41 protein-coding genes, 1 tRNA gene and 2 pseudogenes (1 of these 44 only partly in view) are annotated in these 57,671 nt (G+C 68.0%); 32 read left to right on the top strand and 12 right to left on the bottom strand.

Annotated elements, in window-relative coordinates; translation table 11 throughout:
* From ACIPRI_RS15265 to ACIPRI_RS15210, 12 genes are all read left to right on the top strand, one after another.
* A protein-coding gene (locus tag ACIPRI_RS15265; RefSeq protein WP_446622301.1) for a flotillin family protein crosses the window boundary here: on the top strand, nt 1-741 show its end. Its footprint begins 969 nt before the window's first position; only the last 741 of its 1,710 coding nucleotides appear in the window; the start codon falls outside the window, past its left edge; its stop codon occupies nt 739-741.
* 3 nt (nt 742-744) lie between these two features.
* Nucleotides 745-1,188: an SRPBCC family protein gene (locus ACIPRI_RS15260; protein ID WP_446622300.1), complete on the top strand. Its 444-nt coding sequence runs from the start codon at nt 745-747 to the stop codon at nt 1,186-1,188.
* Between the two features lie 6 nt (nt 1,189-1,194).
* Nucleotides 1,195-2,670, top strand: coding sequence for an SRPBCC family protein (locus tag ACIPRI_RS15255; protein WP_446622299.1), 1,476 nt, complete (start codon nt 1,195-1,197; stop codon nt 2,668-2,670).
* Nucleotides 2,671-2,694: 24 nt separating this feature from the next.
* Nucleotides 2,695-3,075 carry a VOC family protein gene (locus tag ACIPRI_RS15250; RefSeq protein ID WP_446622298.1) on the top strand — a complete coding sequence of 127 codons (381 nt, stop codon included), beginning with the start codon at nt 2,695-2,697 and terminating at the stop codon, nt 3,073-3,075.
* Between the two features lie 52 nt (nt 3,076-3,127).
* The gene (locus ACIPRI_RS15245; RefSeq protein ID WP_446622297.1) at nt 3,128-4,273 is read left to right on the top strand and encodes an SMP-30/gluconolactonase/LRE family protein; all 1,146 of its coding nucleotides are present in this window, start codon (nt 3,128-3,130) and stop codon (nt 4,271-4,273) included.
* 39 nt (nt 4,274-4,312) lie between these two features.
* Nucleotides 4,313-5,518 (top strand): succinyldiaminopimelate transaminase, encoded by a 1,206-nt coding sequence (gene dapC, locus ACIPRI_RS15240; protein WP_446622296.1) that lies wholly within the window; start codon nt 4,313-4,315, stop codon nt 5,516-5,518.
* Nucleotides 5,519-5,555: 37 nt separating this feature from the next.
* Entirely contained in the window at nt 5,556-6,389 is an 834-nt protein-coding gene (dapD, locus tag ACIPRI_RS15235) for a 2,3,4,5-tetrahydropyridine-2,6-dicarboxylate N-succinyltransferase (RefSeq protein ID WP_446622295.1), read from the top strand.
* A gap of 61 nt (nt 6,390-6,450) precedes the next feature.
* On the top strand, nt 6,451-7,599 hold the full coding sequence (locus ACIPRI_RS15230) for a PilT/PilU family type 4a pilus ATPase (protein WP_446622294.1): 1,149 nt from the start codon (nt 6,451-6,453) through the stop codon (nt 7,597-7,599).
* A gap of 124 nt (nt 7,600-7,723) precedes the next feature.
* A complete protein-coding gene (gene dapE, locus ACIPRI_RS15225; protein WP_446622293.1) occupies nt 7,724-8,890 on the top strand; it encodes a succinyl-diaminopimelate desuccinylase in 1,167 nt (388 codons plus the stop codon).
* Nucleotides 8,887-9,750, top strand: a complete 864-nt coding sequence (prmB, locus tag ACIPRI_RS15220; protein ID WP_446622292.1) for a 50S ribosomal protein L3 N(5)-glutamine methyltransferase — start codon at nt 8,887-8,889, stop codon at nt 9,748-9,750. Before dapE ends, prmB begins: the two co-directional genes overlap by 4 nt.
* A 129-nt stretch (nt 9,751-9,879) precedes the next feature.
* On the top strand, nt 9,880-11,898 hold the full coding sequence (locus ACIPRI_RS15215) for an ABC-F family ATP-binding cassette domain-containing protein (protein ID WP_446622291.1): 2,019 nt from the start codon (nt 9,880-9,882) through the stop codon (nt 11,896-11,898).
* Nucleotides 11,899-12,164: 266 nt separating this feature from the next.
* Nucleotides 12,165-12,344 carry a hypothetical protein gene (locus ACIPRI_RS15210; RefSeq protein ID WP_446622290.1) on the top strand — a complete coding sequence of 60 codons (180 nt, stop codon included), beginning with the start codon at nt 12,165-12,167 and terminating at the stop codon, nt 12,342-12,344.
* A gap of 86 nt (nt 12,345-12,430) precedes the next feature.
* Here ACIPRI_RS15210 and ACIPRI_RS15205 read toward each other — a convergent pair whose 3' ends face one another.
* The 3 genes from ACIPRI_RS15205 to ACIPRI_RS15195 all read right to left on the bottom strand — a co-directional run bounded on the left by ACIPRI_RS15205 (nt 12,431) and on the right by ACIPRI_RS15195 (nt 16,029).
* Nucleotides 12,431-13,246 carry a DUF2950 family protein gene (locus tag ACIPRI_RS15205; protein WP_446622289.1) on the bottom strand — a complete coding sequence of 272 codons (816 nt, stop codon included), beginning with the start codon at nt 13,244-13,246 and terminating at the stop codon, nt 12,431-12,433.
* A 23-nt stretch (nt 13,247-13,269) separates the two neighbouring features.
* A complete protein-coding gene (locus ACIPRI_RS15200; protein ID WP_446622288.1) occupies nt 13,270-14,637 on the bottom strand; it encodes a DUF3300 domain-containing protein in 1,368 nt (455 codons plus the stop codon).
* 141 nt (nt 14,638-14,778) lie between these two features.
* Nucleotides 14,779-16,029, bottom strand: coding sequence for a bifunctional alpha/beta hydrolase/OsmC family protein (locus tag ACIPRI_RS15195; protein WP_446622287.1), 1,251 nt, complete (start codon nt 16,027-16,029; stop codon nt 14,779-14,781).
* A gap of 712 nt (nt 16,030-16,741) precedes the next feature.
* On the opposite strand from ACIPRI_RS15195, the gene msrB reads away from it, so the two are divergent.
* Complete coding sequence (msrB, locus tag ACIPRI_RS15190) at nt 16,742-17,161, top strand: peptide-methionine (R)-S-oxide reductase MsrB (protein WP_446622455.1); 420 nt, start codon at nt 16,742-16,744, stop codon at nt 17,159-17,161.
* 53 nt (nt 17,162-17,214) lie between these two features.
* A complete protein-coding gene (msrA, locus tag ACIPRI_RS15185) occupies nt 17,215-17,724 on the top strand; it encodes a peptide-methionine (S)-S-oxide reductase MsrA (protein WP_446622286.1) in 510 nt (169 codons plus the stop codon).
* Between the two features lie 19 nt (nt 17,725-17,743).
* Here the strand turns inward: msrA and ACIPRI_RS15180 are convergent, their stop codons facing one another.
* On the bottom strand, nt 17,744-18,169 hold the full coding sequence (locus ACIPRI_RS15180) for a low molecular weight protein-tyrosine-phosphatase (RefSeq protein WP_446622285.1): 426 nt from the start codon (nt 18,167-18,169) through the stop codon (nt 17,744-17,746).
* Between the two features lie 60 nt (nt 18,170-18,229).
* On the bottom strand, nt 18,230-18,481 hold the full coding sequence (locus ACIPRI_RS15175) for a hypothetical protein (RefSeq protein WP_446622284.1): 252 nt from the start codon (nt 18,479-18,481) through the stop codon (nt 18,230-18,232).
* Between the two features lie 191 nt (nt 18,482-18,672).
* Here ACIPRI_RS15175 and glgB point away from each other — a divergent pair, with 191 nt between their 5' ends.
* From glgB to ACIPRI_RS15120, 11 genes and pseudogenes are all read left to right on the top strand, one after another.
* Nucleotides 18,673-20,583, top strand: a complete 1,911-nt coding sequence (glgB, locus tag ACIPRI_RS15170; RefSeq protein ID WP_446622283.1) for a 1,4-alpha-glucan branching protein GlgB — start codon at nt 18,673-18,675, stop codon at nt 20,581-20,583.
* Nucleotides 20,576-22,684 carry an alpha-1,4-glucan--maltose-1-phosphate maltosyltransferase gene (locus tag ACIPRI_RS15165; RefSeq protein ID WP_446622282.1) on the top strand — a complete coding sequence of 703 codons (2,109 nt, stop codon included), beginning with the start codon at nt 20,576-20,578 and terminating at the stop codon, nt 22,682-22,684. Before glgB ends, ACIPRI_RS15165 begins: the two co-directional genes overlap by 8 nt.
* A gap of 14 nt (nt 22,685-22,698) precedes the next feature.
* A pseudogene (gene treS, locus ACIPRI_RS15160) lies at nt 22,699-26,015 on the top strand (maltose alpha-D-glucosyltransferase).
* Between the two features lie 28 nt (nt 26,016-26,043).
* Entirely contained in the window at nt 26,044-26,874 is an 831-nt protein-coding gene (locus ACIPRI_RS15155) for a mechanosensitive ion channel family protein (RefSeq protein WP_446622281.1), read from the top strand.
* Nucleotides 26,871-29,024, top strand: coding sequence for a glycogen debranching protein GlgX (gene glgX, locus ACIPRI_RS15150; protein ID WP_446622280.1), 2,154 nt, complete (start codon nt 26,871-26,873; stop codon nt 29,022-29,024). Before ACIPRI_RS15155 ends, glgX begins: the two co-directional genes overlap by 4 nt.
* Complete coding sequence (gene treZ / locus ACIPRI_RS15145) at nt 29,021-30,889, top strand: malto-oligosyltrehalose trehalohydrolase (RefSeq protein WP_446622279.1); 1,869 nt, start codon at nt 29,021-29,023, stop codon at nt 30,887-30,889. The genes glgX and treZ overlap by 4 nt, the downstream gene beginning before the upstream one ends.
* Nucleotides 30,879-35,693: a malto-oligosyltrehalose synthase gene (gene treY, locus ACIPRI_RS15140; RefSeq protein ID WP_446622278.1), complete on the top strand. Its 4,815-nt coding sequence runs from the start codon at nt 30,879-30,881 to the stop codon at nt 35,691-35,693. Before treZ ends, treY begins: the two co-directional genes overlap by 11 nt.
* An 82-nt stretch (nt 35,694-35,775) precedes the next feature.
* Complete coding sequence (locus tag ACIPRI_RS15135) at nt 35,776-36,747, top strand: AraC family transcriptional regulator (protein WP_446622277.1); 972 nt, start codon at nt 35,776-35,778, stop codon at nt 36,745-36,747.
* Between the two features lie 15 nt (nt 36,748-36,762).
* Nucleotides 36,763-37,188 carry a cyclophilin-like fold protein gene (locus ACIPRI_RS15130; protein ID WP_446622276.1) on the top strand — a complete coding sequence of 142 codons (426 nt, stop codon included), beginning with the start codon at nt 36,763-36,765 and terminating at the stop codon, nt 37,186-37,188.
* Between the two features lie 601 nt (nt 37,189-37,789).
* Nucleotides 37,790-42,586 (top strand): YadA-like family protein, encoded by a 4,797-nt coding sequence (locus tag ACIPRI_RS15125; RefSeq protein WP_446622275.1) that lies wholly within the window; start codon nt 37,790-37,792, stop codon nt 42,584-42,586.
* A gap of 37 nt (nt 42,587-42,623) precedes the next feature.
* Nucleotides 42,624-43,460: an OmpA family protein gene (locus ACIPRI_RS15120; protein WP_446622274.1), complete on the top strand. Its 837-nt coding sequence runs from the start codon at nt 42,624-42,626 to the stop codon at nt 43,458-43,460.
* 282 nt (nt 43,461-43,742) lie between these two features.
* On the opposite strand, the gene ACIPRI_RS15115 is transcribed toward ACIPRI_RS15120, so the two are convergent.
* The gene (locus tag ACIPRI_RS15115) at nt 43,743-44,345 is read right to left on the bottom strand and encodes a DJ-1/PfpI family protein (protein ID WP_446622273.1); all 603 of its coding nucleotides are present in this window, start codon (nt 44,343-44,345) and stop codon (nt 43,743-43,745) included.
* A gap of 102 nt (nt 44,346-44,447) precedes the next feature.
* Between ACIPRI_RS15115 and ACIPRI_RS15110 the strand changes: the two genes are divergently transcribed.
* Entirely contained in the window at nt 44,448-45,782 is a 1,335-nt protein-coding gene (locus tag ACIPRI_RS15110) for an aminotransferase-like domain-containing protein (protein ID WP_446622272.1), read from the top strand.
* Nucleotides 45,783-45,855: 73 nt separating this feature from the next.
* Here the strand turns inward: ACIPRI_RS15110 and ACIPRI_RS15105 are convergent.
* From ACIPRI_RS15105 to tolB, 5 genes are all read right to left on the bottom strand, one after another.
* A tRNA-Lys gene (locus ACIPRI_RS15105) sits at nt 45,856-45,931 on the bottom strand.
* An 80-nt stretch (nt 45,932-46,011) separates the two neighbouring features.
* Nucleotides 46,012-46,821, bottom strand: coding sequence for a tRNA threonylcarbamoyladenosine dehydratase (locus ACIPRI_RS15100; protein ID WP_446622454.1), 810 nt, complete (start codon nt 46,819-46,821; stop codon nt 46,012-46,014).
* A 62-nt stretch (nt 46,822-46,883) separates the two neighbouring features.
* Nucleotides 46,884-47,627: a tol-pal system protein YbgF gene (gene ybgF / locus ACIPRI_RS15095; protein ID WP_446622271.1), complete on the bottom strand. Its 744-nt coding sequence runs from the start codon at nt 47,625-47,627 to the stop codon at nt 46,884-46,886.
* Nucleotides 47,624-48,139, bottom strand: a complete 516-nt coding sequence (gene pal / locus ACIPRI_RS15090) for a peptidoglycan-associated lipoprotein Pal (protein WP_446622270.1) — start codon at nt 48,137-48,139, stop codon at nt 47,624-47,626. The genes ybgF and pal overlap by 4 nt, the downstream gene beginning before the upstream one ends.
* 30 nt (nt 48,140-48,169) lie before the next feature.
* Entirely contained in the window at nt 48,170-49,489 is a 1,320-nt protein-coding gene (tolB, locus tag ACIPRI_RS15085; protein ID WP_446622269.1) for a Tol-Pal system beta propeller repeat protein TolB, read from the bottom strand.
* Between the two features lie 140 nt (nt 49,490-49,629).
* Between tolB and msbA the strand changes: the two genes are divergently transcribed.
* Nucleotides 49,630-51,420, top strand: a complete 1,791-nt coding sequence (gene msbA / locus ACIPRI_RS15080; protein WP_446622268.1) for a lipid A export permease/ATP-binding protein MsbA — start codon at nt 49,630-49,632, stop codon at nt 51,418-51,420.
* Nucleotides 51,421-51,538: 118 nt separating this feature from the next.
* A pseudogene (locus tag ACIPRI_RS15075) lies at nt 51,539-52,755 on the top strand (RtcB family protein).
* Here ACIPRI_RS15075 and ACIPRI_RS15070 read toward each other — a convergent pair.
* Nucleotides 52,752-53,777 (bottom strand): LacI family DNA-binding transcriptional regulator, encoded by a 1,026-nt coding sequence (locus tag ACIPRI_RS15070; protein ID WP_446622267.1) that lies wholly within the window; start codon nt 53,775-53,777, stop codon nt 52,752-52,754. The pseudogene ACIPRI_RS15075 and the gene ACIPRI_RS15070 sit on opposite strands and share 4 nt — an antisense overlap.
* Before the next feature lie 146 nt (nt 53,778-53,923).
* Here ACIPRI_RS15070 and ACIPRI_RS15065 point away from each other — a divergent pair, with 146 nt between their 5' ends.
* The 4 genes from ACIPRI_RS15065 to ACIPRI_RS15050 are packed head-to-tail and all read left to right on the top strand — an operon-like array spanning nt 53,924 to nt 57,316.
* Nucleotides 53,924-54,442, top strand: coding sequence for a gluconokinase (locus ACIPRI_RS15065; RefSeq protein WP_446622266.1), 519 nt, complete (start codon nt 53,924-53,926; stop codon nt 54,440-54,442).
* A complete protein-coding gene (locus tag ACIPRI_RS15060) occupies nt 54,439-54,936 on the top strand; it encodes a TRAP transporter small permease (RefSeq protein WP_446622265.1) in 498 nt (165 codons plus the stop codon). The genes ACIPRI_RS15065 and ACIPRI_RS15060 overlap by 4 nt, the downstream gene beginning before the upstream one ends.
* Nucleotides 54,937-54,951: 15 nt before the next feature.
* Nucleotides 54,952-56,244 (top strand): TRAP transporter large permease, encoded by a 1,293-nt coding sequence (locus tag ACIPRI_RS15055; protein ID WP_446622453.1) that lies wholly within the window; start codon nt 54,952-54,954, stop codon nt 56,242-56,244.
* A 43-nt stretch (nt 56,245-56,287) separates the two neighbouring features.
* Nucleotides 56,288-57,316, top strand: coding sequence for a TRAP transporter substrate-binding protein (locus tag ACIPRI_RS15050; protein WP_446622264.1), 1,029 nt, complete (start codon nt 56,288-56,290; stop codon nt 57,314-57,316).
* Nucleotides 57,317-57,671 lie beyond the last annotated feature (355 nt).

The raw sequence follows: 57,671 nt of genomic DNA, 5'->3' as shown, positions 1-57,671 counted from the left end.
CTGGAGCTGGCCGAGCACAAGAGCGCCATTGCCATCGCCAGGGAAAGCAAGGCACGCAGCGAGGCGCAGGCTGAATCGGAAGCGGCGCGCGCCCTGGCCATCTCGGCCGAAGAGAAAGTCTTCACCGCGCGCGAGGTGGAAATGGCGGAACGCAGGAAGGCGATCGAGCTGATCGCCGCCGCGCAGCTGGCGCAGCGCGACGCACTGCGCCTCACCGCCGCCGCCCGGGCCGAGAAGGACGCCAGTGCCGACCGCGGCGCCGCCATCCGCGCCCAGGCCGAGGCCGATGCCGACGCCGAGAAGATCAAGGCGATGGCGCAGCGGGTGCGCGCCGAGATCGAGGCCGAAGGCCAGCGCCTGATGAACGAGGCGCACAACATGCTCACGCCGGATGCACGCGCCGCGGCGCTGCGCATGAAGCTGGTGGAGAAGGCCGAGGCCATCATCCGCGAGTCGGTCAAGCCGATGGAGCGCATCGAGGGCATCAAGATCCTGCAGGTGGACGGGCTGGGTGGCTCGGGCGGGGGCGGCAGTGGCGCGAACGGCAGCGGCAACTTCTCGGACAGCGTGGTCAATTCGGCACTGCGCTTCCGGGCCCAGGCGCCGCTGGTCGATCAGTTGCTGCGCGAGATCGGCGTGGAAGGCGGCGATATCCAGCGCCTGGCCGGAACCCTCAGCGGCGCCCAGGCCTCGCTGCCTTCCGGCGTGCCGGCGGGTGGCGGCGGCAAGAAGAAGGAGTAGCCGATGGTGCAGGTCTACGCCTCCAGCGTGATCGACGCCAGCGCCGACAGCGTGTGGTCGCGCATCCGCGACTTCAATGGCCTGCCGCAGTGGCACCCGGCGATTGCCGACAGCCGCATCGAGAACAGCCAGCCGGCCGATCGCATCGGTTGCATCCGCCACTTTCACCTGAAGGATGGCGGCGCCGTCCGCGAGCGCCTGCTCGCCCTGTCGGACTACGAGTACAACTGCAGCTACGAGATCCTGGAAAGCCCGATGGGCGTGACGAACTACGTCGCCACGCTCAAGCTGACGCCGGTGACCGACGGCGCGCGCTGCTTTGCCGAATGGAGCGCGGAGTTCGAGTGCGCGCCAGGACGCGAGCAGGAGCTCTCCGAAACCATCGGCGGCGGCGTCTTCCAGGGCGGCTTCGACGCGCTCAAGCGTCACTTCGGCACGGCACGCTGAAAGAAGATGCTGCAGCGCGTCATCCGCTCCACCATCATCGACGCGCCGATCGAGCGGGTGTGGGCGGTGCTGCGCGATTTCAACAGCCACGACCGCTGGCACCCGGCCATCGAAGCCAGCCACATCGAGGGCGGCGAGCGCAGCGACCAGGTGGGCTGCGTGCGCAACTTCAGCCTGAAGGACGGCAACCACATCCGCGAGCAGCTCCTGAGCCTGTCGGAGCGCGAGCACAAGAGCACCTACTGCATCGTCGAGGCCACGGTGCCGCTGCAGCGCTACGTGGCCACCGTCACGCTCAAGCCCGTGACCGACGGGCAGCGCACTTTCTGGCATTGGGAATCGACCTTTGCGACGCCGCCGGGCCGCGAGCGCGAGCTGCACGACATGGTGGCCCAGGGCGTGTACGAGGCCGGCTTCGAGGCCCTGCGCCGCCACCTGCGCCAGGGCGAGGACCTGCGCCCCGCGGGCAGCGCATCGATGCCGACCGCGCTGCCCGTGCCGATGCGCCGCGTCGTGCTGCACCGCTACGGAGAGGCCAGCGAACTGGTGGCCGAAGACGGTGAGGCGCCGGCACCGCGCGAAGCTGAAGTGCGCATTCGGCAGCGCGCCATCGGCGTGAACTTCATCGACGTGTACCTGCGCCGCGGCTGGATGCCGCAGATGCTGCCGCTCTCGCCGATGCGTCCGGCGGTGCTGGGCATGGAGGCGGCCGGCGCGGTGCTGGACACCGGCGCGCAGGTCGACGGGCTGCTACCCGGCGACCGCGTGGCCTACCTGGGCCCGGTGCCGGGCGCGTACTGCAGCGTGCGCAACGTGCCTGCCGACTGGGTGCTGCGGCTGCCGGCCGCGGTGGACGACGAGGTGGCGGCCGCCCTGCTCCTCAAGGGCATGACCGCCGACTACCTGCTGCGCGACCTGGGCCGGGTCGGGCCCGGCACCCGCCTGCTGGTGCATGCGGCGGCCGGTGGAGTCGGGCTGCTGCTGTGCGCCTGGGCACGCAAGCTGGGGGCCACGGTGCTGGGCACCGTCTCCAGCGAAGACAAGGCGCGCCTGGCGCGCGAGCATGGGTGCGAGCACGTCATCGTCAGCCGCGACTACCGCTTCGCCGATGCGGTGGCGCGCGCCTGCGGCGGCGCCGACGTGGTCGTCGACGGGCTGGGCGCCCAGGCGCGCGAAGAGAACCTCTCGGCCCTTGCCCGCTGCGGCCACTGGATCAGCCTGGGCCAGGCCAGCGGCCCGCTGCCGCCCATCGAACCCGATGCGCTGCTGGCCAAGTCGTTGAGCTTCTCCAGGCCGGTGGTGTTCGACTACGCCGCCACGCCGGCCCGGCGCGCCGAGCGGGCACAGCGCGTCTGGAATGCCCTGGCCGAAGGCACGCTGAAAGTGCCACCGATCGAACGTTTTTCGCTCGACGCGGCAGCGCGGGCCCACGAGCGGCTGGAATCGCGCGGCCGCAGCGGGGCCCTGGTGCTGGTGCCCTGAACCGAACCCCAAGGAGATGCGCAAATGATCCTCGGCATGAACCACTTCACCGTCATCGTGGAAGACAGGCAGAAGACGCTGGACTATTACTGCGGCCTGCTCGGGCTGAAGGAAGGCCCGCGGCCGGACCTCGGCTTTCCCGGCGCCTGGCTGTACGCGGACGGGCAGGTGCAGGCGGTGCTGCACATGTACTTCGACCGCCCGGTGCCGGAGAAGCGCGCAGGCCTGATCGACCACATGGCCTTCACGGCGCGCGGCCTCAAGGCCGTGAAGGCGCGCTTCGACCAGAGCGGCACGAAATACGAATTGCGTCAGCAGGCCGGCGCCGGCACCTGGCAGCTGTTCAGCCATGACCCGTCGGGGGCCAAGGTGGAGCTGGATTTCGACGCTTCCGAATCGCCCTGACCCCGGCCCGGCAACACATACTCCAAGGACAACAACACTTGGAGACCCTCTCATGCGCAAAGTCCTGGGCACGCTCGCCGCCCTGTTGACCGCCGGCATCGCCTACCTGCTGCTCTGGCCCGTACCCATCGACCCCGTGCCGTGGACGGCGCCACCGGCGCCAGGCTATGCCGGCCTCCACGCGCAGAACCAGCGACTGGCGAAGCTGAACATGCTGGACCTGGGCAGTGACGTCGGCCCCGAGCACATCGTCTGGCGCGACGGCTGGCTCTACGCGGCGGTGGCGCGTGGCGCCATCATCCGCATGCGGCCCGACGGCTCCGAGCGGCAGGACTATGTGCTGACTGGCGGCCGGCCCCTGGGCTTCGACTTCGATGCGCAGGGCGCCCTCGTCATTGCCGACCCGATGTTCGGCAGGCACGGCGGACTGGTGCGCGCCGTCGGCTCGGGCAGCGCGGCCAAGCTGGAACTGCTGAGCGACGCAGTGGACGGCGAACCGATCCGCTATGCCGATGGCGTGGTCGTCGCGCCCAGCGGCAAGATCTACTTCACCGACGCCAGCCAGCGCTTCGGCGCCAAGGCCTCCGGCGGCACTTTCGAAGCCAGCGTGCTCGACGTGCTGGAACACCGCCTGAGCGGCCGCGTGCTCGAATTCGACCCCGCCACGCGCAAGACGCGAAAGCTCATGGGCGACCTTTCCTTCGCCAACGGCCTCGCCCTGTCGGCGGACGGGCGCCACCTGTTCGTCAGCGAGACCGGCGAATACCGGGTCTGGAAACTGGCGATCGATGCGCAGAACCTCAGTGCCCGCGCTGCCGCCACCGCCCCGAGCGACAAGGCCCGGCTGCTGCTCGCCAACCTGCCGGGCTACCCGGACAACATCATGCGCGGCAATGATGGCCGGCTGTGGGTCGGCTTGGCCAAGCCGCGCGGCGCCTTTATCGACGACAACGCCGGCAAGCCCTGGATGCGCGCGCTGGCCCTGCGCCTGCCGAAGTTCGCCTGGCCGGTGCCGCCGGCCTATGGCCACGTGATCGCCTTCGACGAGAGCGGCAGGGTTCTGGCCGACCTGCAGGACCCGAGCGGCAGCTATCCCGAGACCACCGCCGTCACCGAGACGCCGGACCGGCTCTATGTGCAGAGCCTGCACGCCCATGGCCTGGGCTGGCTCGAAAAGGGCAAGGCGATGGCGCCCTGAGGTGCCAGTGGGCCATTACCCCTGGCCGATAATCGGAGCATGAATCCCCTGCTCGCCAAGCTGCAGCCTTACCCCTTCGAACGGCTGCGCCAGTTGTTCGCCGGCATCGCGCCCGACCCGGCCCATTCGCCCATCAGCCTGGGCATCGGCGAACCGCGGCATGCAACGCCCGGCTTCATCAAGGATGCGCTCACCGCCGGCCTGGGTGCCCTCGCCGTCTACCCGGCCACCGCGGGCGACCTGAAGCTGCGCCAGTCCTTCACCCACTGGCTGAAATCGCGCTATCAGCTTGAGTTGGACCCGGCCACCCAGGTGCTGCCGGTCAACGGCTCGCGCGAGGCCCTTTTTGCACTGGCGCAGACGGTGGTCGATGCCAGCGCGTCGCGGCAGCCCGTGGTGCTCTCGCCCAATCCCTTCTATCAAATCTACGAGGGTGCGGCCCTGCTGGCCGGGGCCGAGCCCTACTACGTGCCCAGCGTGCCGGCGCGCAACTTCGCGGTCGACTGGGACAGCGTGCCGGTCGAGATCTGGGCGCGTACGCAACTGGTGTTCGTCTGCTCGCCCGGCAATCCGACCGGTGCCGTGATGTCGCTGGACGAGTGGCGCAAGCTGTTCCAGCTTTCGGACCGGCACGGCTTCGTCATCGCCGCCGACGAGTGCTATAGCGAGATCTACTTTCGCGACGAGCCGCCGCTTGGCGGCCTCGAAGCGGCGGCGCGCCTGGGCCGCAGCGACTTTCGCAACCTGATCGCCCTCACCTCGCTGTCCAAGCGCAGCAACGTGCCGGGCCTGCGCAGCGGCTTCGTGGCGGGCGACGCGGCCCTGATCAAGTCCTTCCTGCTCTACCGCACCTACCACGGCAGCGCGATGAGCGGCGCGGTGGCCGCCGCCAGCATCGCGGCCTGGGGCGACGAGTCGCACGTGGTGGACAACCGGGCCCAGTACCGCGCCAAGTTCGCCGCAGTAACACCTTTGCTCGACCCGGTGCTGGACGTGCGCCTGCCCGACGCCAGCTTCTACCTGTGGGCCGGCGTCCCGCCGGCGTGGCAAGGCGACGACACCGGCTTCGCCCGGGAGCTCTACGCTCAATACAATGTGACGGTCCTGCCGGGCTCCTACCTGGCGCGCGACGCGCAAGGCCACAACCCCGGGCGCGGCCGCATCCGCATGGCCCTGGTGGCCGATACCGCCGAATGCATAGAAGCCGCGCAACGCATCGTCCAGTTCGTTCAGAAGGGTCGCTAGGCAGCGCCCCGTCCCTATTTCAACCAGAGCATCCGCAATGACCCAGCAACTCCAGCAAACCATCGACGCCGCGTGGGAAGACCGCGCCAACATCTCGCCCACCGCCGCCTCCAAGGAAGTGCGCGACGCGGTCGAGCACGTGATTGCCGAACTCAACAACGGCAAGCTGCGCGTGGCCACGCGCGAGGCCGTCGGCCAGTGGACGGTGCACCAGTGGATCAAGAAGGCCGTGCTGCTGTCCTTCCGCCTGAAGGACAACGAGCAGATCACCGCCGGCTCGCTGGGCTTCTATGACAAGGTGCCGACCAAGTTCTCGCACCTGTCGGCCGGCGAGCTCAAGGAAGCCGGTGTGCGCATCGTGCCGCCGGCCGTGGCACGCCGCGGCAGCTACATCGCCAAGGGCGCCATCCTGATGCCCTCTTACGTGAACATCGGCGCCTACGTGGGCGAAGGCACCATGGTCGACACCTGGGCCACCGTCGGCTCGTGCGCCCAGATCGGCGCCAACGTGCACCTGTCGGGCGGCGTTGGCATCGGCGGCGTGCTCGAGCCGCTGCAGGCCGGCCCCACCATCATCGAAGACAACTGCTTCATCGGTGCCCGCTCCGAAGTGGTCGAGGGCGTGGTCGTCGAAGAGAACTCGGTGCTCGGCATGGGCGTGTACCTCGGCCAGAGCACGCCGATCTTCAATCGCGAAACCGGCGAAACCTTCTACGGCCGCGTGCCCAGCGGCAGCGTGGTGATCAGCGGCGGCCTGCCCAAGAAGACCGCCAACGGCACCGCCTACAACACCTACGCCGCAATCATCGTGAAGACGGTCGATGCGCAGACGCGTGCCAAGACCTCGCTGAACGACCTGCTGCGCGACTGATCACCCGCCGGCAAGAGGGGCCGGCATAGCGAACCACAACACGTTGATGAGGAGAGAGCCGATGAGCACGATGGAGCGCATTCTTCGCCTGATGGCCGACCGCAAGGCTTCGGACATCTATCTGTCGGCGCACGCGCCGGCCCAGATCCGCATCAACGGCCAGTGCCTGCCGATCAATGCGCAGCTGCTGCCGCCCGAGGCACCGCTCTCGCTGCTGTCCGAGATCCTGCCAGGCAGCCGCATCGAGGAGCTGCAGCGCACGGGCGAGCTGAACACCGCCATCGCGCTGGAAGGCGCCGGCAACTACCGCATCAGCGCCATGCGCCAGCGTGGCAGCTATGCGGTGGTGGTGCGCCACATCCCCTCGCTCATCCCGGCCTTCGACGACCTGAACCTGCCGCAGATCCTGAAGACCCTCATCATGGAAAAGCGCGGGCTGATCCTGATGGTGGGCGCCACCGGGGCCGGCAAGACCACCACCCTGGCCTCGATGCTGGACTACCGCAACGAGAACGCCGGCGGCCACATCCTCACGGTGGAAGAGCCGATCGAGTTCACCTACACCAACAAGAAGTCGCTGGTGAACCAGCGCGATGTGGGCAGCGACACGGAGTCGCTGCAGGTGGCGCTGAAGAACGCGCTGCGCCAGGCGCCGGACGTGATCCAGATCGGCGAGATCCGCGACCGCGAGACCATGGACGCGGCCATCGCCTACGCGCAGTCGGGCCACCTGTGCGTGGCCACGCTGCACGCCAACAACAGCTACCGCGCGATGAACCGCATCCTGAGCTTCTACCCGGTGGAAGTGCGTCCGACCCTGCTGGGTGACCTGGCTTCGGCCATGCGCGCCATCGTCTCGCAGCGCCTGCTGCGCACGCCCGAAGGCGCACGCATGCCGGCCATCGAGGTCATGCTCAACACCCAGCTGGTGGCCGACCTGATCGAAAAGGGCGACTTCTCCGCCGTCAAGGAAGCCATGGAGCAGTCCATGGCCGAGGGCTCGCAGACCTTCGAGGAAGACATCGCCCGCCTGATCGTCGATGGCCTGGTCGACCGCGCCGAAGGCCTGGCCAATGCCGATTCGCCCACCAACCTCATGTGGCGCCTGCAGAACCGCAAGGCGCCTGCCGAAAAACAAGAAGACCGGGCCCTGCTCGACCAGCTCGAGGAACCCACCTTCACCGATATCACGCTCGACGTGAAGTTCTGACCCACCCCCGAATCTCCGCGCACTTCGTGTCGCTCCGGATCCCCCCTCAAGGGGGCAACACCAGCGGCCCGGCAAAGCCGGTTCCGCGGTGTTTCTGGCACAGAAGCCCCATCGAATCTCCTCAATGTCCCGCACCCTTGTCCTTGCCGAAGCACTAATCGCACGCCCCTCCGTCACACCCGAGGATGGGGGCTGCCAGCAATTGCTGGGCGAGCGGCTGGCCAAGCTGGGCTTCGAATTGGAAAGCATCCAGAGCGGCCCCGCGGATTTCCGGGTGACCAACCTGTGGGCCATGCGGCGCTCGACCCGGGCCGACGCCCGCACCCTGGTCTTTGCCGGCCACACCGACGTGGTGCCCACCGGCCCGCTGGCGCAGTGGACCAGCCCGCCCTTCACGCCCACGCACCGTGGCGGCAAGCTCTATGGCCGCGGCGCCTGCGACATGAAGACCTCGCTGGCGGCCTTCGTGGTGGCCATCGAGGAATTCCTGGCCGCCGAGCCCGCACCCAAGCTCAACCTGGCCTTGCTGCTCACCAGCGACGAGGAAGGCCCCGGCGTCGACGGCACCGTCATCGTCTGCAACCAGCTGGCTGCGCGCGGCGAGCGGCTCGACTACTGCATCGTCGGCGAACCCACCGCGGTGGAGCGCACCGGCGACATGATCAAGAACGGCCGGCGCGGCACCATGAGCGGCCGCCTCACCGTCAAGGGCATCCAGGGCCACATCGCCTACCCGCACCTGGCACGCAACCCGGTGCACAGCCTGGCGCCGGCGCTGGCCGAGCTGGTGGCCATCAACACGGCCGGCGCCTGGGATGGCGGCAACGCGCACTTCCAGCCCACCAGCTGGCAGATCAGCAACTTCCACGCGGGCACCGGCGCCAGCAACGTGATTCCGGGCCATGCGGTGGTGGATTTCAACTTCCGCTTCTCCACGCAATCCTCGCCCGAATCGCTGCAGCGCCGGGTGCGCGAGGTGCTCGACAAGCACGGGCTCGACTACGAGCTCCAGTGGACGGTGGGCGGCCTGCCCTTCCTGACGCCGGCGGGCGAACTGGTGGCTGCCGTGCAGCAGGCCATCCGCGACGAGACCGCGATCGAGACCGAGCTGTCCACCAGCGGCGGCACCAGCGACGCCCGCTTCATTGCCAAGGTGTGCAAGCAGGTGGTGGAGCTGGGCCCGGTCAACGCCAGCATCCACAAGATCGACGAGCACATCGCCGTTGCCGACATCGAAACGCTGAAGAACATCTACCGCCGGGCCATCGCCGCGCTGGACGCCCTGCAATGAAGACGGTCATCGAGCTCATCGAGGCCGGCGCCAAGCTGCTGGCCGATGCCGGCGTGGGCTTTGGCCACGGCACCACCAACGCCTTCGACGAGGCCGCCTGGCTGGTGCTTTGGCGCCTGAAGCTGCCGCTCGATGACCTCGATCCGGTGGCCGATCAACCGGTCTCGCCGGCCGACGCGCAAAAGGTGGGCGCCCTGCTGCAGGAGCGCATCGACACCCGCATGCCCGCCGCCTACCTCACGCGCGAAGCCTGGCTGCAGGGCGTGCCCTTCTATGTGGACGAGCGCGCCATCGTGCCGCGCAGCTTCATTGCCGAGCTGCTGGCCGACGGCACCATCGACCCGTGGCTGGGCGAACACACGCAGCGCGTGCTCGACCTGTGCACCGGCAACGGCAGCCTGGCCGTGCTGGCGGCCATGGCCTACCCCGAGGTGCGGGTGGACGCAGCCGACCTGTCGACCCAGGCGCTGGAAGTGGCCGCCATCAACGTGACGCGGCACCAGCTTGATGGGCGCATCACGCTGATGCGCTCCGACGGCCTGGCCGACGTGCGCGGGCCCTACGACCTGATCCTGTGCAACCCGCCCTACGTGAATGCGCAAAGCATGAGCGCCCTGCCCGCCGAGTACCAGGCAGAGCCCGCGCTGGCGCTGGCTGGCGGCACCGACGGCATGGACTTCATCCGTGGCCTTCTGGCAGCAGCGCCGGGCTGCATGACGGACAATGGCGTCCTGGTGCTCGAAATCGGCAACGAACGCGAGCATTTCGAAGCCGCATTTCCGCAGCTCGAGGTGGTCTGGCTGGCCACCAGCGCAGGCGAGGACCAGGTCCTCCTGCTCACCCGCCCGAACTTTCGCTAACCCCCAGGCTGCGCGCACTTCGTGTCGCTCCGCCAACCCCCTTGCAGGGGGCAACACCAGCGGCCCGGCGAAGCCGGTTCCGCGGTGTTCCTAGCAAAGAGTGCGTCTTTGCGCATTGAATGAATTGACATGATCACCCTCAAGAACGTCGTCCTGCGCCGCAGCAGCAAGGTCCTGCTCAATGGCGCCAGCGTCACCATCAACCCCGGCGAGAAGGTCGGGCTGGTGGGGCGCAACGGCGCCGGCAAGTCCACCCTGTTCGCCCTCTTCAACGGCACGCTGCATGAAGACGGCGGCGACTTTTCCTGCCCCAGGCAATGGCGCCTGGCCCAGGTCGCGCAGAACATGCCCGAAACCGACGAGTCGGCGTCCGACTTCGTGGTGGGCGGCGACACCCGCCTGGCCGAGCTTCGCGAGACCTTGACCCGGGTCGAGGCGGCGCACGCGGCCGACCCCGACGACCACGACATCGGCATGGCGCTGGCCCACGCCTACACCGACCTGGCCGATGCCGGCGAGCACGACGCCGTGCCGCGCGCCCAGGCCCTGATCCTCGGCCTGGGCTTCAAGGTCCATGAGCTGGAGCAGCCCGTCAACAGTTTCTCCGGCGGCTGGCGCATGCGCCTGCAGCTGGCGCGCGCACTGATGTGCCCGAGCGACCTGCTCCTGCTGGACGAACCCACCAACCACCTGGACCTGGACGCCCTGGTCTGGCTGGAAAGCTGGCTGCAGAAGTACGCCGGCACCATGATCGTGATCAGCCACGACCGCGAATTTCTCGACGCGGTGACCGACGTCACCCTGCACATCGAGCATGCGGGCCTGACGCGCTACGGCGGCAACTACAGCAAGTTCGAGGAAATGCGCGCGCTGCAGCTGGAGCAGCAGCAGCAGGCCTACACCAAGCAGCAGGACAAGATCGCCCACCTGCAGAAGTTCATCGACCGCTTCAAGGCCAAGGCCAGCAAGGCCAAGCAGGCGCAAAGCCGGGTCAAGGCGCTGGAGCGCATGGAAAAGGTGGCGCCGCTCCTGGCCGAGGCCGACTTCACCTTCGAGTTCAAGGAGCCCGGCAACATCCCCAACCCGATGCTGTCGATCAGCGACGCGGCCTTCGGCTACGTGCAGGAAGATGCGCCGCCCAAGGTGATCCTCACCGGCGTCAGCCGCTCGGTGCTGGCAGGCCAGCGCATCGGCATCCTGGGCGCCAACGGCCAGGGCAAATCCACCCTGGTGAAGACCATCGCCCGCGAAATGGGCGCGCTGGCCGGCACCGTGACCGAGGGCAAGGGACTGAACATCGGCTACTTCGCCCAGCAGGAGCTGGACGTGCTGCACCCCGCCAGCAACCCGCTGGAGCACATGGTGCGCCTGGCGCGCGACTTCGCCGGCACGGTGCGCGAGCGCAGCACCGAGCAGGACCTGCGCGGCTTCCTGGGCAGCTTCAATTTCTCCGGGGACATGGTCAAGCAGCCGGTGGGCACCATGAGCGGCGGCGAAAAGGCGCGCCTGGTGCTGGCCATGATGGTCTGGCAGCGCCCCAACCTCCTGCTGCTGGACGAGCCGACCAACCACCTGGACCTGGCCACGCGCGAGGCCCTGGCCGTCGCGCTGAACGAATTCGAAGGCACGCTCATGCTGGTGAGCCACGACCGTGCCCTGCTGCGTTCGGTGTGCGACGAGTTCTGGCTGGTGGGCCGCGGCGCCGTGACCGACTTCGACGGCGATCTGGACGACTACCAGCGCTACCTGCTGGACGAGGCCAAGCGCCAGCGCGAACTGGCCAAGGAGGCCAGCCGCAATGCGCCGCCCGAACCGGCGCCGCAGGTGGTGGCCGCCGCCGCACCGGCGCCCGCCCCGGTCCCGGCCCCTGCGACGTCCTCGCGCGAGCAGCGCCAGCGGGAAGCCGAAGAGCGCCAGCAACGCCAGGAACGGCAAAAGCCACTCAAGCGCGACCTGGCCAAGGCCGAGGCGCGCCTGGCCAGCGCCAGCACCGAGCGCGAGGCACTGGAAGTGCGCCTGGCGCAGCCGCTGGCGCCGCCCGAGATCGCCGAGGCCGGCAAGCGCCTGAAGGCGCTGAACGACGAAATTTCGGAAATCGAGGAACTTTGGCTGCGCTTGTCGGACGAACTGCAGGCTGCCAGCGCCTGAGCGCGCAAAACCGATGCCAACATCGCCGAGTCATGCATTCGGCCATCGCCAGCGGCCCCATCCCATGCGGACCTAAGATTCTTTGTTGCAGACACGCAACAGAGAATTTATCCAACCCTTGGCCACCCAAATACTGTACGTAACTGTATAAAGCCAAGGTCTTTTGACATCTTGAATGAATGCCGGAGCTGGGCATGCCTAGGCACACGGCCTTACGGAGGAGCGGAATGAACGAAGCGGACATTGCAGCGTCCATAGAGCGGCTCATGACCCGAGTCGACTATTACCTGCATTGCGAACTCGACGAGGAATACGACCATGACCGGCCGGACTCCGCCCGCAAGCAGCTCGAAGCGGCGCTGCGCGCGGAATTGCTGCGCGCCAGCGCCATCGGGCTCGTCTCGGCTGCCGTGGCCGACGCGTCCAGCGACAACCGGGTCGACTGAGGCCTCGCTTTTTTTCGCGCGCAACGCGCGAAGGCCCTGGGGGCATGCGCCTCTCGCCCCAGGGTTGATTTCCCTCTTCTTCTTAGCTACTGGACCGCGGTCCAGCCTTCTCCCAGCCCACCAGCCCGAATGCGGGCCGCCGACGCACGGGTCGATGCGCCCAGGTCGCGCTCGCGCACCACGCCATCGGGCCCGATCACGAAGCTGCTGATGCCGTAGCTGCCATAGCGCGCCGGCCAGGCCACGAAGGCACAACCCTTGGCATCGGCGCCGGGCAGCAGGCGGTAGTGGTAGCCGTGCAGCGCGGCGCCGGTGGGCGTGTCGGCGCCCATCACCAGCGCGTCGGGCCCGAGCGGGCTTTGCGCGGCATCCACCTCCGGCCAGTACAGGCCGTCGCGCTGGCCGGGGCTGCTCACGATGCGGCTGGCCGGCTTGCCCTGGCCCACCGATTGCGCGTAGCGGCCCTGCGCGGCGCACAGACTCTTGAGCATCTCGATGGCGCCCAGCTCGTTGCGCCCGACCCGGCGCCTGGCAATCTCGGCCTGGCCGGCCTTGACATCGAACTGCCAGCCGCGCGCGGTCTTCATGATGGGCGCCGGAAAGCGCCAATCCTTGCCCACCACCAGTTCCGACCGTGTGGGCGACACCTGGGCGATCGAGTGCGACTGGTTCCAGGCTTCCAGGAAGGCATAGACGTCCTCCATACCCACCGAGTGCTCCGGCACATAGCGCGAAAGATTCGCGCCCAGCACATGGCGAACCGCATCGCGGTCGGCCCGCGCCAGCGCGCTGGCCAGCGCCTCGGCCGCGGCTTCGGCGTTCGGGTAGACCGCCTGGGCCTGGACGGCGGCGACATGGCCAAGGCCCAGGGCGCAGGCCAGCAGCGCAGCGCGGAAATTCATGATCGTGTTCTTTCGCATCTTGATTACCTCCGGCCGCCACCGCGATGGCCACCACCGCCACCGCCGCCCATCCTGGCACCGCCGCCTCCTCCGCCACCACCGCCCGCGCGATGGCCGCCGCCCTCGACGCCGCCGCCCGAAGGCCGGTGGGCTGTCTGGCTCACGCCGCCGCCGTGGGCGGAACGGTTGGCATTCGGCCGCTCGGCCTGGTGGCGCACCCGGTCGCCCTGCCCGGCATCGCGCAAGGCGCTGTCGTGGTTGGCGGCACGTGCGCGGTCTTGCGCTGCCGCGCGGTCGTGGTTCTGGCGCGTCGCAGGGCTCTCTCCGCGCGCGCCGCCGCCGGCTTGCCCGGCGCGATCGCGCGCACCACCGGCCTGGCCGGCGCGGTCCCGCGCCGCATCGCCGCCGCGGCCTTCGTGGCCGGCGATCGGTTGCCCGGTGCGCGATTCGAAGGATTGGGCCGCGCGGTCGCGTTGGGCTTCACGCGAGCCCGGCGCGGCGCCGCGCCCGGCAGCGCCGCGGTCACGCTCGGCCAGGCCGGCCTGGCGCTGCGAGTCGAAGCGCTGGCGCGTCGCTGCGTTGTTGTAGGGCGTGGAGCCGCGGCGCGCCGCGTTGTGGTTCCAGTTGGTCTGGTTGGCGCTCAGCCGGTTGTTCACGTTGACGTTGTTGTAGCGGTTGACGTTGATGTCGACGTCGCCGCCGCCCCAGTTGAAGCCGCCCCACATCGAATTGACCGCGGCCACGCCCAGGCCGAAACCGATGCCGGCGACCAGCGAGGTGGCGAAGACCGAGCCCACCGGCGGCGGGTAGTAGTAAGGCGGATAGGCCGGATAGGCCCAGGCGCCATACACCACCGTCGGGTTGTACGAAGGCACATACACCACTTGCGGATTGGCCGGCTCGATCTGGATGACCTGCGTGGGGCCCTGCTGCTGCACCACCACCTTCTGCTGCTCGTTGGTCTTGAGCGACCCTGCCGCCTGGGCCTGGCGGCGCAGGCGCTGCACCGAGTCCATCACCTCGCTGGGCTGGTCGAGGAAGGCATTGCCCACCTTCACCACCCAGTCCGGCTGGCGCCCCATCAGGTCGAGCACGGAAGGAAAGGCGGCCAGCGATTTCACGCTGGGATCCCAGGGGGTGGCCTCCACCGCCTTGGTCGCGGCGTCGCCACTGAGGCTGGCGTTGTCCTTGGACCACTGGACCGCGGCCTTCACGTCATCCGGGTAGGTAGACGCCATCAGCATCTGCGACAGCAGGGAATCCGGATACAGCGCGACGGGCGCCATCAACTGGTCGAGCTGCGCATTGTCCAGTTTGCTCTGGGCCGGAGCCAGCACGCTGAAACACAACAGGAAGGCGCCTGTCAGCCATCGGAAAATCGTCTTGGGCATATTGCTTCCTCTCGCTGCGCTCCCTCGGAGCGGGCTGGCCCATCGGCCTATTGGGCGGATTGGACGGCGCGAGCATAGACGAATTTCAAGAGGGCGCGTGGCGCCGCCGCCGCTCGGCCGGGCGTGCAGCGGGCGGCTTCTTCAGCCTTGGTCCACCACCGAAGTCACGATCACCGGCCGCCCCTCCAGCGTGCGGTGCACCGGGCAGCGGTCGGCGATGCGCAGCAAGTCGGTGCGCTGGGCCTCGCTGAGCGGGCCCTTGAAGCGCAGGCGCCGGCGAATGCGCTCCAGCTGGCCTTCGCGACCCTCGCATTCGGCGCAGTCCCGGGCGTGCAGCCGGTCGTGTTCCAGCAGCACCTGCACGTCCTCCAGCGGCATGCTCTTGCGCTGCGCGTACAGGCGCAGGGTCATGGCAGTGCAGGCCCCCAGCGACATCAGGAGCAGGTCGTAGGGCGTGGGCCCCTTGTCGCTGCCGCCGACCGAGGCCGGCTCGTCCGCCAGCAGACGGTGCGCGCCGGCGGCCAACTCGCACAGGAAGCGGTGGTCGATCTCCGACACCTGCACCGGGGCTTCGAGCGGCAGAGCAGCCGGCGCTGGCGCCGGCGCGGCGGCCTCCTTCGACGCCTGCAGATCCAGATGCCGGCGTGCCCAGGCGGCGCTCAGCTGTGCCACGAAGTCCGCGTCCTCGCGCCGGCTCAGGAGATGGTCGGCGCCATCCAGGCTGATGAAGCTCTTGGGGTGGCGCGCCGCCTCGAACAGCTTGCGCGCCTCGTCGATGTCCACCGTCTGGTCCACCGGCGAGTGAAAGATCAGCAGCGCGGCGCGCAGGCGCCGGATGTCGTCGGCATGGTCGCGCCGGCGCAAGTCGTCGATGAACGAGCGGCTGATGTCGAATTCGCGCGTGCCCAGCCGGACCGGGGCACGGTCTGCGCCTTGGTCCAGCGCTTGCTGCGCCGGAGCCAGCAGGTGCAGCACATGGTCGGCCTGCGACGGCGCGCCGATGGTGACGACGGCGCGTACCGAGAGCAGTTGCAGCGCTGCCATCAGCACCGCCAGCCCACCCAGGCTGTGCCCCAGCAGCATCTGCGGCGCCGCATGCTGCTGCTGCTCCAGCCAGCGCGCGGCCGCCAGCAGATCCTGCACGTTGGACGCGAAGCCCGCGTTCCCGAAATCGCCCTCGCTGCCGCCCAGGCCCGTGAAGTCGAAGCGCAGCACCGCCACGCCCTCGCGCGCCAGCGCCCGGCTGATGCGCGCCGCGGCCAGCGAGTCCTTGCCGCAGGCAAAGCAATGCGCGAACAATGCGGTGTAGTGGACCGCCCCGTCGGGCAGTTCGAGTGCGCCCACAAGCGTGTTCCCTTGGGCGCCGACGAATTCGACTTTCTGTTGCGTCATTGCATTCACCCCTGCTGTCCCGCGCCCTGGGTGGACGCCCCCTGCCAGGCCTTGGCCTTGCGATCGAAGGTGGATGCCCCAAGATGCAGAAAGTTCGCCGCAGGCTGCGTAACGTTTGCCCCGATCGTTGCGAACCAGCTGTGCCAAGGAGGAGGATCGACGCATGAACCCGCATTTCAATTCCGCCACCACCGATGGCTTTGGCCAGCGCGCCGAGCCGCTCGGCGTGGAGCGCTGGGTCGATGCCAGCGGACAGCCCCTGGCCAGCTACGGCCTGGAGCAGATGGGTGACGGCTACAAACTGCTGTTCTGCTTTCAGCATGCCTGCCCCGGCTGTCACACCCACGGCTTTCCGAGCCTGGTGAAACTGGTGGAGCAGACGCGCGGCCTGGGCGTGCGCATTGCCGCCATCCAGACCGTGTTCGAGGATTGGGAACACAACAGCTTCGATGCGATGCTGGCGGACCAGGCGCGCTACGCGCTGCCGATTCCCTTCGGCCACGACGATGGCGGCGGCGCCGGCACCAAGGGCTCCGTGCTGATGCAGCGCTACGGCAATGGCGGCACGCCCTGGTTCATCCTGATCGACCCCGAGGGCACCGTGCTGCACAGCCACTTTCACATCGACGTCGACAAGACGGTGGCGCTGCTGCGCCGAGCGCAGGCGGCCGACCCGGCGCCCGAAGCGGTCTCGCCCAACTGGGGCGACGTCATTCGCTGGGCCAACCACGGCAACCCGCCGCCGCGCCGCGTCGAGAAAAGCGATGCGCAATGGCGGGCTCTGCTGAGCCCGGAGCAATACCGCATCACGCGCCAGAAAGGCACCGAGGCTGCACACAGCTCCGAGATGTGCGGGCTGTTCGAGCCCGGGCGCTACCAGTGCGCATGCTGCGGCACGCCGCTGTTCGATGCGGGCACCAAGTTCCAGAGCCGCTCCGGCTGGCCCAGCTTTGCCAGCCCCTTGAGCGAAGGCGTGGTGGCCTACCATCGGGACGACAGCCACGGCATGCAGCGCATCGAGACCACCTGCCAGGTGTGCGACGCGCACCTCGGCCACGTGTTCCCCGACGGCCCGCCGCCCACCGGCCTGCGCTATTGCATCAATGCCCTGGCGCTGCGCAAAGAGGGTTGAACCGCAGTCCAATTCGTCCACGCTTCAATCAAGACCGAAAAGGAAGACACACCATGAACCGCACCGAAACCGCCATCCTTGCCGGCGGCTGCTTCTGGGGCATGCAGGAGCTCATCCGCGCCATGCCGGGCGTGATCAGCACCCGCGTGGGCTACAGCGGCGGCGACGTGGCCAACGCCACCTATCGCAACCACGGCAGCCATGCGGAGGCGGTGGAGATCGTGTTCGACCCCGCACGACTGAGCTTTCGCGACCTGCTCGAGTTCTTCTTCCAGATCCACGACCCGAGCACGGTCGATCGCCAGGGCAACGACCGCGGCGCCTCCTACCGCTCGGGCATCTACTACACCAACGAGGCGCAGCGCGAGGTGGCGCTGGACACCATCGCCGACGTCAACGCCTCTGGCCTGTGGCCCGGCAAGGTGGTGACCGAAGTGAAACCGGCCGGGCCCTTCTGGCAGGCCGAGCCGGAGCACCAGGACTATCTGCAGCGATTTCCCGAGGGCTACACCTGCCACTGGGTTCGTCCGGGCTGGAAGCTGCCGCGCCGCAACGCGGCCTGAGGCCTGAGCAGCCTGCAGTTCAGCCGAGCCGGCGGATGCGCACGGTCCAGTCCGCCACGCCGCGCGCGATGTCGGCGTAGGCGGTTTCGAAGGCATTGCGCGGCAGCCGGAACGGGTCGGCAATGTCAAGCTCTGCCAGCCGGAACACCTTGCCGCGCACCAGCGGATAGCGGCGCTCCAGTTCCAGGCGGTGGTTCTGCTCCATCACCAGGATCAGATCGGCGCGCTGGCACATGGGGGCGTTCACCTGCTGGGCGCGGTGTTTCGAAAGATCCAACCCCTGCTCCGATGCCAGCGCGACCGACAGCGGATCCGCCGGCTCGCCGACCAGGGCGCCCAGCCCGGCTGACCAGACCGTCTTTTCCGGAAACTCGCGCGCCAGCAGCACCTCGGCCAGCGGGCTGCGGCAGATGTTTCCGATACACAGGGTGAGGATGTGTTGCATGACAGGCGCAGTGTAGGCCGGCCTCCCGGTCCGCCACTGGCCCACCCAAGCCCTCGGGGCCTACTGCAACCTGAAATCCGAAATCGCCAGCACGATCGGCCTGCCCGGCGCGCGGCGATGTTTTTCCAGCGCCAGCGCGTCGATCTGCTCGGCGTGCTCGAAGTAGGCATCGATCAGCGTGTCGCCGCCGCCGCGCGCACCAAAGATGTCTCGCAGCGGGTTCTCTTCGATTTCCGCGACGATGCGCTTTCCATCCGGGTAAACGGCAAAGCGAACGCTTGCCGTGTCAAAGCAGTAAATGGCGTCTGCCATGGTTTTGTCTCCGCGTCTGGCTTGTAGGTGTACTCCGCAATTGGGTCGCTTGCAATGGCTCGGCGGCGTCGGACGTTTTTCGCTTGCGCCGTAGTCCTTCGCCTACGAGATACCGACGTGAGCGCTGTCCGACAGCGAGACGGCGAGTTCGTCCTGCGCGCACAGCGCCTCGGAGCAACTAGAACTAGAGCGTGTCTACGCAGCATGCCGCCATCGCCACGCCGGAATCGTTTGGCGAAACCGACGCCTACCTGTTCCGGGAAGGCACGCATGCGCGCCTTTACCAGCGCCTGGGCTGCCTGCTGAAGGTCGGCGGCGAGGGCGCGACCTTCGGCGTCTGGGCGCCGAACGCGGCGGCCGTCAGCGTCATCGGGGACTGGAACGGCTGGAACGAAGAGACCGACCCGATGCAGCCGCGCCCCGACAGCACCGGCATCTGGCAGGTGCACTGCGAGCATGCGCGCCGCGGCCAGGCCTACAAGTACCGCATCCGCGCCAAGACCGGCGCGGTGCTCGAGAAGGCCGACCCGTTGGCCTTCCTCGCCGAGCTGCCGCCGGCCACCGCTTCGCGCGTCTGGTCGCTCGACTACGCCTGGCAGGACGCCGACTGGATGGCGCGGCGCGCCGCCGCCAACGCGCTGGAAGCGCCGATGTCCACCTACGAAGTGCATGCGGGTTCCTGGCGGCGCAAGGATGGGGAGCCTCTGAACTGGCGCGAGCTCGCGCACGCGCTGGCCGACTACGCGAGCACGCTGGGCTTCACCCACGTGGAGCTGATGCCGGTGACCGAGCACCCCTTCTACGGCTCCTGGGGCTACCAGACCACCGGCTACTTCGCGCCCACCTCGCGCTACGGCACGCCGCAGGACTTCATGTATTTCGTGGACCACCTGCACCAGCGCGGCATCGGCGTGGTGCTGGACTGGGTGCCTTCGCACTTTCCCAGCGACGCGCACGGCCTGGCGCATTTCGACGGCACGCAGCTGTACGAGCACGCCGACCCGCGCCAGGGCTTCCATCCCGAATGGAACTCGGCCATCTTCAACTACGGGCGCCACGAGGTGCGCAGCTTCCTCATCTCGTCGGCCCTGTTCTGGCTGGACCACTACCACGTGGATGGCCTGCGGGTCGACGCCGTGGCCTCCATGCTCTATCTGGATTACGCGCGCCGCCAGGGCGAATGGATCCCCAACCGGCATGGCGGGCGCGAGAACCTGGAAGCCATCGACTTCCTGCAGGAACTCAATCGCGCGGTCTATCGCGACTACCCCGACACCTTCACGGTGGCCGAGGAATCGACCGCCTGGCCCAAGGTTACGCGGCCCACCGACATGGGCGGCCTGGGTTTCGGCATGAAATGGAACATGGGCTGGATGCACGACACCCTGGCCTACCTGCGCGAGGACCCGATCAACCGGCGCTATCACCATGACCGGCTCACTTTCTCGATGGTCTACGCCTTCCACGAGAACTTCGTGCTGCCGCTCTCGCACGACGAGGTGGTCTACGGCAAGGGCTCGCTGATCGGCAAGATGCCGGGCGATTCGTGGCAGCAGTTCGCCAACCTGCGGCTGCTGCTGGCCTACATGTGGGCGCACCCGGGCAAGAAGCTGCTCTTCATGGGCGGCGAATTCGCGCAGCGGCGCGAATGGACGCACGAGGGCGAGCTCGAATGGTGGGTCACCGAGCAACTGGAGCACCGCGGCGTGCAGCACCTGGTGGGCGAGCTGAACAAGGCGCTGCGCAGCGAGCCGGCGCTGCACCAGCTCGACTTCTCCGGTGAAGGCTTCGAGTGGGTGGACGCCAATGACCGCGACAACAGCGTCATCGCCTTTTTGCGCAAGTCGCGCGATGGCGAATCGGTGCTCGTGGCCTGCAACCTGACGCCGGTGCCGCGCCAGAACCACTGCCTGGGCGTGCCCCGTGGCGGCACCTGGCACGAGATTCTCAACAGCGACGCGCAGGCCTTCGGCGGCGCCGGCTGGGGCAACCTGGGTGCCGTGCGTGCCGCGCCGCTGGCCGCGCATGGCAAGCGCCATGCGCTGTGCCTCACGCTGCCGCCCCTGGCGACGCTCTACCTGAAGAGGGACGCCGATGGCTAGCAAGGGCCTGTCGTTCCTGCGCGATGTGATCGCCGGGCCGGGCGCTCCACCGGCCCCGCCCACGCAAGCCGGTGGCGAGCAGCGTGCGCCGCAGCCCCTCGACGTGGCCGACGGCCGCGCGCGCGCGGTGATCGACACCGTGCGGCCCATGGTCGATGGCGGCCGCTTTGCCGCCAAGCGCGTGGCCGGCGAGCGCATCGACATCGAGGCCCACGTGTTCACCGACGGCCACGACGTGCCGCGCGTGATGCTGCAATGGTGGAAGGAAGGCAGCGAGCGGCGCGAAGAGCTGCCGATGAAGCTGCGCTACAACGACGAGTGGCATGCGCACTTCGTCGCGCCGGCGCCGGGCCGCTACCGTTACACGGTGGCCGCCTGGGTCGACGCTTTCGAATCCTGGCACCACGAGCTGGAACGCCGCGTCGAGCCGGACGACATCCGCATCGCGGCGCGGGTGGGCGCGCTGGAAATCACCGCCGCCGCCGAACGCGCCAGCGGCGGCGACCGCGAGGAACTGGCAGCCTGGGCCCTCGCACTGGAAGAAGGCGCAGCCGACACCCTGCTGGACGCGTCCGCCCTCAAGGCCCTGGCGCTGGACGAGCAGCATGCAGCCACCGCCCGGCGCCACCCGGACCGGCGGCTGGAAACGCGCTTTGGCGTCGAGCTGCCGCTCATGGTGGAGCGGGAACGCGCCCGCTTCAGCAGCTGGTATGAGCTCTTCCCGCGCTCGGCCGGCAGCGCGCCGGGCGGGCACGGCACCCTCGCCGACGTGGCGGCGCGGTTGCCGCTCATTGCCGCGATGGGCTTCGACATCGTGTACCTGCCGCCCATCCACCCGATCGGCCGCGCGCAGCGCAAGGGCCGCAACAACGCCCTGGCGGCCGAGGCCGGCGACGTCGGCAGCCCCTGGGCCATCGGCGCCGAGGAAGGCGGCCACAAGGAAATCCTGCCCGAGCTGGGCACGCTCGCAGACTTTCGCGCGCTGGTGGCCGACGCGGCAACCCTCGGCCTGGAGGTTGCGCTGGACATCGCCTTCCAGTGCGCGCCCGACCACCCCTACGTGAAGCAGCATCCGTCGTGGTTTCGCTGGCGGCCCGACGGCAGCGTGCAGTACGCCGAGAACCCGCCGAAGAAGTACCAGGACATCTACCCCTTCAACTTCGAAAGCGAAGACTGGCCGGCGCTGTGGAACGAGCTCAAGAGCGTGATCGACCACTGGATCGCGCAGGGCGTGAAGGTGTTTCGCGTCGACAACCCGCACACCAAGTCATTCGCCTTCTGGGAATGGGCCATCAACGAGGTCACGCGCGCCCACCCCGAAGTGATCTTCCTGGCCGAGGCCTTCACCCGGCCCAAGGTGATGCACCGCCTGGCCAAGCTGGGCTACTCGCAGTCCTATACCTACTTCACCTGGCGCAACAGCAAGGAAGAGCTCACCGACTATTTCACCGAGCTCACGAAGCCGCCTGGCGTGGATTACTTTCGCCCCAACGTCTGGCCCAACACGCCCGACATCCTGCATGCCAGCCTGCAAGGGGGCCTGGAGCCCACCTTCAAGGCGCGGCTGATCCTGGCCGCCACCCTGGCCGCCAGCTACGGCATCTACGGCCCCGCCTACGAGCTGACGGAGTACCGGCCGCGCGGCCCCAGCAGCGAGGAATACCTCGATTCGGAGAAGTACCAGCTGCGCCACTGGAACTGGGACCCCGATGCCGGCCTGCGGCCCCTCATCACCCGCGTCAACGAGATCCGCCGCACCAACCCCGCGCTGCAGGACAACCGCAGCCTCAAGTTTCTTCCCATCGACAACGCGCACCTCATCGCCTACATGAAGCAGTCGGAAGACGGCAGCAACGTCATCGTCACGGTGGTCAACCTGGACCCATGGAATGCGCAGGCGGGCTGGCTGGCGCTGGACCCGCGCGACCTCGGCCTCCCCGATGACAAGCCCTTCCAGATGCACGACCTGCTGACCGACCAGCGCTTCACCTGGCACGGCCGCCGCCACTACGTCCTGCTCGAGCCGCACCGGATGCCGGCCCACGTGCTGGCGGTGCGGTGGCGTCTGCGCGACGAGCGCGACTTCGACTACTACCTGTAGACCCGGGTTGAGCCATGAGCGGACCGCTGCCACGCCTCGCCCTCGAAACCACCGAGATCGATACCGCGGGCGATCCCACGTGGTACCGCGACGCCGTCATCTACCAGCTCAACGTCAAGGCCTTCTACGACTCCAACGGCGATGGCATCGGCGATTTCAAGGGCGTGACGCAAAAGCTCGACTACGTGAAGGATCTCGGTGTCAACACCATCTGGCTGATGCCCTTCTACCCCTCGCCGCTGCGCGACGACGGCTACGACATCGCCGCCTACGAGGACGTGAATCCGCAGTTCGGCACCTTGGCGGACTTTCGCGAAATGATGGAGGAGGCGCACAAGCGCGAGCTGCGCGTGATCATCGAGCTGGTCATCAACCACACCTCGGACCAGCATCCCTGGTTCCAGGCCGCGCGCAAGGCGCCGCCCGGATCGACCGAGCGCGACTTCTACGTGTGGAGCGACACCGACCAGCACTACCAGGGCACGCGCATCATCTTCACCGACACCGAGAAGTCCAACTGGAGCTGGGACCCGGTGGCCAAGGCCTTTTTCTGGCATCGCTTCTTCAGCCACCAGCCGGACCTGAACTTCGACAACCCGGCGGTGCTGGAGGCGGTGTTCCGTGTGATGCGCTTCTGGCTCGACATGGGGGTGGACGGCTTCCGGCTGGACGCCATTCCCTACCTGATCGAGCGCGACGGCACCAGCAACGAGAACCTGCCGGAAACGCCATCAAGAAGCTGCGCGCCGCCATCGACGCCAACTACGAGAACCGCTTCCTGCTGGCCGAGGCCAACATGTGGCCCGAGGACGTGCGCGAGTACTTCGGCGAGGGCGACGAGTGCCACATGGCCTATCACTTCCCGCTGATGCCGCGCATGTACATGGCGATCGCGCAGGAAGACCGCGACCCGATCGTCGAAATTCTTCAGCAGACGCCCGACATTCCCGACGGCTGCCAGTGGGCCATCTTCCTGCGCAACCACGACGAGCTGACGCTGGAGATGGTGACCAACCGCGAGCGCGACTACATGTACACCACCTACGCGACGGACCTGCAGGCGCGCATCAACCTGGGCATCAGGCGCCGCCTGGCGCCGCTGATGGAGAACGACAAGGACGCGATCCGGCTGATGAACGGCATGCTCCTGTCGATGCCGGGCTCGCCCATCATCTATTACGGCGACGAGCTGGGCATGGGCGACAACGTGTTCGTGGGCGACCGCAACGGCGTGCGCACGCCCATGCAATGGAGCCCCGACCGCAACGCCGGCTTCTCGCGCGCCGACCCGCAGCGCCTGTACCTGCAGCCCATCATGGATGCGATGTACGGCTACGAGGCGCTCAACGTCGAGGCGCAACTGCGCGACAAGAGCTCGCTCCTGCACTGGACACGCCGCATGCTGGCGGTGCGCAAGACCAGCCGCGCCTTCGGCCGCGGGCGCCGGACCTTCCTCAAGCCCGGCAATCGCAAGATCCTGGCCTACGTCAGCGAGCATGACAACGACGTGTTGCTGTCGGTGTTCAACCTGTCGCGCGCGGCGCAGCCGGTGGAACTGGATCTGGCGGCCTACAAGGGCCGGGTGCCGGTGGAGATGCTGGGGCGCACCTCCTTCCCGCCGATCGGGGAGCTGCCCTACCTGCTCACCCTGCCCTCGCACGGCTTCTACTGGTTCCGCCTGGCCGAGGAGGCGCCCATGCCGGTCTGGCACCAGGAAAGCGTGGGCCTGCGCGACCGGCCGGTGCTGGTGATGTTCGACGGCTGGACCAGCCTTTTCAAGGACCAGGTGATGCCCTGGCGCATCGGCTTCGCCGATCGGCTGCGCCAGCAGTTCGAGCGCGACACCCTGCCGCCGCACATCCAGGCGCAGCGCTGGTACGGCTACAAGAGCTCGATCATCAGCCGCGCGCAGGTTCGCGACCACGCCATCTTCGAGGCCGACGGCAAGCGCTGGATGCTGCCGCTGCTGGATCTGGAAGGCCCGCCGGAGGCCACCACCTACTTCATGCCGCTGGCCATCGCCTGGGAGGATTCCGAGGGCGAGCGCCTCAAGTGCCTGGAGCGCGCCGCCATCGCCAAGATCCGTCAGCAGGCCAACGTCGGCCTGATGGGCGACGCCTTCTTCGACGAGGCCTTCTGCCGCGCCGTCGTGCGCGCCATCCTGGAAGGCCGCAGCCTGGAGACCGTGCACGGCAACGTGCACTTCCGCGCCACCCAGCGCGGCCGCGAGATCCAGCCCGGCGACATCGAGCAGCTGCCGGTGAGCGCGCCCACGGCCCTGTCGAGCAACACGGTGGTGATGCTGGACGAGCAGCTGTTCCTCAAGGGCTACCGCCAGATCCGTCCCGGCATGAACCCGGAACTGGAGATGGGGCGCTTCCTCACCGAGGTGGCCGGCTTCGCGCACGCCGTGCCGGTGCTCGGCGCCATCGAGTACGAGGCGAAGGACGGCACGGTCAGCACCCTGGGCCTTTTGCAGGCCTACGTGCCGAACCAGGGCGACGGCTGGAGCTACACGCTGGACTACCTGGAGCGCTACCTGGCCGAGCTGCGCGACGTGGACGGCGCGACGGCGCGTGCCGATCCGCACGGCGCCTTCCTGGCGCTAGTGCGCATCCTGGGCCAGCGCACCGCCGAGCTGCACAACGCGCTGGCCACGCCCACCGGCAATTCGGACTTCGACCCCCAACCGATGAGCGTGCAAGAGCTCGATGCCATGCGCAACGCGGTGCGCGAGGACGGGCGCGCCACGCTGGAAAAGTTGCGCGAGGGCGCTGCCGCCCTGCCGGCTGCGGCGCAGGAAGACGTGAACCGGCTGCTGGCGCAGGCCGACGCGGTCGAGGCCTTCATCGACGCTATGCGCTTCGAGCATTCGGCCAGCTACCACTCGCGCTACCACGGCGACTACCACCTGGGCCAGGTGCTGGTGTCGCGCAACGACTTCTACATCATCGACTTCGAGGGCGAGCCGGCCCGGCCGCTGGAGGAGCGGCGGGCCCGGCATTCGCCGCTGCGCGACGTGGCCGGCATGCTGCGCTCCTTCGACTACGCGCGCTGGTGCGCCCTGCGCCGCGCGGCCCAGAACGCCGACGAGCTGGTGCGCCTGGGCTCGGCCGCGGCCGAGTGGGAAGCGCAGACGCTGGCCGCCTTCCTCGACGGCTACACAGGGGCGCTGACGCCCGAACGGGGCAAGGTCGATCCGCAACTATTGACGCTGTTCGAACTGGAGAAGGCCTTCTACGAACTGCGCTACGAGATGAACAACCGGCCCGACTGGGTGTCGGTGCCGCTGCAGGGCATCCTGGCCATGGTCGGGCGCGGCGCGCGCTGAATCGGAAAAAGAAGACGAAGAGGCCGACATGGACAACCTTTCGATGCACCTGGAGCCGCTGCGCGCCTTCCTCTTTCAGATCGGCGCCTTCATTCCGCGTCTGCTGCTGGCGACGCTGGTGGTCGTCGCCGGCTGGCTGATCGCCAAGGTGGCGCGCTTTGCCGTCATCCGGGGCTTACGCGCCATCAACTTCCATGTGCTGACCGAGCGCGCCGGCATCGACAACTTCCTGCGCCAGGGGGGCATGGCGGCGGACACCAGCGCGGTGTTCGGCTTGCTGGCGTACTGGCTCATCATCCTGGCCTCGTTGATCGTGGCCTTCAACACGCTGGACCTCGCCTACGTCACCGACCTGCTGAGCCGCGTGCTGTGGTTCGTGCCCAATGTCTTCGTCGCGCTGCTGATCCTGGCTTTCGGCACCTACTTCGCCAAGTTCGTCGGCGATGCCGTCACCACCTATGGGCGCAATGCCGGCATTGAAGACGCGCTGCTGCTCGGCAAGCTGGCGCAGGGCGCCATCGTGCTGTTCGTGGTGCTGATCGCGCTGGACCAGATCAAGGTGGGCGGCGACATCGTGCGCCAGAGCTTCCTCATCATCCTGGGCGGGGTGGTGTTCGCGCTGGCGCTGGCCTTCGGCCTGGCCGGCAAGGACTGGGCGGCCGAGCGCATCGAGGAATGGTGGCCTCGGGGCGAACGCAGCGCCACCACCAGCCGCACGGCGCGCCCGCCCGATGTCGTGCCCGACGACGAAGATCAAGGCCCGCGGCGCGAGCCGCCGCCGGTGGTGCGGCGGCCGCCGCCGCCGGCCAATGCCTGGCCGAACCGCTCCACCGATCCGCAAGACCGGGCGCATCCGTGACGCGGCACGCGTACGTCCCGCTCGACACCGTCTGGCCGGGCCGAGCCGTTCCGCTGGGCGCGACCTGGGACGGCCAGGGCGTCAACTTCGCCCTCTTCTCCAAGCATGCGGAAAAAGTGGAGCTGTGCGTGTTCGACGACAAGGGCCGCCACGAACGCCAGCGCATCGTGCTGCGCGAGCGCACCAACGACGTGTGGCACTGCTACCTGCCGCAAGCGCGCCCCGGCATGGCTTACGGCTACCGCGTGCACGGGCGCTACAAGCCCGAAGAAGGGCACCGCTTCAACCCGCACAAGCTGCTGCTCGACCCCTACACCAATGACATCGTCGGCGAGCTGCGCTGGAGCGATGCGCTGTACAGCTACGCGGTTGGCAGCAAGCGGCAGGACCTGTCCTTCGACCGGCGCGACAGCGCCGCCTTCATGCCCAAGAGCCGCGTGCTCGAGCCCGCCTTCACCTGGGGCGACGACCATCGGCCCGACGTGCCCTGGCAGGACATGGTGATCTACGAGCTGCATGTGCGCGGCTTCACCATGCAGCACCCGCAGGTGCCAGAACACCTGCGCGGCACCTATGCCGCCCTGGGTACCCAGGCGGTGATCGACTACCTGCAGCGCCTGGGCGTCACCACGCTGGAACTGCTGCCGGTGCATGCCTTTCTCAACGACCGCCATCTGGCCGATCAGGGCCTGCAGAACTACTGGGGCTACAACACCCTGGGCTACTTCGCGCCGGAGCCGCGCTACAGCGCCTCCGGCAAAGTCAAGGAATTCAAGACCATGGTGAAGAGCCTGCATTCGGCGGGCATCGAGGTGATCCTGGACGTGGTCTACAACCACACCTGCGAGGGCAACCACCTGGGGCCCACGCTGTCGATGCGCGGGGTGGACAACGCCTCCTACTACATCCTCAACAGCGGACAGCGCCGCTACTACGACGACTTCACCGGCTGCGGCAACACGGTCAACCTGGAAGACCCGCGCGCGCTGCAGCTGGTGATGGATTCGCTGCGCTACTGGGTCGACGAGATGCACGTGGACGGCTTTCGCTTCGACCTCGCCTCGGCGCTGGCGCGCGAGGCCGGCAAGGTGGAGAACCTGGGCACCTTCTTCGCCGCCATCGGGCAAGACCCGGTGCTCGGCGGCGTGAAGCTGATCGCCGAGCCCTGGGACCTGGGCCACGGCGGCTACCAGGTCGGCAACTTCCCGGCCGGCTGGGCCGAATGGAACGACCGCTACCGCGACGGCGCGCGCGGCTGGTGGAAAGGCGACGCCGGCATCGTCGGCGAGCTGGCCAACCGCCTCGCCGGCTCGCAGGACATCTACGGCTGGTCGGGCAAGCGGCCACATGCCAGCATCAACTTCGTGACCGCGCACGACGGCTTCACCCTGGCCGACCTGGTGGCCTACAGCGACAAGCACAACGAAGCCAACGGCGAGGACAACCGCGACGGCAGCAGCAACAACCTGTCATGGAACTGCGGCGTGGAAGGGCCGACCGACGATCCGAAGGTCAACGCGCTGCGCGAGCGGCAGAAGCGCAACTTCCTGGCCACCCTGCTGCTGTCGCAGGGTGTGCCGATGCTGCTGGCCGGCGACGAGCGCGGCAATTCGCAGGGCGGCAACAACAACGTCTACTGCCAGGACAACGAGATCTCGTGGATCGACTGGTCGCCCGACGCGAAGGCCCACGCCAAGGCCGAGGCGCTGCACGACTTCGTGGCGCAGCTCATTGCGCTGCGGCGCCAGCACCCCTCCTTTCGGCGCCGCAGCTTTTTTCGCGGCCAGCTGGCGCACGAGAGCGCCGCCAAGGACGTGCAGTGGCTGCGCCCCGACGGCGTGGAGATGACCGCGCCGGACTGGGAGGGCGAGCACGTGCGCTGCCTGGGCATGCTGTTCTCCGGCACCGGCCTGATCGACCTCGGGCCGCGCGGCGAGCCGCAGCGCGACGACGACTTCCTGCTGCTGCTCAACGCCTACCACGAGGCCCTGCCCTTTTCCCTGCCGCCGCGCGCGCACACCCACTGGATCCGCCTGGTCGACACGGCGCACGACGACGGCATCGAAGTGCCCGCGCCGCCAGGCCCCTACCCCCTACAGGGCCGCTCGCTCGCCCTGTTTCGTCGCGGCGTGCCGCAGGCCATGCCATGAAGCACCGCCATCACATGCCCTTCGGCGCCGAACTGCTCGATGCGGGCGGCGTGCGCTTTCGCCTGTGGGCACCGGCGGCATCGATGCTGGTGCTGGAGCACCGGCCGCGCGATGCCCGCACTTGGCGCGCCGACGCCATGCAGGCGGTGGGCGGCGGCTGGCACGAGGCCCGGGTCGCCGATGCCGCTGCCGGCGATGACTACCGTTATCGGTTGGCCGATGGTCTGGCCGTGCCGGATCCGGCCTCGCGCGGCAATCCGCAGGACGTGCATGGGCCAAGCCGGGTTGTCGATCCGCAGGCCTACGACTGGCTGGACCACCACTGGCGCGGACGTCCCTGGCACGAAGCGGTGATCTACGAGCTGCATGTCGGCGCCTTCACGGCCGAAGGCACGTTTTTGGCGGCGCAGGCGCGGCTGCCGGAACTCGCGGCGCTGGGCATCACCGCCATCGAGCTGATGCCGCTGGCCGACTTTCCCGGCACGCGCAACTGGGGCTACGACGGCACGCTGCAGTTTGCGCCCGATGCCAGCTACGGCACGCCCGATGCGCTCAAGCGCCTGGTCGACACCGCCCATGGCCTGGGGCTGATGGTGCTGGTCGACGTGGTCTACAACCACTTCGGGCCGGACGGCAACTACCTGCACACCTATTGCCCTCAGTTCTTCAACCCGGCGCGGCAGACACCGTGGGGCGCGGCCATCAACTTCGACGGCGCGGACTCGCGCCCGGTGCGCGACTTCTTCATTCACAACGCGCTCTACTGGATCGAGGAATTCCGCTTCGACGGCCTGCGCATGGACGCGGTGCATGCCATTCGCGACGACGCCTCGCCCGACATCGTGCAGGAGATCTGCAGCGCGCTGCAGGCCGGGCCGGGCCGCGAACGGCAGGTGCACGTGGTGCTGGAGAACGACCGCAACGAGGCCCGGCGCCTCGCCCGCGACGGCCAGGCACGGCCGCTGGCGGCCAGCGCGCAATGGAACGATGACCTGCACCATGCGGCCCACGTGCTGCTGACCGGCGAGACCGACGGCTACTTCCTGGATTTTGCGCAAGCGCCGCTGGCGTATTTCGCCCTGGCGCTGGCCCGCGGCTTCGTCTATGTCGGCCAACCCTCGGCCTTTCGCGATGGCCAGGCGCGCGGCGAAGCCTGCGACGGCCTGCCGCTCGACGCCTTCGTCTCCTACCTGCAGACGCACGACCAGGTCGGCAACCGCGCGCTGGGCGAGCGCATCGACGCACTGGCCGACCCGCCGCTGGTGCAGGCGGCGCGTGCCTGCGTGCTGCTGTCGCCGCACGTGCCCATGCTCTTCATGGGCGAGGAGTTTGCGGCCGCGTCGCCCTTCCTTTACTTCTGCGATTTCGGCGACGGCACCGAGCTGGCGGCCTCGGTCGCGGCCGGCCGGCGCGCGGAGTTCTCGCGCTTTACCGCTTTCGGCGACACGGGCGCTAAGGGCGCGAAACGCGCCATGCCGGACCCCAATGCGCCGCAAAGCTTCATGGCTTCCAAGCTGCACTGGGCCGAGCGCGAACAGGGCCGCCATGCGCAGGTGCTGCGACAGACACGCGTGCTCCTGGATGCGCGCCGCCAGCACATCGCGCCGCGCCTGGCGCAAGGCAGCACGGCGGCGACGCACGGTTGCGAAGACAGTGTGCTGCGCGTCAGCTGGTGCCTGGGGCGCACGGCCATGCTGCATCTGGTGGCCAATTTCGCGGCGACTGCACGATCGATCCCGCGGCCGCCGGGCCTCGCCTTCTACACACGGCTTGCCGGGCTGGATGACCCGCATGCCCCGCAGCTTCAGCTGGAGCGGGGCGGCGTGCACGCCAGCTTGCAAGAAGAGGTGCGCGATGCCGGATGAGAAGCCCGATGCGCATCTGCGGCGCCTGTGCGAGCAGCACGGCATCGCTGTGGACTACGACGACATCTGGGGCCTGCGCCACCAGGTGTCGGCCGCATCGCTGCGTGCGCTCCTGCTCGATGCCGGTGCCTTCGACGAAGCGCAGCCGCCCCCCGCCTTGCCGCCGGTGCTGGTGCTGGAAGAAGGGGTGTCGGCCTTCAGCCTGCCCCTGCGGCTGCCGCCCGGCCGCGGCGGCGAATTGCAGTGGCGTCTGGTCGAGGAAGACGGCCGCACCCATCGCGGCCATGCACACGTGGGCGACGGCGAGCAGCTTCTTTCGCTGGACATCACGCTGCCCCTGGGCTACCACCGTTTCGAGTTGGTCGACGTACCGGGCGCCACGCTGCTCATCTGCGCGCCCACCCGCTGCCACGAGCCCACCGAACTCGCGAAGGGCGGGCGGCTCTGGGGCATCGCCCTGCAGCTGTATGGCCTGCGCTCGGCACGCAACTGGGGCATCGGCGACTTCGGCGATCTGAAGGAATTTGCCACCCAGGCGGCGCGCGAGGGCGCCGCGCTGATCGGCCTGAACCCGCTGCATGCCCTGTTCCCGCACAACCCGGTGCATGCCAGCCCCTACAGCCCGTCGTCCCGCGCGCAGCTCAACATCCTCTACATCGACGTCGAGGCCGTGCCCGACTTCGCGGCCTGCGAGGCGGCGCAAGCGCTGGTGCGCTCGCCCGCCTTCCAGGCGCGGCTGGCCGCCCTGCGCGAAGCGCCACTGGTGGACTACCCCGCCGTCTCGGCCGCCAAGCACGAGGTGCTGGCACTGCTGCATGCGCGCTTTCGCGAACGCGCTGAAGAGGACGGCGAGGTGCAGGACTTCCGCCGCTTTCGCGCCCAGGGCGGCGAGGCGCTGCGCCAGCACGCCCTGTTCGACGCGCTGCAGGCCCAGCTGCACCAGCAGGACGCGGCGATCTGGGGCTGGCCGGCCTGGCCGGAGGCCTGGCACGATGCGGGCGGCCCGGAAGTCGCACGCTTTGCACGGGCCCACGAGGCGCGCATCCAGTACTTCGAATACCTGCAATGGCAGACCATGCGCCAACTGGAAGACGCGTGCCGCCACTGCCGGGCGCTGGGGATGCCGATCGGGCTGTACCTGGACCTGGCCGTCTCGGTCGACCGCGGCGGCTCGGACACCTGGCGGCACCGCTCCAGCTTTGCCTTGGCGGCCAGCGTCGGCGCGCCGCCCGACCTCTTGAACCTGCAGGGGCAGGATTGGGGCCTGCCGCCGCTGCGGCCCGACCGGCTGCGCGCCAATGGCTTCGCCGTCTTCATCGAGGCCTTGCGCGCCAACATGCGGGCGGCCGGGGCGCTGCGCATCGACCACGTGATGATGCTGATGCGCCTCTTCTGGATTCCGGCCGGCGGCACGGCGCAGGACGGCGCCTATGTGCGCTACGCCTGGCCGGAGCTCTTTGCCATCCTCGCGCTGGAAAGCCGGCGCCACCGCTGCCTGGTGGTTGGCGAGGACCTGGGCACGGTGCCCGAGGAGATGCGCGCGGCCATGCGGCGCCATGGCGTGCTGTCCTATCGCCTGCTGTATTTCCAGCGCGACGAGGCGGGCGCCTTCTTGCCGCCCGAGGCTTATCCGCGCGAGGCGGTGGTGGCCGTCAGCACGCACGACCTGCCGACCTTTGCCGGCTGGTGGAGCGCGGCCGACGTGCACCTGCGCGCCGCGCTGGGCCTGCTGGCGAACCAGCCGGCATTCGAGGAACAGATCGCGCAACGGGCACGGGAGCGCGAGCGCCTGGCCGAGGCCCTGGGCGAACCCGTCAAGGCGCCGGCGCCGATCGGCGAGCCGCCACCGGCCGACCTGGTCGGTGATGTGCATGCCTTCCTGGCCCGGGCGCCCTCGGGCCTGATGATGGTGCAGCTCGAAGACCTGCTGGGCCAGGCCGAGCAGGCCAACCTGCCGGGCACCATCGCCGAGCATCCCAACTGGCAGCGCAAGTACAGGCTGGACGTGGCGGGCCTGTGGCAGGTGCCGGCCGTGCGCGGACGGGTCGCCACGGTCGCCGCAGCACGGCCGCCGCGCGCGCTGGCACGCATCCCGCGCGCCACCTACCGGCTGCAGCTGCACAAGGGTTTCAACTTCGACGACGCCGCCGCCATCGTTCCCTATCTGGCGCGCCTGGGCATCAGCCACGTGTATTGCTCGCCGATCCACCGCGCACGCCCCGGCAGCCTGCATGGCTACGACGTGGTGGCGCACGACGAGATCAATCCGGAGCTGGGCGGCATGCCGGCCTATCGCCGCTTCACCGAGACCTTGCAGGCGCACGGCATGGGCCAGCTCATCGACCTGGTGCCCAACCACATGGGCGTGCTGGGCACAGACGGCAACGCGTGGTGGAACGACGTGCTGGAAAAAGGCATGGCCTCGCCCTACGCCGAGTACTTCGACATCGACTGGCATTCGGCCACGCCGGGCCTGGCGGGCAAGGTGCTGCTGCCGGTGCTGGACGACCACTACGGCCAGGTACTGGCGCGCGGCGAGCTGACCGTCGAGCACGACGCGCACGCCAGCCGCTGGTTCGTACGCTACTTCGCGCATCGCTTTCCGCTTGCGCCGGACAGCCTGTTCGTGCATATCCAGGCAGCGGCCGCGGCGCACGACCAGGCCGCGCTGGCCCGGGAACTGGCGGCGCTGAACGGTCCCGAGGGCCACGACGCCCTGCATGCGCTGTTGGAGGCGCAGGCGTGGCGCCTGGCGTACTGGCGCTGCGCCGCCGACGAGATCAACTACCGGCGCTTCTTCGACGTCAACGAGCTTGCGGCACTGCGCACCGAGCGCGAGGACGTGTTCGAGGCCACGCACGGCCAGGCGCTGGAGCTGGCGGCCAAGGGCTGGATCGACGGCCTGCGCATCGACCATCCGGATGGCCTCGCGGACCCGGCCGCCTACTTCGATCGCCTGCAGGCAGGCTATGCCGCACGGGTGGAAGCAGCCGGCCGCGACGCCGCAGCGCCGCTTTACGTGGTGGCGGAAAAGATCGCCGCGCCAGGCGAGGATGTGCCGCTTTCATGGGGCATCCATGGCACCACCGGCTATCGCTTTGCCAACGTGGCGAACGGTGTGCTGGTGGACCACCGGGCGGGCGAGCAACTCGTCGCCATCTGGCGCGACTTCACCGGCCTCACGCAGGACTTCGGCGAGGTCGCCTACCGGGCGCGGCACCTGGTGGCCACCACCACCCTGGCCTCGGACCTGGAGGTGCTGGCCAACGCACTGCACCGCATCGCCAAGGCGGATCGCCGCACGCGCGACCACACGCTCAACAGCCTGCGCGAGGCGCTTGCCGCCGTGGCTGCCGCCATGCCGGTCTACCGCAGCTACAACGGCGAAGAGGCCAGCGAGCAGGACATCCGCTTCATCCGGCACGCCGTCGACGTGGCGCGCGAGCGGCTTCGCCAACTGCCCGATGCGAGCATCTGGCCCTTCGTCCAAGAGTCGCTGCTCGGGCGCCCGAACGAAGGCGCCGCGCCGGAACTGCTGCCGCTGGTGCGCCATTTCGCGCGGCGCTTCCAGCAGTACAGCGCGCCGGTGGCGGCCAAGGGAGTGGAAGACACCGCCTTCTACCGCTATTTTCCGCTGAGCTCGCAAAACGAAGTGGGCGGCGAACCCGATCGCATCGGCATGACGGTGCAAGACTTTCATGCCGCCAGCCTGGACCGCCAGCGCCGCTGGCCGCACACCATGCTGGCCACCTCGACCCATGACAACAAGCGCTCGGAGGATGTGCGGCTGCGCATCAACCTGCTGTCCGAGCGCGTGGATGCCTGGCGCGACGCGCTGCAGCGCTGGAAGGAAATGAATGCGCCCCTGGCCGGCGAGGTCGCGCCCGCGCATCAATACCTTTTCTATCAGACCGTGATCGGCGCCCTGCCTGCGCAGCCTTCGGGCGGACCGGACTTCGTGGACCGCATGGTGCAATACATGCACAAGGCCGCGCGCGAAGGCAAGACGGGCACCAGCTGGACGCGCCCCGACGCCGCCTACGAGGCTGCGCTCGAAGCCTTCGTGCGTGGCGCGCTGGCGTCCGAAGGCGGCAACGCCTTCCTGCCCGAGCTCACCCGCTTCGTGCGCGGGCTCGATCCCTTCAGCGCCCTGGGCGCGCTCAGCCTGGCCCTGCTCAAGTTCACCTCGCCCGGCGTGCCGGACGTGTACCAGGGCTGTGAACTGATCGAACGCAGCCTGGTCGATCCGGACAACCGGCGGCCGGTGGACTATGCCTTGCGGGCGTCGATGCTGCAGTCGCTGCAGTCGCTGCCGGCGGATGGCCGTCAAGATCATCTGCCGCGCGCCGTGACCGAACTGGCCGACGCCGCAACGGATGGCCGCGCCAAGCTCTGGGCCAGCTGGCGCCTGCTCGGCCTGCGCCAGCAACTGCCGCAGCTTTTCCTGCATGGCAGCTACGAGCCGCTGCAGGTGCAAGGCGAGCGCGCGCCGCATGTTGTTGCCTACCTGCGGCGCTATCGGCGAGAGGTGGTGGTCGTGATCGTGGTGCGGCTCTTTGCGGTGCTGGCGCGCGAGGTAGGGGGCGGCGGCGCGGATGCGATGCAGCCCGCCTGGGCCGGCAGCGACGTATGGGGCGACACGCGCGTTCGCCTGCCTTCGGATCTGGATGGAGATGGGGTGCTGCAGGACGTGCTGACGGGCACGCGCCACGCCCTGACGCCCGAGTTGGCACTGGGCAGGCTGCTCACCAGTTTCCCTGGCGCAGTGCTGACGCGCGCCACACAAGACCCGCGCGCTTGCTGAATTGTTGGCAATGTTTGCCCGATCCTCCCATTGAAGCCTGCGGGTGGAGACAAGGCGCTGCCGGGTGCTTAATCTCGCGCCCATGCTGACTTCCGACCCCAACACACGGCTCGTCGACCACCCCGTCACCGCCCAACTGCAGTCCACCGTGATGCGGGCCGAACTGGCTGCGGCCATCGACCGCCTCACCGTCACCGATGGCGCGCACCAGACGGCAGTGCCCCATCTCGCCCTGGGCCGTGCGACCCAGATGCAGCATCCGGTTCACGCGATGCATGAACCGGCCTTCTGCGTGCTGGCGCAAGGCAGCAAGCGGGTCCTGCTGGGCGACGAGGTCTACATCTACGACGGCAGCCAGTACCTGGTGGTGGCGCAGAACCTGCCCGTGTCGGGCCAGGTGGTCGACGCGTCGCCGGAGGCGCCGTACCTGGGCCTGCGTCTGAGCTTCGACGTCAAGGAGATCGCGCAGCTGGCGCTGGAACTGCAACTTTCAAAGGCTCCTGCGAAGCGCGTGTCGGAACGCGGCATCTTCACCGGCGAGCTTTCGACCACGCTGCTGGATCCGGTGCTTCGCCTTGTCCGGCTGCTGAACGCGCCCGAGGACATCCCGGCACTGGCGCCGTTGATCACCCGCGAGATCTTGTATCGACTGCTGAAGTCGCCCGACGGCTGGCGGCTGGCCCAGATGGCCATGGTCGACAGCCACAGCCAGCGCATCGCCCAGGCCATCAGCCTGCTGTCACAGCGCTTCCAGGCGCCGCTGCGCGTCGAGGAACTGGCGGACGAGGTGCACATGAGCGTGTCTTCGCTGCACCTGCATTTCAAGGCCGTCACCGCGATGAGCCCCTTGCAGTTTCAGAAGCAGCTGCGCCTGCAGGAATCGCGCCGCATCATGCTCAGCGAGCACGTGGACGCGGCCTCGGCGGGGCACCGGGTCGGCTACGAAAGCCAGTCGCAGTTCAACCGCGAGTACAGCCGGTTCTTCGGCCTGCCGCCGGCGCGCGACATCAAGCGCCTGCGAGAACTGCAGTTGGGCCGGCCGACGGGCTCCTGAGAGGGGCCGACCGCCATGAAAATTCAACTGAAACTCAATGGCCAGGTGACTTCGGCCACCTTGGCCAACAACAGGACGGCGCGGGAGTTCGCGGCCATGCTGCCGCTGTCGATCACGATGCACGACCTGTTCGAGCGAGAGAAATTCGGCGCGCTTCCCGCCGCCATCTCCGGCAAGGGCACGCGCACGCAATATTGCGAGGCCGGCGACATCATCTGCTGGTCGCCAGGGCCCGACGTGGCGATCTTCTACCGCAGCGCCGCCCAGCCGATCCGTGGCGCGCACCACCATCTTGGCAGGCTCGATTTCGGCGTAGAGGCGTTCGAGGCGCCCGGCCCGCTGGAAGTGATCATCGATCTGGCGCCGGGCGCAATGGCTGCCTGCAGGCAGCAAATTGCAATGCCAGAAGAACCGGAAATCAGCGCTTTCGGGCGGCCCTGATTCGGCTGCAGCGTCACTTGACTGGTAGCCCGCTACCAGTCCCGCAAAAGGAATGATTCAGCAGGACCTTTGACTGGTCCTGCGCGCATTCATTCCTCATCAAGTCCCAACTGACTGCGCCAACTTTAAATTTCCGCCGAAAAAATCGGTGGGGTCGAAAAGTGCCTGCTATTGCCGGTAGCCCCCTAAAAGCCCAATGACTCAGGGCCCCGGGGTTCAGCCGAAATCCGCCGCAAACCCTTATGGCGTCTGGCAATTCCACGCTGACCTAGCAGCGTCGCATGACTTGCTGCTGACAAATTCCCCATATCGATCCCAGCGTCGGAAATAAGGCACACGCCCTCATGGGCGCGCCGTTGGGAGCTCATAAGGCATTTCCATTACAAGTAATTAAATTGCCTTAAGGCATTCATTGCCATGCCGATTACCAAAGTTCGTTTTTATTCGCTTGGCGCCAAACCCGGTGCGCGTGAATTCCCGCACATCGAAAGAATAAAAACGCCCCCACCGTCGTTTTGCATCCAAGTTTCCCCCTAGTATTTCGTCTCATAAATTGTTGCTGCAGTTGCATTTAGTAATACTGTTTTATTAAACCCGGACCATGAACCAAAGCTACTTCACTGTTTGGAACGAATCCATTGGCGCTTGGATCGCAGCGTCGGAAATCACGCGCGCCCGCGGCAAACGCGGCGCCACCCGCGTGGCAGCCGGCGCACGCACCACCGGCGCGCTTGCGTCACGAGCGCCAGGCCGCCTGCGCGCAGGGCTCGTGACGGCGCTGGTGGCGATGGGCGGGATGGGATGGGCCTCATCGGTCCAGGCGCAGGTGAACTGCACTGCGTCGCCTTACAACTTCTATAGCGGCAGCGCGACGTGCGCGGGTTTTCAGTCCCAAGCGACTCTCGGCGGAGCCACTGCAATAGGTTTTAACGCCTTAAGTACGGGGCTCAATGCCACGACTCTCGGCTACCAAGCCCTTGCCTCTGCGACCAATGCCCTTTACCTGGGTGTGCGCACCAGTGGAACCGGAGCGTCCGGGGAGTCGTCGATTGCTATCGGTACGGATGTCAACTCCAGCGGCTCGGGAGCCATCGCTGTCGGCGTGCAGTCGCAAGCAACTGGAAAATTCGGCATTGCCCTGGGAGTGCAAGCCATTGGCACAGCGGAGGGCGTCGTCGCAGTGGGCAGCGGTGCCACGAGTTCGGCATTCAATGGTGTATCTGTTGGCGCCGGAGCCATTGCCGCCGGAGTCAACTCCATTTATCTCGGCGCTCGCACCGCTGCAGGGACCGGCGCGCTGGTTGAGGGCGCTATCGGCATCGGCACGGACGTGACTGCTGGTGAGGCCAGTGCGATTGCGATTGGTAGCCGAACCAGAGCTACGGGCCAGTTCAGCGTCGCACTCGGCCTTGAGTCCACTGCAACCGGCCAAGGTAGCGCTGCAATGGGCGACTCGGCCGATGCCACGGGGATCAATGCCACTGCCTTGGGGTCCCTGACGACCGCGGGCGCCACCAATGCGACAGCAATTGGTGCGGCCGCCGAGGTCACCGGAGTCGGCGCCACCGCCGTGGGTTCTTTCGCCAACGCCAGTGGAGGGAACTCCGCTTCGATAGGTTCTGGCGCCAACTCCAGCGGTGCCAACTCGTTCGCCGGCGGCCGTTTGGCAACGGCAAGCAACGAGGCAGCCACTGCCGTCGGGAACGCCGCTCAGGCGCAAGGGAACAGTTCGCTTGCGCTCGGAGCGCAAGCGATCGCTGCCGGTGCCAGCACGGTTGCGGTCGGCCAGGGTGCCGGCGCGGGTTCGACGATCGCCAATACGGGTTCGGTCGCAGTGGGCATTGCCGCCGGCACGCTGGTCATCGGCGCGCAGAACACGGCCATAGGCGGAGGCATTGCGAGCGTGATGCGGGGGGCGGGTTCGGGCGTCACGGGAACGCGCAACGTCGCCTTCGGCTCGGGCGATGGCACGGTCGCCTACGATGCCACCTTGGACGCTTCGGCAGGCAGCCTGGTCAGCGGCAGCGACAACATCGCCATCGGCACCAACGCAGGCATCGGCGTCGCGGCCAACGCAACGACGTCGATCGGCCTGAACGCGAATGCGAGCGTGGGCAACGCGGTCGCCATCGGTACCCTGGCAAGCGCATCCGCGCTGGATGCCCTCGCGCAAGGCACCAGCGCCAACGCAGGCGGCCGGAACGCCATCGCCATCGGCTTCCAGGCGATCGCATCGGAGATCAACTCCATCAATCTTGGCGCACGCACGCTTGCAGGGTCAGGCGCCCTGGCGGCAGGCTCTATCGCCATCGGCACGGATGTGACGGCTTCGCAGGATCGCGCTATCGCGATGGGCATCGTAAGCCAGGCAACCGGCGTGGATGCGCTGGCGGTCGGTACCCGGGCCACTGCGGCTGCCAACTACGCGACAGCACTCGGCGCAGGTGGCAACAGCGCAGCAACGGCCGTGCGCGCCACTGGCATCGGTTCCCTCGCCATCGGCGGCAATGCAACCGTGGGCGCCCTTGCATCGAGCGCCAATGCCATCGCCATTGGCGGTGAATCGGTCGCCGATGCCGATGACGCAGTCGCCATCGGCCGGGGTTCCAGGGCCACCGGTGGCCGCGCGGTCGCCATCGGCTCGGGCAACTTCGCCAGCGGCAATGGCGCCGTGGCGATCGGCGATCCGAACACCGCCGTCGGCAACGGCGCAGTGGCGCAGGGCCTGGACAACACCGCCGGCGGCGACGGTTCGGTGGCGATGGGCAATACCAACATGGTCGGTGGCGGCGGCCAGGCGGTGAGCGACGCCGGTTCGCCGGCGCAGGGCGCGGTGGGCATCGGCTACCGGAACACCGTGGTCGGCCAGGGAAGCGTGGCGATCGGCAGCACCAGCCGCGCGCTGGCAGCGGGTGCGGTTGCCTTCGGCGACACGGCGGTGGCCAACAACGCAGGCGACGTCGCGCTGGGATCGGGCTCGGTCACCGCCGCAGCGGTGCCGACCCTCAGCACGACGATCAACGGCACGCCCTACAACTTCGCCGGCATCGCGCCGACCAGCACGGTCAGCGTGGGCTCGCTCGGCGCCGAGCGCACGATCACCAACGTGGCGGCCGGCAGGATTTCCGGCGCATCGACCGATGCCATCAACGGTTCGCAGCTGTACCAGACCAACCAGTCGATCGAAGACCTCAGCAACACCGTCGATGCAGGCGCGACGCACTACTACAGCGTCAACGACAACGGCGTGGTCGGCGGCAACTACAACAACAACGGCGCGACCGGCATCAATGCCGTGGCGGCGGGCGTGAACGCGTCGGCGGCCGGGACTTCGTCCGTGGCGATCGGCCTGGGGGCCACGGCCGCCGACGCCAACAGCGTCGCGCTGGGATCGGGCTCGGTCACTGCCGCGGCAGTGCCGACCCTCAGCACCACGATCAACGGCACGGTCTACAACTTCGCCGGCATCGCGCCGGCCGGCACGGTCAGCGTGGGTTCGATCGGCGCCGAGCGCACCATCACCAACGTGGCGGCCGGCAGAATTGCCGGCACTTCGACCGACGCAATCAACGGCTCGCAGCTGTTCCAGACCAACCAAGCGATCGAGGACCTCAGCAGCAGTGTCGATGCGGGCGCGACGCACTACTACAGCGTCAACGACAACGGCGTGGTTGGCGGCAACTACAACAACAACGGCGCCACCGGCATCAATGCCTTGGCGGCCGGCGTGAACGCGTCGGCGGCCGGAGCTTCGTCCGTGGCCATTGGCCTGGGGGCCACGGCCGCCGACGCCAACAGCGTCGCGCTGGGAGCGGGTTCGCTGACCGCCGCGGCCGTGGGAACGCCCAGCACGACGATCAACGGCACGGTCTACAACTTCGCCGGAACCGCGCCGGCCGGCACCGTCAGCGTGGGTTCGATCGGCGCCGAACGCACGATCACCAACGTGGCCGCGGGCCGAATCAATGCGGGCAGCACCGATGCCATCAACGGCTCGCAGCTGTTCCAGACCAACCAGTCGATCGACAACCTGAGCAGCACCGTCAACGCCACCCGGATCTCGTACTACAGCGTCAATTCGACCGGCGGCGGCAACGAGGACAACCTCGGCGCCACCGGCGCCGACGCCCTGGCCCTGGGCAAGGACGCCTCCGCGACGGTCGCCGGCTCGATCGCGCTGGGATCGGGCGCCGTGTCGGACCGCGCCGTCGCGGGCAGCACCGGCGACATTCCCGCGGGCAGCTCGCTGATCCCCTACAACACGAGCGACCGTACGCTGCTGGGCGCCATCTCGGTCGGCAGCGCGACCACCTACCGCCAGATCACCAACGTGGCCGACGGCACCCAGGCGCAGGACGCCGTCACGGTGCGCCAGCTCAGCGGCGCGCTGCAAGCCTTTGCCGTCACGCCCACCCTGTACTTCCACGCCAATTCGACTGCGACGGACTCGCTGGCCATCGGCAGCGAATCGGTGGCGGTCGGCCCTCGAACGGTGGTCAATGGCGACAGCGGCGTGGGCATCGGCAACGGCGCGGTGGTGCAGCAGACTGCGCCGGGCGGCGTGGCCATCGGCCAGGGTGCGACATCGCATCGCGCGGACTCCATCGCGCTCGGCACGCAGTCTTCCGCGGCGGCAGTACAGGGCGTTGCGATCGGCGCAGGCACCAGCGTGACGCAGGCCGGCGGCGTGGCTTTGGGTGCCGGCTCGGTCGCCTCCACGGCGGCGGGTGCGGCCGGCTATGTGCCCACGCGCGCTTCCACCGCGCAGACCGCGGCCATCAACGCGACCACCAGCACGCTGTCGGCGGTGTCGGTGGGCGATGCTTCGAACGGCCAGTTTCGCCAGGTCACCGGGGTGGCAGCCGGATCGCTGGACAGCGACGCAGTCAACGTGTCGCAGCTGAAGGCCGTGCAGACAACAGTGACCGGCATCGAGCAAGCCGCAGTGAAGTACGAAACCAATGCGGACGGCACCACCAACTACAACAACGTGAAGCTGGGCGGCACGAGCTCGAACGCCCCGGTAACCGTGCAGAACGTCGCCGACGGCGTGGCAGGCAACGATGCGGTCAACGTGAATCAGCTGAATGCGGGTCTCGCGGCAGCCAATCAGTACACGGATGCCAAGCTCGGCCAGGTCCAGGCCAACATCGACAGGGTGAACAGGGACGCCAACGCTGCTGCAGCTGGCGCCATGGCGATGGCCAACCTGCCGCAGGCGGCCATCCCCGGCAAGAGCATGGCCTCCGCGGGTGTCGCGGGCTTCGACGGCCAGGCGGCCATTGCGCTGGGGGTTTCGAAGCTGGCGGACAACGGCCAATGGATCGTCAAGTTCAGCGGCACGGCCAACTCGCGCGGCAAGGTCGGCGCCGCCGCCGGCATGGGCTTCCACTGGTAAGCCACGCCCCTGATCGCAACCCATTTCAAGGCTATTCATGAACAAGCAAATCAAGGCGTTCGGCGCTGCGCTGGCGATCGCGACACTGTTGTCGCTGGCAGGCTGCGGTACATCCACGGTCAGCAAGAACATCTCGGACGACGGCCGCGCAGGCGAAGTTGTCTTCCCTGACATCGGCAAGGATGCCTGGCTGAAGGAAGGCACCTTCCCGAACCTAGACAACCTGCGCCGCATCGCGCCCGGCGTCACCAAGGACCAGCTCTACGACCTCGTAGGCCGGCCTCATTTCCGCGAAGGCCTGTTCGAGGTTCGCGAGTGGGACTACATCTTCAACTTCCGCATCCCTGGCGGCGGCGTGAAGACTTGCCAGTACAAGGTGATCTACGACACGGCGCTGCGGGCGCAGAGCTTCCACTGGCTGCCGGCGGATTGCGCCGAGCTGTTGAAGGCGGCTTCGCCGCCCGCCCCGCGCATGGCCGACAAGGCAGCGGCGCCGCAGCGGATCGAGCTGTCTGCCGACGCCCTCTTCGCTTTCGGCCGCTCGGGGCCGGCCGACCTGTTGCCGCAGGGTAAACAGGCACTCGATGCGCTGGCTGCCAGCCTGCGCGGCGCGCGCGATACCAACGGCGTGCGCATCAGCGGCCACACCGACCGCCTGGGCTCGGCATCCTTCAACGAACGGCTGTCGCTCGCGCGGGCCACCACCGTGCGCGACCATCTGGTGCAAGCCGGCGCGCCGGCGCGGGGCATGCAGGTGCAGGGCAAGGGCGAGACCGAGCCCAAGGTGCAATGCGAGCAGAAGCAGCGCGCAGAACTCATCGCCTGCCTGGCACCGAACCGGCGCGTCGAGATCGAGGTGTACGCGGAGCGCTGAATTTCCGGGTCGGCTAGGAGCCTGCGCGGCAGAGAGCGGGGCCCGCGCCGGTGCAATTCGCGGCGCCAGCCTAGGCGTCGGCGAGGCCGTGTGGCTGGCCACACAACGAGCCGGCAACAACGGATGGCGCCGCGAATCGCACCGGCCCGAAGGGTTGGGCCTGCGAGGGGGCGCATGCGTCGTTGCAACTGCTCGCCGGGTGTGCAACCCGGCTGCGCGTTGCGCCTAGCCTGCACCCCCTTGCAGGCCCAACGCGGGCCCCGCTCTCTGCCGCGCAGGCTCCTAGGCCAGAAATGGCGTGATGTTTCGCATTGCACGCGCGACGTAGTCGTCCTTCTCCCCCACTGGCGCGACGTAGTGCATCGCGTCCTTTGCCGCCTCGATGCCCTCCAGGCGCGCAATCACCCACGCGGCCAGGTACTGTGACGCGAGGCAGCCGCCCGCGGTGGCGACATTGCCCTTGGCGACGAAGGGCTGGTTCAGTACATCGACGCCGGCTTCCTCCACCCAGGGCTTGGTGGTCAGGTCCGTGCAGGCGGGCACGTCGTCGAGCAGCCCCAGCTTGGCAAGCACCAGCGTGCCGGAGCACTGCGCGCCCAGCAATTGCCTGGACGGGTCGAGCAGCTGCAGCTGCGCCATCAGGGCCGCGTCGGCGACAACCTCCCGCGTCAGCCTGCCGCTGCCGACGATGACCGCATCGGCGGCACTGGCCTCGCGCAGGTCGGCCTGGGCCTCGAGCACCACGCCGTTCATCGACCGGACGCGCGCGGCGGGGCTGGCGATCGAGACGCGCCAGCCCGGCTTCTTGACGCGGTTGAGGATGCCGAGCGCGATCAGCGAGTCGAGCTCATTGAAGCCTTCGAAGGTGAGGATGGCGATGTGCATGGTGATGTCCCTATCAGATAAGCCGCGGTGAAGGGCATCGTAGGCAACCAACTCCATACAATCAAATAATTGTCATGGATACATTGCCGAGGACGTTCACCCATGGCCCATGCCCGATACAAGACAGTGGTCGACACGCTGGCTGCCCAGATTCGAGAGGGCCGCCTGGCGCCCGGCACCCGCCTGCCCACGCACCGGGCGCTTGCCGCCAAGGAAGGCCTGGCGCTCGTCACGGCGACGCGGGTCTATTCAGAGCTCGAGGCCATGGGCCTGGTCAGCGGCGAAACCGGCCGCGGCACCTTCGTGCGGGAAGCCTTGTTGCCGCGAAGCCTGGGCGTCGATCCGCAGCTCGCCGCGGCGGGCATGGTGGATCTGAACTTCAACTACCCATCGCTTCCCGGCCAGGCGCCCTTGCTTCGCTCCGCGCTGCGCCAGCTGGCCGCATCCGGCGACCTGGACGCTCTTTTGCGCTACCAACCGCACGGCGGACGCCCGCACGAGCGCGCGACCGCGGCACGGCACCTCGCGAGCCGGGGCCTGAAGGTGCGGGCCGAGCAGGTGGCCATCGTGAGTGGCGCGCAGCATGGGCTGGCGACGACCGTCATGGCGCTTCTCAATCCGGGCGATGTGGTGGCCGTCGATGCCCTGACCTATCCGGGATTCAAGATCCTCGCCGAGACGTGTCGCCTGGAACTGGCAGCGATGCCGGCGGCTGGCCAGGGGCCGGACCTGGATGCGCTGGAGGCGCTGTGCAAGCGCCGGCGCGTGCGTGCCGTGTACACCATGCCGACGCTGCACAACCCGCTGGGTTGGGTGATGGCCGCGAGTCGGCGGCGGCAGCTGGTGGCGATTGCGCGTCGGCACGGCTTGCTCATCATCGAGGATGCGGCCTACGCCTTTCTCGCGCCGGATCCTCCCGAGCCGTTGGCAGCGCTGGCGCCGGAGGCGACCGTCTACGTCTCGGGCCTTTCCAAGAGCGTGGCGACCGGGCTGCGCGTCGGCTTCGTCGCGGCGCCAACGGCCTGGATGCCGAAGATCGAACGCGCGATCCGGGCGACCACCTGGAACACGCCCGCCGTGATGACGGCGATCGCCTGCGCCTGGCTGGACGACGGCACGGTCGCGCGCCTCGAAGCGCAAATGCGCCAGGACGCGATGACTCGGCAATCGATCGCGGCTGAAGTGCTCACCGGACTTCGAACCGTCCGCCACCCGGCCTCCTATTTCACTTGGCTTCCCTTGCCAGAAGAGGTCCGTGCAGACAAGGTTGCGATGGCACTCAAGACGGAAGGCATTTCAGTGTCGACAGCTGAACCCTTTGCAACCAACGCCCATGTGCCGCACGCGCTGCGATTGGCCCTGGGATCCGTCGAACTGGACGCGCTTCGGAACGCGCTGGAGAAGGTCAGGCGCGTGATCGACGATCAAGCGTATTGATGAATGCAGGTCCGACAACAAAAAAGCCTGCCATCTATTGATAGCAGGCCTTCTTTATCCCTTGCGGGGTATCTGGTAGGACGTACTGGATTCGAACCAGTGACCAACGGATTAAAAGTCCGCTGCTCTACCAACTGAGCTAACGTCCCATTCTTCTTGTTCTTTGGCTTTTCTTCTTCTTGAAACTTTGCCGGCCATTGAATCCAGCAAAGCCAATGATTATAGCGCGCTAGCCGCGCGCAATTTCATCGACCGCCCAGCCGGCAGCGCACTGGCCGAAGGTGGCGGTGACCGCCACCACCGAGCCGTAGCCATGGCAGTTGAGTGAGCCGTCGGCATCTTCGATGGCGCACGATGCATCGGGCGGCGCCACGCTCTCGCGGCTGAACACGCAGGCCACGCCGATCTTCTTGCCTTCGCGCGGGGCGCCATGCATCTTGCGCAGCCGTTGGCGCAGCTGCGCCAGCAGCGGGTCGTGTGTGACCTGCGCCAGGTCGTCGATGTCGACCTTGTGTGCCTGGCGCTTGCCGCCGGCCGCGCCCACGGTGATGAAGCGCGATCGCGTCTCGCGCGCCCATTGGGCGAGCGCCAATTTGGCCTTGAGCTGGTCGCAGCAGTCGATCACGACGCTGACGTCGCCGGCGGACTGGCGCGCCGTCTCGAGCAGTTGCAGCCAATTGCCCGGCTCGACGAATTCGTCGATCGCCAGCACCCGGCATTCGGGGTTGATCTGCGCAATGCGCTCTTGCATCGCCAGCACCTTGGCCTGGCCGATGGTGGATTCGAGCGCGTGGATCTGCCGGTTGATGTTCGACTCGGCCACATGGTCCAGGTCGATCAGGGTCAGGCGCCCGACGCCGCTGCGCGCCAGCGCTTCGGCCGTCCAGGAGCCGACGCCGCCGATGCCTACCACCAGCATGTGGGCGGCACGCACCCGCGCCGCGCCCTCGACGCCATACAGGCGCTCGAGGCCGGAGAAGCGCCGTGCCACATCGGCCGCCGCCGGCGTGGCCGGCAGAGGATGCGGCGCGACATGCATTGCAGCAGCTGCGGTGGTTGTCAGCACGGCCAAAGCCCGGTTCCCGGTTGGCGATTACCCGATTACTTGAGGCGCGCCAGTCGTTCCCGGCCGGCCTGCGCGGCTTCGGACTGCGGATAGGCCTTGGTCAGGTCTTCCAGGGTGCGGCGCGCGCCCTTCACGTCCTTCAGCTCGATCTGGCAATTGGCGATCGACAGCACCGCCTCGGGCGCCTTCGCATGGTCCGGCGCCAGCGACAGCATGGAGCGGAAGTTGGCGATGGCCTCGTTGTAGTTGCGCGTGGCGTACTGCGCGTTGCCCAGCCAGAACAGGGCCGAGGGGTTGTAGCCGCTTTGCGGATAGCGCTTCACGAAGTCGGCAAAGGCGGTCTGCGCCTGGGCAAACTGGCCGGCGCGGAAGATGCCCAGGGCGGCGTCGAAGTCGGCTTTTTCCTTCGGGTCGGCGCTGAACTCGCGGCCGTCCAGGTTGACCTTGGCCGGCTCGTTCTTCTTCATGCGCTCGTCGACTTCCTTCTGCCGTGTCTGCAGGTCGGTGACGGTCTTGTTGAGCTCTTCGTTGCGGCCGGTCATGCGCTGCAGCTCGCCGCGCATGGCTTCGATCTGGTTTTGCAGCTCGAGCATGCTGCGGCGCAGTTGCGCGTTCTCTTCGGTCGAGCGCTCGCGCATGGTCTCCACGCGCTGGCGCAGGTCGAGGATGGCGCGGCGCGCCTCGTCGTCTTCGAACAAGGCCGCCTGCGCGCTGCCGACGGCAGCGCTGGTCAGGGCGGCGGCGAGTGCCACCCGCCGCCAGGCAAAGCCGGGGTTCATCGACGGTAGACGATTTCGGCGCGGCGGTTCTGCGCCCAAACGTCCTCACCAGTGCCCTGCACCGCCGCCTTTTCCTTGCCGAAGCTGACCGCTTCGATCTGGTTGTCGCTCACGCCCAAAAGGGTGAGTGCGCGCCGCACGGCTTCAGAACGCTTCTGGCCCAGCGCCAGGTTGTATTCGCGGCCGCCGCGCTCGTCGGTATGGCCTTCAATCGAGATGCGGCGCTGCGTGTTGGCCTTGAGAAAGCGCGCATGGCCATCGATCAGCGACTGGAATTCGGGCTTGATCGTGTAGCTGTCGTAGTCGAAGTACACGAGGCGCGCCACGCCCACCGGACCGGCCGCGGTCTGCGCGCTCGGATCGACGCTCACCGGGGCAACGCCACTGGCTGCGCCACCGGCGCCAGCACCGCCGGCGCCTGCGCCCGCCGCGGCCGAGTCGTCCAGCTTGGTGCTGGAGCAGCCTGCGACCAGGGCCAGGATGGCCAGCGAATAAATCGTACGTTTCAACATGTCGAACTCCTCTGGTTGATCTTCATTCAGTTATTGCTTTTGAAACGGACCCCAGTCCGGTTCGCGGATGTCTCCCGCCTGCCCTGCCAGCCGTGCCTTGATTTTTCCATCCAGGGTTGTTGTCATGAGTGCCTCGCGTCCCTGCAGCTGCGTTGCATAGACGATCAACTTGCTGTTGGGCGCAAAGCTTGGATTCTCGTCGGCGTTGGTGTCGGTAATGGCATTGGCCGTGCCGCTGGACAAGTCCATGACGTACAGCTTGAAGGCACCGCCCACACGCGAGATGTAGGCCAGCCAGCGCCCATCGGGGCTGACAGCGGGAGAGATGTTGTAGTTGCCGGTGAAGGTGACGCGCTGCGGGCTGCCGCCGCTGGAGCCCATCTTGTAGACCTGCGGTGCGCCACCGCGGTCGCTCACGAAGTAGATGGTGCGGCCGTCGGCCGAAAAGCTCGGCTCGGTGTCGATGCTGGCGCTTTGCGTCAGCCGGCGCGGCTCACCGCCCGCGGCCGGAATGGTGTAGAGCTGCGAGCCACCGTCGCGGCTGAGCGTCACGGCCAGCGTGTTGCCGTCCGGCGCCCAGGCCGGCGCGCTGTTGTTGCCCTTGAAGTTGGCCACCAGCCGGCGCTGCCCGCTGGACACGCTGTGCACGTAGACCACGGGCTTGCGCGATTCGAAGGACACATAGGCCAGCTGCGTGCCGCTGGAGGACCAGGTCGGCGAAATGATCGGCTCGGGGCTGTTCAGCGCCGCCTGCGCGTTCTCGCCGTCAGCGTCGGCCACCCACAGCGCATAGCGCGGGCCAGCCTTGGTCACGTAGACGATTCGGGTGGAGAAGATGCCGCGTTCGCCGGTCAGCTTCTCGTAGACGAAGTCGGCGATGCGGTGCGAGGCCAGGCGCAAATCGGCCTGCGGCACGGTGTAGCTCTGGCCGCCGAGGTCCTGGCCCTTGACCACGTCCCACAAGCGGAACTGCACGGTGTAGCGCCCGTCAGCCAGCCGCGAGACGCTGCCCACCACCAGCGAATCGGCCGTGCGCTGTCGCCACAGATTGAGGTCGGGGCGCGAGGTCTCGTCCAGGTCCTGCCCGGACGCATCGACGCCGCGGAATTGCCCGCTGCGTTCCAGGTCGGCCTGCACGATCGCCGAGATCTTCTGCGGCGAGGCGTCCTGGCCGCGGAATGGCACCAGGGCGATCGGCAACTGCGTCAGTCCCACGCCAGACACCTCGACCCTGAACTGGGCCAGTGCCGGAACGACGGGGGAGCTTGCGAGAGCCGCGACAAGTGTGCGGCGGCGGGTGGAGAACGATGAAGAAGGAGTTGCGTTAGTTGCGTTCAACGGCTTGATCATGCAGTTCGGAGGGGTTTGCGGCGAGAAAGTTTCACCGCAGAGAACAGGGCCTCAATGGTACACATTGCATCAAAGGACACGTCACAAAACGTGTATGTGGCGGCCAGGTCCTACAGCAGCGCCCCGTAGAATCCGCCGCCATGCAGACTTCCCCCGCCGCCGACGCCGTCGCGCGCCCGCCCCTCACCCTCCCCCGCCGACTCGCCCGACTGATGACCTGGTTCGGCAGCTCGCGCCGCTGGTGGACCGTGGGGGTGATCGCCGCGCTGATCGCGGCCCTGACCGAACCCTTGATGCCGGCGCTGGTCAAGCCGCTGCTGGACCACGGCTTCTCCGGCGGCCTGGAGCTGTGGATGGTGCCGGCCGCGGCCATTTCGCTGTTTGCGGTGCGCGGCATGTCGCAGTTCGTCTCGCAGTATGCGCTGGCGCGCATCGCCAACGAAGGCATGCACAGGCTGCGCCGCGTGCTGTTCGCCCGCGTGATGGACGCCGAACTGGCGATGTTCTCGCGCCAGTCGGCCAGTTCGCTGTCGAACACCGTCGTGTACGAGATCCAGACCGGCTCCATGCTGCTGGTGCAGGCGCTGCTGGGCCTGTCGCGCGACGGCTTCACGCTGATCGCGCTGCTTTGCTATCTGATCTACCTGAACTGGAAGCTGACCCTGGTGGTCGGGCTGATGGTGCCCGGCGTGGCCTGGGTCATGAAGGTGTTTTCCAAGCGCCTGTACCACCTCACGCAGCTCGGCCAGAAGACGACGGACGAGCTGGCCTACGTGGTGGAAGAAAACGTGCTGGCCCACCGCATGGTGCGCCTGCACGGCGCCGAGACGGCGCAGCAGGCGCGCTTCGAAAAGCTGAGCCACCTGCTCACGCGCCTGGCCGTCAAGTCGACCATTGCCTCGGCCGCGATGACGCCCATCACGCAGCTGCTGGCCTCGATCGCGCTGTCGGTGGTGGTGATGATCGCGCTGTGGCAAAGCGGCGGCCAGGGCCTGACGGTGGGCGGCTTCGTTGCTTACATCGCGGCCATGGCGATGCTGATCGCGCCGATCCGCCGGCTGTCCGACATGGCCAACCCGATCACGCGCGGGCTGGCGGCGCTGGAGCGCGGCCTGCAGATGGTCGACGTGGTACCGCCCGAGCAGCAAGGCGCCCACGAGACGCCGCGCGCCCAGGGCCGCATCGAGCTGCGCAGCGCGCGCGTCAATTACCGCGGCGAGGACGAGGCGCGGGCGCTGGACGGCGTCAACCTGCTGATTGCGCCGGGCGAGGTGGTGGCGCTGGTCGGCCCCTCGGGCTCGGGCAAGACCACCCTCATCAACCTGCTGCCGCGCTTCGTGCTGCCCAGCAGCGGCCAGGTGCTGCTGGACGGCCACGACATCGCCGACTGGAAACTCACCAGCCTGCGCGCCCAGTTCGCCATGGTCAGCCAGGACGTGGTGATGCTCAACGACACCTTGGCGGCCAACGTGGCGCTGGGCGGCGAGATCGACCGCGCCCGCGTCGAGCAGTGCGTGCAAGCAGCCAACCTGGCAGCCCACGTGCAGGGCCTGCCGCAAGGCATCGACACCGTGCTCGGCCACAACGCCACGCAGCTGTCTGGCGGGCAACGCCAGCGCCTGGCCATTGCGCGCGCCCTGTACAAGGACGCGCCGATCCTGCTGCTGGACGAAGCCACCTCGGCACTGGACACCGAATCCGAGCGCCAGGTGCAGGAAGCCCTGCACCGCCTGATGCAGGGCCGCACCACCTTGATCGTGGCGCACCGCCTGTCGACCATCCAGCATGCCGACCGCATCGTGGTGATGGACCACGGCCACATCGCCGAGCAAGGCAACCATGCCCAACTGATGGCGCTGGACGGCCTGTACGCCCGGCTGCAGACGCTGGCCATGCGTACGGCGCAGCCGGGGCAGGAAGCGGTGCTCTAGGACGCGACGCGCTAGGACGCGGGGGGGCCGATAATGAGGTCAGCGGACGAAGCCGTGCGTATCCTGAGGGCCTGGGCGCAGGCCCTCGGCTGAGAGGCTGAGAATCAAGGAGCACCCCATGGCGGACCCCTACATCCGTCAAGACGTCCCCGGCGGCGTGCCCATCAAGATGTGGACGCGCGGCGTGCCGGTGGAAGACGAGGCGAAGCGCCAGCTCATGAACGCGGCGCGCCTGCCCATCGTTTTCAGGCATGTCGCCGCGATGCCCGACGTGCACTTCGGCATCGGCGCCACCGTCGGCTCGGTGATCCCGACCATCAAGGCCATCATCCCGGCCGCGGTGGGCGTGGACATCGGCTGCGGAATGATCGCCTGCAAGACGACGCTGACGGCCGAGGACCTGCCGGACAACCTGGGCCCGCTGCGCGCAGCCATCGAACGCGCGGTGCCGCATGGCCGCGCGCCGGGCAGCTGCGATCCAGCGCTTGGCAAAAAGCGCCGGGGTCGGTCAACACCGCCTGGGCGCAACTCGAGCCCGATTTCACCGAGCTGTGCCGCGACTACCCCAAACTCGCCAAGACCAACAACATCCAGCACCTGGGCACGCTGGGCACCGGCAACCACTTCATCGAGGTGTGCCTGGACGAGGCGGGCTTCGTCTGGTTCATGCTGCATTCGGGCTCGCGCGGCGTGGGCAACTTCATCGGCACGATGTTCATCGAGCTGGCCAAGCAGGATGCGATGCGCCACCAGGCCAATCTGCCGGACCGCGACCTGGCCTACTTCGAGGAAGGCAGCCGCTACTTCGGCGACTATGTGCGCGCCGTGGGCTGGGCGCAGAAGTTCGCCGCCATCAACCGCGAGCTGATGATGAAGCGCGTGATCGAGGCCGCGAAGACGGTCGTCCGCAAGAACTTCCAGAGCCACATCGAGGCGGTGAACTGCCACCACAACTACGTGCAGAAGGAGCACCACTTCGGTGAGGATGTCTACGTCACGCGCAAGGGCGCGGTGAGCGCCAAGGCGGGGCAGCTGGGCATCATTCCGGGCAGCATGGGCGCGCGCAGCTACATCGTGCGCGGCAAGGGCAACCCGGAATCCTTCGAAAGCTGCAGCCACGGCGCCGGTCGCGTGATGAGCCGCACCGAAGCCAAGCGCCGCTTCACCCTGGCCGATCACCGCACCGCCACCGAAGGCGTCGAGTGCCGCAAGGACAAGAACGTGATCGACGAGACGCCGGCGGCCTACAAGGACATCGACGCCGTGATGGACGCGCAGCGCGACCTGGTGGAGGTGGTGCACACCCTCAAGCAGGTGGTGTGCGTAAAAGGCTAGGCGCTGCCGCGCAGGACCAGCTCGAAGCCCAGGTCCACGTGTTGCTGCTCCGGCTTGCCGCCGCGCATCAAGGTCAAGAGCATGCGCGCCGCGGCGTCGCCGATCTCGCGCCGCGGCGTGCGCACGGTGGTCAGCGGCGGCACCATCTGGTCGCTGCCGGTCAGGTCGTTGAAACCCACCACCGCCAAGCGCTGCGGCACAGGGATGCCCAGCCGCAGCCCGGCCAGCAGCGCGCCCTGGGCCAGATCGTCGTTGTTGAAGAAGATGGCGTCGATGGTCGGGGAGACGCTGGCGATCTGCTCGAACATGGCCGCGCCCAGTGCCAGCGACGAAGGCGACGGGTTGAGCCACTCGAGCGCAGGCGCGTACAAGCCGCTGCGCGTCATCTCCTGGCGCCAGCCCTCCAGCCGGCTGATGGTGCGCGGATCGAGCTGCGCCCCGGCAAAGGCGATGCGGCGGTGGCCGCGCTCGATCAAGTGGCGCGTCAGCGCGGCGGCCGCATCGGCCTGCGAGAAGCCCACCGCGTGAATGCCGGGCTCACGGGTGGCTTCCATCACATGCACGCATGGGATGCCGCTGGATTCGATCAGCGTGCGGGTGGCCGGACTCTGGCCCAGGCCGGTGACGATCAAGCCGGCCGGGCGGTGCGGCAACTGCTCGCGCAGCAGCTGCTCCTCTTCGCTGTCGCGGTAGTGCGTGATGCCGATCAGGGGCTGGTAGCCGGCCGGCCGCAGCACGTCCTGCACCGCTTCGACAAGATCCACGAACAATGCGTTCGACAAAAGCGGGATCAGCACCGCCACATGCGTGCTGGTGCGCGAGGCCAGCGCACGCGCCGCCGGATCGGGCACATAGCCGAGCTTTCGCACCGCCGACATCACCCGCTCCACCAGTTCCGGCGCAACCGCGCGCTCGCCGCGCAGCGCGCGCGACACGGTGATGGGGCTGACGCCGGCCGCCTGGGCCACGTCGGCAAGGGTGACGCGCCCCGATGTGCGGCGGCGCGATGGGTTTGGGTTCATGACTCGGGTTAGCCCTTAGTGCGCAGGTGCTCGCATTCGCTAGGATAGCGCTATCCGACAATGAGTCGGCATCTGATACGATTCTTCCACGAACGTGCACGCTGGTGTGCGCTTTTTTTTGACTGTTTCGGATAGCGCTATCCAGCATGTACTCTTCTCTGGTTGTCATGGGCGTCGCCGGTTGCGGCAAGTCGAGCATCGCGCAGCAGGTGGCCGCGGCCCTGGGCTGGCCCCTGATCGAAGGCGATGAGTTCCACAGCGATGCCAATCGCGAGCGCATGCGCCGCGGCATCGCCCTCACCGACCAGGACCGCGCTGCTTGGTTGACGACCCTGGCCGAGGCACTGCGCACCACGCCGCACCCGGTCGTGCTGACCTGCTCGGCGCTGAAGGCAGCGTACCGCGATCAGCTGCGCGGCGCGGCCCCGGGCCTGCGTTTCGCCTTCCTGCGCATCGCGCCCGATGTCGCCTTGCAGCGCGTGGCGGCGCGTGCCTCGCACTTCTTCTCGCCCGCGCTGGTGAGCAGCCAGTTCGCGGCGCTCGAGGACCCCAGCGGCGAACCCGGCGTACTGGCGCTGGACGCCACCGATTCGCTGGCGCAGCTGGGCAGCCAGCTCGTCCGCTGGATCCAAGCAGAAGAACAAGCGAAGGAGACCCAACCATGAGCACCCCGAGTTCCGGCCGCTGGCAGCGGCCCGTCCACTTGCTGATGGCGGCCTGCCTGGCCGTGATGGCGCTTGCGGTTTTCATCAATGTCGTGCTGCGCTACGGCTTCGGCAGCGGCATCGCCGCCAGCGAGGAGCTGTCGCGCCTTCTGTTCGTCTGGATGGTCTTCATCGGTGCGGCGGCGGCCTACCCGACCGGCGAGCACATGGCCTTCACCGGCCTGGTCGCCATGCTGCGGCAGCGCCCGTTGGCGCTGCGCGCCGCCACCGTGCTGATCCGCCTGCTCGTGATCCTGGGCGCCAGCCTGGTCGCCTGGGGCGCCTGGCAGCAGGTGGTCGTCGGCATGGACAGCCACTCCGTCGTGCTCGCCTACCCGACCGCGCTGCTGCCGCTGCCGGCGCTGCTGTCCTGCGGCGCGATTGCTTTGATGGCGCTGGCCGAGCTGCTGCGCGGCACCCCGCTGCAGCTGGGCCACACGGCCGAAGTCGAGTAAGGGAGAACAAAGATGATGAGCAGCGAAGCCCTCGCCTTCCTGGTCTTTTGCGCCGGCATGCTGGCCCTCATGGGCGTGGGCATGAACATGGGCCTGGCGCTGGTGCTCACCGGCGCCGGCATGGCCTGGGTGCTGGATTTCTGGGACACGCAACTGCTGGCGCAGAACCTGGTGGCCGGCGTCGACAGCTTCGCGCTGCTGGCGGTGCCCTTCTTCGTGCTGGCCGGCGAACTGATGAACGCCGGTGGCATCAGCCGCCGCATCATCGACATGGCCCAGGCCTGGGTCGGCCACATCCGCGGCGGACTGGGCTACGTGGCGATCGGCGCCGCGGTGCTGATGGCCAGCATGAGCGGCTCGGCGCTGGCCGACACGGCCGCGCTGGCGACCATCCTGCTGCCCATGATGCGCCAGCAGGGCTACCCGCTGCGCACGTCGGCCGGGCTGCTGGCCTCGGGCGGCATCATCGCGCCGATCATCCCGCCGTCGATGCCCTTCGTGATCTACGGCGTCACCACCAACACCTCGATCTCGGCGCTGTTCCTGTCTGGCATCGTGCCGGGCCTGTTCATGGGCGTGGGCCTCATCATTGCCTGGCGCCTGACCCTGCGCAGCATCGACCTGCCCGCGGGCCAGCCGTTGCCGCTGGGCGCGCGGCTGCGCGCCACGGGGCGTGCCTTCTGGGCGCTATTGATGCCGCTGATCATCATCGGCGGCATGAAGAGCGGCGTGTTCACGCCCACCGAAGCCGCCGTGGTCGCGGCCATCTACGCGCTGGTGGTGTCTCTCTTCATCCACCGCGAGATGAAGCTCGCCGAACTCGAAGGCGTGCTGGTGCGTGCCGCCAAGACCACCGCCATCGTGATGTTCCTGTGCGCCGGCGCCCAGGTCGCCAGCTACATGATCACGCTGGCCGACCTGCCCGGCGTGCTGACCGGCTGGCTCGGCCCGCTGGTCGAGCAGCCGCGCCTCTTGATGCTGGTGATGATGCTGGTGCTGGTGCTGGTCGGCACGGCGCTGGACCTCACACCCACCATCCTGATCTTTGCGCCGGTGATGCTGCCGATCGCGGTCAAGGCCGGCATCGACCCGGTGTACTTCGGACTGATGTTCGTGCTCAACGGCGCCATCGGCCTGATCACGCCGCCGGTGGGCACCGTGCTCAACGTAGTGGCGGGCGTGGGGCGCATGCCGCTGGTCGACGTGATCCGCGGGGTCAACCCCTTCCTGCTCACTTACACGCTGATCCTGTTCCTGTTCGTGCTCTTCCCGCAGCTGGTCACCGCGCCGCTGGTGTGGATGCGCTGAGCTTCCTTCGTTCGTTTCAAGTCCGTCAATAAGGAGACACTTCATGTCGATCGCACGTCGCACCCTCGTCGCCGCCGCCGCGGCCCTGGCCTTCGCCGCCCCGCTCGCCGCGCAGGCGCAGGCGCAGGCGCAGGACATCAAGCCGCGCCTGATCCGCTTCGGCTACGGCCTCAACGAGAACAGCAACCAGGGCCGCGCCGCCAAGCTCTTCGCCGAGCAGGTGCAGAAGGCCTCGGGCAACAAGATGAAGGTGCGCGCCATCGGCGCCGCCGCCCTCGGCCCCGACACGCAGATGCAGCAGGCGCTGATCGGCGGCGCCCAGGAGATGATGGTCGGCTCCACCGCCACGCTGGTGGGCATCACCAAGGAAATGGCGCTGTGGGACACGCCTTTCCTGTTCAACAACGCCAAGGAAGCCGACGCCGTGCTCGACGGCCCGGTCGGCCAGAAGGTGATGGACAAGCTGCAGGAGAAGGGCCTGGTGGGCCTGGTCTACTGGGAAAACGGCTTTCGCAACCTGACCAACAGCAAGCGCCCGATCGCCAAGGCCGAAGATCTGGACGGCATCAAGCTGCGCGTGATGCAGAACAACGTGTATCTCGAGAGCTTCAAGCTCTTGGGCGCCAACGCCGTGCCCCTGCCCTTCTCCGAGCTGTTCAGCGCGCTCGAGACCCACACCGTCGACGGCCAGGAGAACCCCTACAACACGATCCTGTCGAGCAAGTTCTACGAGGTGCAGAAGTACGTCAGCGTCACCAACCACGTCTACAGCCCGTGGATCGTGCTGGCCAGCAAGAAGTGGTGGGACGGCTTGTCGAAGGACGAGCAGAAGGTCCTGCTCGAGGCTGCCCGCGCCTCGCGCGAATTCGAACGCAAGGACACGCGCGAAGAAGGCGCCAAGGCACTGGCCGACCTGAAGGCCAAGGGCATGCAGGTCAACGAAGTGCCGGTTGCCGAAGTGGCGAAGATGCGCGGCAAGTTGGCGCAGGTGAACGAAGGCATCGCGGCGAATGTCGGCAGCGATCTGTGGAAGGAAACGCAAGGGGCGCTTTCGACGCTGCGCAAGCAGTAAGCGCTTTTGCTTGGCTTGCTTTGAAGCGTTAGGGGGCGGCAAAGGCCTGTGTGCCCCTGCGCCGGCGCTTCGCTCGGGCGGTCGGCGCTGAAGCGCCGACTCCCCTGCGCTGCTCGCGAACCCGGCCCTGCGGCAGAACTCGCGACGTTCACTTCGTTCACTCTGCTCAAACAGCTGCCGCAAGCTAGATGTTGAAGCACGCGTGTCCTTCGGCACGCGTGCGGGCCGGCTCCACTGCGCTGCTCGGCGCCCGAGAGGCGCGCCGGCGCAGGGGCACACAGGCCTTTGCCAGACGCCGGGCGCGTGATCGACGCTTCTCCCGGGTTGTTCAACCGCAGCGCTTCCGCCGCGGCAA

The sequence above is a fragment of the Variovorax sp. LARHSF232 genome (assembly GCF_052871435.1).
This window is presented reverse-complemented; position numbering and strand designations above follow the sequence as displayed.

Coding starts and splice junctions, on each gene's coding strand:
- ACIPRI_RS15100 (WP_446622454.1), bottom strand. CDS start 46,821: ATGCATGTCGCGCCGCATCCTCTGCCGGCCACGCCGGCGGCGGCCGAT.
- dapD (WP_446622295.1), top strand. CDS start 5,556: ATGACCCAGCAACTCCAGCAAACCATCGACGCCGCGTGGGAAGACCGC.
- dapC (WP_446622296.1), top strand. CDS start 4,313: ATGAATCCCCTGCTCGCCAAGCTGCAGCCTTACCCCTTCGAACGGCTG.
- treY (WP_446622278.1), top strand. CDS start 30,879: ATGCCGGATGAGAAGCCCGATGCGCATCTGCGGCGCCTGTGCGAGCAG.
- ACIPRI_RS15115 (WP_446622273.1), bottom strand. CDS start 44,345: ATGCACATCGCCATCCTCACCTTCGAAGGCTTCAATGAGCTCGACTCG.
- ACIPRI_RS15210 (WP_446622290.1), top strand. CDS start 12,165: ATGACCCGAGTCGACTATTACCTGCATTGCGAACTCGACGAGGAATAC.
- ACIPRI_RS15155 (WP_446622281.1), top strand. CDS start 26,044: ATGGACAACCTTTCGATGCACCTGGAGCCGCTGCGCGCCTTCCTCTTT.
- ACIPRI_RS15065 (WP_446622266.1), top strand. CDS start 53,924: ATGTACTCTTCTCTGGTTGTCATGGGCGTCGCCGGTTGCGGCAAGTCG.
- ACIPRI_RS15205 (WP_446622289.1), bottom strand. CDS start 13,246: ATGAATTTCCGCGCTGCGCTGCTGGCCTGCGCCCTGGGCCTTGGCCAT.
- ACIPRI_RS15180 (WP_446622285.1), bottom strand. CDS start 18,169: ATGCAACACATCCTCACCCTGTGTATCGGAAACATCTGCCGCAGCCCG.
- ACIPRI_RS15060 (WP_446622265.1), top strand. CDS start 54,439: ATGAGCACCCCGAGTTCCGGCCGCTGGCAGCGGCCCGTCCACTTGCTG.
- ACIPRI_RS15215 (WP_446622291.1), top strand. CDS start 9,880: ATGATCACCCTCAAGAACGTCGTCCTGCGCCGCAGCAGCAAGGTCCTG.
- tolB (WP_446622269.1), bottom strand. CDS start 49,489: ATGATCAAGCCGTTGAACGCAACTAACGCAACTCCTTCTTCATCGTTC.
- ACIPRI_RS15055 (WP_446622453.1), top strand. CDS start 54,952: ATGAGCAGCGAAGCCCTCGCCTTCCTGGTCTTTTGCGCCGGCATGCTG.
- ACIPRI_RS15230 (WP_446622294.1), top strand. CDS start 6,451: ATGAGCACGATGGAGCGCATTCTTCGCCTGATGGCCGACCGCAAGGCT.
- msrA (WP_446622286.1), top strand. CDS start 17,215: ATGAACCGCACCGAAACCGCCATCCTTGCCGGCGGCTGCTTCTGGGGC.
- ACIPRI_RS15255 (WP_446622299.1), top strand. CDS start 1,195: ATGCTGCAGCGCGTCATCCGCTCCACCATCATCGACGCGCCGATCGAG.
- ACIPRI_RS15110 (WP_446622272.1), top strand. CDS start 44,448: ATGGCCCATGCCCGATACAAGACAGTGGTCGACACGCTGGCTGCCCAG.
- dapE (WP_446622293.1), top strand. CDS start 7,724: ATGTCCCGCACCCTTGTCCTTGCCGAAGCACTAATCGCACGCCCCTCC.
- ACIPRI_RS15195 (WP_446622287.1), bottom strand. CDS start 16,029: ATGACGCAACAGAAAGTCGAATTCGTCGGCGCCCAAGGGAACACGCTT.
- ACIPRI_RS15165 (WP_446622282.1), top strand. CDS start 20,576: ATGGCTAGCAAGGGCCTGTCGTTCCTGCGCGATGTGATCGCCGGGCCG.
- ACIPRI_RS15250 (WP_446622298.1), top strand. CDS start 2,695: ATGATCCTCGGCATGAACCACTTCACCGTCATCGTGGAAGACAGGCAG.
- ACIPRI_RS15260 (WP_446622300.1), top strand. CDS start 745: ATGGTGCAGGTCTACGCCTCCAGCGTGATCGACGCCAGCGCCGACAGC.
- pal (WP_446622270.1), bottom strand. CDS start 48,139: ATGTTGAAACGTACGATTTATTCGCTGGCCATCCTGGCCCTGGTCGCA.
- treZ (WP_446622279.1), top strand. CDS start 29,021: ATGAAGCACCGCCATCACATGCCCTTCGGCGCCGAACTGCTCGATGCG.
- ACIPRI_RS15070 (WP_446622267.1), bottom strand. CDS start 53,777: ATGAACCCAAACCCATCGCGCCGCCGCACATCGGGGCGCGTCACCCTT.
- ACIPRI_RS15125 (WP_446622275.1), top strand. CDS start 37,790: ATGAACCAAAGCTACTTCACTGTTTGGAACGAATCCATTGGCGCTTGG.
- ACIPRI_RS15120 (WP_446622274.1), top strand. CDS start 42,624: ATGAACAAGCAAATCAAGGCGTTCGGCGCTGCGCTGGCGATCGCGACA.
- ACIPRI_RS15175 (WP_446622284.1), bottom strand. CDS start 18,481: ATGGCAGACGCCATTTACTGCTTTGACACGGCAAGCGTTCGCTTTGCC.
- ybgF (WP_446622271.1), bottom strand. CDS start 47,627: ATGAACCCCGGCTTTGCCTGGCGGCGGGTGGCACTCGCCGCCGCCCTG.
- ACIPRI_RS15200 (WP_446622288.1), bottom strand. CDS start 14,637: ATGCCCAAGACGATTTTCCGATGGCTGACAGGCGCCTTCCTGTTGTGT.
- msbA (WP_446622268.1), top strand. CDS start 49,630: ATGCAGACTTCCCCCGCCGCCGACGCCGTCGCGCGCCCGCCCCTCACC.
- ACIPRI_RS15130 (WP_446622276.1), top strand. CDS start 36,763: ATGAAAATTCAACTGAAACTCAATGGCCAGGTGACTTCGGCCACCTTG.
- ACIPRI_RS15135 (WP_446622277.1), top strand. CDS start 35,776: ATGCTGACTTCCGACCCCAACACACGGCTCGTCGACCACCCCGTCACC.
- ACIPRI_RS15050 (WP_446622264.1), top strand. CDS start 56,288: ATGTCGATCGCACGTCGCACCCTCGTCGCCGCCGCCGCGGCCCTGGCC.
- prmB (WP_446622292.1), top strand. CDS start 8,887: ATGAAGACGGTCATCGAGCTCATCGAGGCCGGCGCCAAGCTGCTGGCC.
- ACIPRI_RS15245 (WP_446622297.1), top strand. CDS start 3,128: ATGCGCAAAGTCCTGGGCACGCTCGCCGCCCTGTTGACCGCCGGCATC.